General features: G+C 41.6%; 38 protein-coding genes, 1 tRNA gene and 1 pseudogene (1 of these 40 only partly in view). 15 read left to right on the forward strand and 25 right to left on the reverse strand.

Going from position 1 to position 43,216, the window contains the following annotated elements; all coding sequences use genetic code 11:
* From CYK47_RS03430 to CYK47_RS03445, 4 genes are all read left to right on the forward strand, one after another.
* Nucleotides 1–484: the 3' portion of a YqgE/AlgH family protein gene (locus CYK47_RS03430; protein ID WP_122898938.1), read on the forward strand. 74 nt of this gene lie to the left of the window's left edge; the window shows 484 of its 558 coding nt (coding positions 75–558); the start codon falls outside the window, past its left edge; its stop codon occupies nucleotides 482–484.
* A complete protein-coding gene (gene ruvX, locus CYK47_RS03435; RefSeq protein ID WP_122898940.1) occupies nucleotides 477–920 on the forward strand; it encodes a Holliday junction resolvase RuvX in 444 nt (147 codons plus the stop codon). The genes CYK47_RS03430 and ruvX overlap by 8 nt, the downstream gene beginning before the upstream one ends.
* Nucleotides 921–1,214: 294 nt before the next feature.
* A complete protein-coding gene (locus tag CYK47_RS03440; protein WP_122898942.1) occupies nucleotides 1,215–1,985 on the forward strand; it encodes an IclR family transcriptional regulator in 771 nt (256 codons plus the stop codon).
* A 119-nt stretch (nucleotides 1,986–2,104) separates the two neighbouring features.
* On the forward strand, nucleotides 2,105–3,907 hold the full coding sequence (locus tag CYK47_RS03445) for an ABC transporter ATP-binding protein (RefSeq protein WP_122898944.1): 1,803 nt from the start codon (nucleotides 2,105–2,107) through the stop codon (nucleotides 3,905–3,907).
* Here CYK47_RS03445 and CYK47_RS03450 read toward each other — a convergent pair.
* From CYK47_RS03450 to uvrC, 3 genes are all read right to left on the reverse strand, one after another.
* Entirely contained in the window at nucleotides 3,904–4,488 is a 585-nt protein-coding gene (locus CYK47_RS03450) for an alpha-ketoglutarate-dependent dioxygenase AlkB family protein (protein WP_122898946.1), read from the reverse strand. The two genes, CYK47_RS03445 and CYK47_RS03450, sit on opposite strands and share 4 nt — an antisense overlap.
* Before the next feature lie 31 nt (nucleotides 4,489–4,519).
* Nucleotides 4,520–5,107 carry a CDP-diacylglycerol--glycerol-3-phosphate 3-phosphatidyltransferase gene (pgsA, locus tag CYK47_RS03455; protein WP_122898948.1) on the reverse strand — a complete coding sequence of 196 codons (588 nt, stop codon included), beginning with the start codon at nucleotides 5,105–5,107 and terminating at the stop codon, nucleotides 4,520–4,522.
* Between the two features lie 140 nt (nucleotides 5,108–5,247).
* On the reverse strand, nucleotides 5,248–7,053 hold the full coding sequence (uvrC, locus tag CYK47_RS03460; protein WP_122898950.1) for an excinuclease ABC subunit UvrC: 1,806 nt from the start codon (nucleotides 7,051–7,053) through the stop codon (nucleotides 5,248–5,250).
* Nucleotides 7,054–7,237: 184 nt separating this feature from the next.
* Between uvrC and CYK47_RS03465 the strand changes: the two genes are divergently transcribed.
* Entirely contained in the window at nucleotides 7,238–8,284 is a 1,047-nt protein-coding gene (locus CYK47_RS03465; RefSeq protein WP_122898951.1) for an AAA family ATPase, read from the forward strand.
* A gap of 34 nt (nucleotides 8,285–8,318) precedes the next feature.
* Here CYK47_RS03465 and CYK47_RS03470 read toward each other — a convergent pair whose 3' ends face one another.
* Entirely contained in the window at nucleotides 8,319–8,705 is a 387-nt protein-coding gene (locus tag CYK47_RS03470; RefSeq protein ID WP_122898953.1) for a lysozyme inhibitor LprI family protein, read from the reverse strand.
* A 527-nt stretch (nucleotides 8,706–9,232) separates the two neighbouring features.
* On the opposite strand from CYK47_RS03470, the gene fadB reads away from it, so the two are divergent.
* The 4 genes and pseudogenes from fadB to CYK47_RS03490 all read left to right on the forward strand — a co-directional run bounded on the left by fadB (nucleotide 9,233) and on the right by CYK47_RS03490 (nucleotide 15,099).
* The gene (fadB, locus tag CYK47_RS03475; RefSeq protein ID WP_122898955.1) at nucleotides 9,233–11,386 is read left to right on the forward strand and encodes a fatty acid oxidation complex subunit alpha FadB; all 2,154 of its coding nucleotides are present in this window, start codon (nucleotides 9,233–9,235) and stop codon (nucleotides 11,384–11,386) included.
* Nucleotides 11,387–11,398: 12 nt separating this feature from the next.
* Nucleotides 11,399–12,568 carry an acetyl-CoA C-acyltransferase FadA gene (gene fadA / locus CYK47_RS03480; protein WP_122898957.1) on the forward strand — a complete coding sequence of 390 codons (1,170 nt, stop codon included), beginning with the start codon at nucleotides 11,399–11,401 and terminating at the stop codon, nucleotides 12,566–12,568.
* Between the two features lie 603 nt (nucleotides 12,569–13,171).
* Nucleotides 13,172–14,329: pseudogene (gene drt2, locus CYK47_RS03485) on the forward strand (antiviral reverse transcriptase Drt2); the annotation flags it as partial.
* Nucleotides 14,330–14,490: 161 nt separating this feature from the next.
* Complete coding sequence (locus CYK47_RS03490) at nucleotides 14,491–15,099, forward strand: hypothetical protein (protein ID WP_122898962.1); 609 nt, start codon at nucleotides 14,491–14,493, stop codon at nucleotides 15,097–15,099.
* Nucleotides 15,100–15,170: 71 nt separating this feature from the next.
* Here the strand turns inward: CYK47_RS03490 and CYK47_RS03495 are convergent, their stop codons facing one another.
* The 4 genes from CYK47_RS03495 to CYK47_RS03510 form a co-directional block, all read right to left on the reverse strand.
* The gene (locus CYK47_RS03495; protein ID WP_122898964.1) at nucleotides 15,171–16,535 is read right to left on the reverse strand and encodes a nucleobase:cation symporter-2 family protein; all 1,365 of its coding nucleotides are present in this window, start codon (nucleotides 16,533–16,535) and stop codon (nucleotides 15,171–15,173) included.
* A 150-nt stretch (nucleotides 16,536–16,685) separates the two neighbouring features.
* The gene (locus tag CYK47_RS03500) at nucleotides 16,686–18,038 is read right to left on the reverse strand and encodes an 8-oxoguanine deaminase (RefSeq protein ID WP_122898966.1); all 1,353 of its coding nucleotides are present in this window, start codon (nucleotides 18,036–18,038) and stop codon (nucleotides 16,686–16,688) included.
* A gap of 50 nt (nucleotides 18,039–18,088) precedes the next feature.
* The gene (locus tag CYK47_RS03505) at nucleotides 18,089–18,361 is read right to left on the reverse strand and encodes a hypothetical protein (RefSeq protein ID WP_122898968.1); all 273 of its coding nucleotides are present in this window, start codon (nucleotides 18,359–18,361) and stop codon (nucleotides 18,089–18,091) included.
* Between the two features lie 78 nt (nucleotides 18,362–18,439).
* Nucleotides 18,440–19,186, reverse strand: a complete 747-nt coding sequence (locus CYK47_RS03510; protein ID WP_213072419.1) for a hypothetical protein — start codon at nucleotides 19,184–19,186, stop codon at nucleotides 18,440–18,442.
* A 164-nt stretch (nucleotides 19,187–19,350) separates the two neighbouring features.
* On the opposite strand from CYK47_RS03510, the gene CYK47_RS03515 reads away from it, so the two are divergent.
* The 6 genes from CYK47_RS03515 (at nucleotide 19,351) to CYK47_RS03535 (ending at nucleotide 24,133) form a co-directional block, all read left to right on the forward strand.
* Complete coding sequence (locus CYK47_RS03515; RefSeq protein ID WP_122898970.1) at nucleotides 19,351–20,028, forward strand: DsbA family oxidoreductase; 678 nt, start codon at nucleotides 19,351–19,353, stop codon at nucleotides 20,026–20,028.
* 167 nt (nucleotides 20,029–20,195) lie between these two features.
* On the forward strand, nucleotides 20,196–20,459 hold the full coding sequence (locus CYK47_RS03520) for a glycine zipper family protein (RefSeq protein WP_228722430.1): 264 nt from the start codon (nucleotides 20,196–20,198) through the stop codon (nucleotides 20,457–20,459).
* Nucleotides 20,460–20,655: 196 nt separating this feature from the next.
* Nucleotides 20,656–20,817, forward strand: coding sequence for a hypothetical protein (locus tag CYK47_RS15425; RefSeq protein WP_164709139.1), 162 nt, complete (start codon nucleotides 20,656–20,658; stop codon nucleotides 20,815–20,817).
* A 193-nt stretch (nucleotides 20,818–21,010) separates the two neighbouring features.
* On the forward strand, nucleotides 21,011–21,190 hold the full coding sequence (locus CYK47_RS03525; protein WP_122898972.1) for a hypothetical protein: 180 nt from the start codon (nucleotides 21,011–21,013) through the stop codon (nucleotides 21,188–21,190).
* A 9-nt stretch (nucleotides 21,191–21,199) separates the two neighbouring features.
* A complete protein-coding gene (locus CYK47_RS03530) occupies nucleotides 21,200–22,981 on the forward strand; it encodes a hypothetical protein (RefSeq protein ID WP_122898974.1) in 1,782 nt (593 codons plus the stop codon).
* Nucleotides 22,982–23,056: 75 nt separating this feature from the next.
* On the forward strand, nucleotides 23,057–24,133 hold the full coding sequence (locus CYK47_RS03535) for a hypothetical protein (protein WP_122898976.1): 1,077 nt from the start codon (nucleotides 23,057–23,059) through the stop codon (nucleotides 24,131–24,133).
* Nucleotides 24,134–24,167: 34 nt separating this feature from the next.
* Here the strand turns inward: CYK47_RS03535 and CYK47_RS03540 are convergent, their stop codons facing one another.
* From CYK47_RS03540 to CYK47_RS03620, 17 genes are all read right to left on the reverse strand, one after another.
* Complete coding sequence (locus tag CYK47_RS03540) at nucleotides 24,168–24,431, reverse strand: hypothetical protein (protein ID WP_122898978.1); 264 nt, start codon at nucleotides 24,429–24,431, stop codon at nucleotides 24,168–24,170.
* Nucleotides 24,432–24,621: 190 nt separating this feature from the next.
* The gene (gene htpG / locus CYK47_RS03545; RefSeq protein ID WP_122898980.1) at nucleotides 24,622–26,541 is read right to left on the reverse strand and encodes a molecular chaperone HtpG; all 1,920 of its coding nucleotides are present in this window, start codon (nucleotides 26,539–26,541) and stop codon (nucleotides 24,622–24,624) included.
* A 78-nt stretch (nucleotides 26,542–26,619) separates the two neighbouring features.
* Nucleotides 26,620–26,964 (reverse strand): lysozyme inhibitor LprI family protein, encoded by a 345-nt coding sequence (locus CYK47_RS03550; protein ID WP_122898982.1) that lies wholly within the window; start codon nucleotides 26,962–26,964, stop codon nucleotides 26,620–26,622.
* Nucleotides 26,965–27,103: 139 nt separating this feature from the next.
* Nucleotides 27,104–27,682, reverse strand: coding sequence for an OmpW/AlkL family protein (locus CYK47_RS03555; RefSeq protein ID WP_122898984.1), 579 nt, complete (start codon nucleotides 27,680–27,682; stop codon nucleotides 27,104–27,106).
* 224 nt (nucleotides 27,683–27,906) lie between these two features.
* A complete protein-coding gene (locus tag CYK47_RS03560) occupies nucleotides 27,907–29,271 on the reverse strand; it encodes a Na+/H+ antiporter family protein (RefSeq protein WP_122898986.1) in 1,365 nt (454 codons plus the stop codon).
* A 129-nt stretch (nucleotides 29,272–29,400) separates the two neighbouring features.
* Nucleotides 29,401–29,760, reverse strand: a complete 360-nt coding sequence (locus CYK47_RS03565; RefSeq protein ID WP_122898988.1) for a DNA transfer protein p32 — start codon at nucleotides 29,758–29,760, stop codon at nucleotides 29,401–29,403.
* A gap of 134 nt (nucleotides 29,761–29,894) precedes the next feature.
* The gene (locus CYK47_RS03570; RefSeq protein WP_122898990.1) at nucleotides 29,895–30,314 is read right to left on the reverse strand and encodes a hypothetical protein; all 420 of its coding nucleotides are present in this window, start codon (nucleotides 30,312–30,314) and stop codon (nucleotides 29,895–29,897) included.
* 194 nt (nucleotides 30,315–30,508) lie between these two features.
* Nucleotides 30,509–34,708: a DNA-directed RNA polymerase subunit beta' gene (rpoC, locus tag CYK47_RS03575; protein WP_122898992.1), complete on the reverse strand. Its 4,200-nt coding sequence runs from the start codon at nucleotides 34,706–34,708 to the stop codon at nucleotides 30,509–30,511.
* A 176-nt stretch (nucleotides 34,709–34,884) separates the two neighbouring features.
* On the reverse strand, nucleotides 34,885–38,973 hold the full coding sequence (rpoB, locus tag CYK47_RS03580; RefSeq protein ID WP_122898994.1) for a DNA-directed RNA polymerase subunit beta: 4,089 nt from the start codon (nucleotides 38,971–38,973) through the stop codon (nucleotides 34,885–34,887).
* Nucleotides 38,974–39,279: 306 nt separating this feature from the next.
* Nucleotides 39,280–39,648: a 50S ribosomal protein L7/L12 gene (rplL, locus tag CYK47_RS03585; RefSeq protein WP_122898996.1), complete on the reverse strand. Its 369-nt coding sequence runs from the start codon at nucleotides 39,646–39,648 to the stop codon at nucleotides 39,280–39,282.
* Nucleotides 39,649–39,696: 48 nt separating this feature from the next.
* Nucleotides 39,697–40,203 (reverse strand): 50S ribosomal protein L10, encoded by a 507-nt coding sequence (rplJ, locus tag CYK47_RS03590; RefSeq protein ID WP_122898998.1) that lies wholly within the window; start codon nucleotides 40,201–40,203, stop codon nucleotides 39,697–39,699.
* A 353-nt stretch (nucleotides 40,204–40,556) separates the two neighbouring features.
* Complete coding sequence (gene rplA / locus CYK47_RS03595) at nucleotides 40,557–41,252, reverse strand: 50S ribosomal protein L1 (RefSeq protein WP_122899001.1); 696 nt, start codon at nucleotides 41,250–41,252, stop codon at nucleotides 40,557–40,559.
* Nucleotides 41,253–41,255: 3 nt separating this feature from the next.
* Nucleotides 41,256–41,684 (reverse strand): 50S ribosomal protein L11, encoded by a 429-nt coding sequence (rplK, locus tag CYK47_RS03600; RefSeq protein WP_122899002.1) that lies wholly within the window; start codon nucleotides 41,682–41,684, stop codon nucleotides 41,256–41,258.
* A 118-nt stretch (nucleotides 41,685–41,802) separates the two neighbouring features.
* Nucleotides 41,803–42,336: a transcription termination/antitermination protein NusG gene (gene nusG / locus CYK47_RS03605; protein ID WP_122899004.1), complete on the reverse strand. Its 534-nt coding sequence runs from the start codon at nucleotides 42,334–42,336 to the stop codon at nucleotides 41,803–41,805.
* Nucleotides 42,337–42,343: 7 nt separating this feature from the next.
* Nucleotides 42,344–42,784, reverse strand: a complete 441-nt coding sequence (gene secE, locus CYK47_RS03610) for a preprotein translocase subunit SecE (protein WP_122899007.1) — start codon at nucleotides 42,782–42,784, stop codon at nucleotides 42,344–42,346.
* Nucleotides 42,785–42,857: 73 nt separating this feature from the next.
* A tRNA-Trp gene (locus CYK47_RS03615) sits at nucleotides 42,858–42,933 on the reverse strand.
* Nucleotides 42,934–42,989: 56 nt separating this feature from the next.
* On the reverse strand, nucleotides 42,990–43,216 hold a 227-nt coding region (locus CYK47_RS03620; protein WP_502697046.1), incomplete at its 5' end, for an EF-Tu C-terminal domain-related protein.

Consider the following 43,216-nt stretch of genomic DNA (forward strand, 5'->3'; position numbering starts at 1 on the left):
TACCGTCATTTATCTGGCACGGCATGATGCAGATGGTGCTCAAGGCATTATCATTAACCGCCCATCTGGTATTCAGGTGAAAGAGTTACTCAATGACCTTGAAATCACTGCCGACCATGTGCATCCACATGAAGTCTTACAAGGTGGCCCCCTACGCCCTGAAGCAGGTTTTGTCTTGCATACAGGTCAGCCGACTTGGCATTCTTCGGTGGCGGTTGGTGAAAACGTGTGTATTACCACCTCCAAAGATATTTTGGATGCGATTGCGCACAACCAAGGTGTAGGCAATTATCAAATTGCACTTGGTTATGCCAGTTGGGATAAAAATCAGCTTGAACAAGAACTTGCCCGCGGTGAGTGGTTGGTCTGCGATGCTGATATGGATTTAATTTTTAATTTACCTTATGCCGAGCGCTGGGACGCTGCCTATAAAAAAATGGGCCTCGACCGCACTTGGTTATCTTCTGAGATTGGACATGCCTGATTTAAACCAACCCCATATGCTAATGGCTTTTGACTTTGGCACACAAAAAATGGGCATGGCCGTAGGTCAATCCTTGATTCATAGTGCGAATCCCCTCGCCTTGTTTCCAATGCGCGATGGGATTCCTGATTGGGACAATCTGCTTAAAATCGTCAAGCAATATCAACCCACCCTTTTTTTAGTGGGTTTACCCCTAAATATGGATGACAGCGAATCTGAGCTTTCTGCTCGGGCGCGTAAATTTGCCCGTCGCCTACGTCATCAAACCAACATTGAAACCTTAATGGTCGATGAACGCTTAACCACGCGTGAAGCACGCGATGAACTTATATCCTATCAAGCTAAAGGTCGTGGTAAAAATATTGCTGCTGACAGTATGGCTGCGGCTTTATTTATTGAAAGTTGGTATCGTGATCCGCAAGGTGTAAAGCCTTAATCTTACAAGCACCGTTAAGGTGCTTTTTTATTGCTGTTTTAAGCAGCAAAACGTACTAATGAGATATAAAACCACGCCAGCTGGCATTTTTACAACTTGAATCTCTTATATAAAGAATCAACTCTAAAACTCGCCAGCAATCTTCATACAAATCATGCTGCTTTATTATATATTTTTCTAAATTGTATTGATTTGCGTATATAGCCCAAAAAGCTTTGCCTGCGGGTATCATTTTTGTTGTAAAGTAATCGAGAATTACTATTGATTAAACATTTTTTGAGTACGCAGGTAATTATGGCGCTTTCTAGTTTTGGTAAAATTCTGACTGTTTTAGACCTTTTTTCGGTATCTCGTCCGGTGATTAATGTCGATACGATCAGTGCAGAGCTTGGCCTATCTAAACCCACCAGCTACCGCTATTTAAAAGAATTGGTTTCTGCCGAATTACTACAGCGTTTAAGCGGTACTTCGGGTGATTACACCTTAGGCTCTAAAATTGCTGTGCTGGATTATATTTCTAGAACCACTGACCCTTTAGTACAAATTAGCATTCCATTTATTAAAGATATTGTCGAACGCACCGAGTTTTCATGTTTACTGACGCATTTAAACTATGATTCATGTATTGATCTACATGATGAAGTATTTAAAAACATGAGCTTATTGTCTTATGGACGAGGTTGCCCACGTCCTGTCTATGTAGGTTCTTCACCTAAAGCTATCATTTCACATTTGCCTAAACAGCAAATTTTAGACTATTACCAACGCTTTTCTGCTCAACTGGCCGAAGTTCACTTTGCCCATAGTGAAGAAGAATTTTTAAGCTTAATGAAAAAAATTAAAAAACAGGGTTATTACTTTTCTAATGGTGAACTTGATCCCAATATTGCTGGTGTGTCAGTACCTGTAAAATTCTCGAGTAAAGAACCCCCGCTGGCTTTGACCTTGCTTGCGTCTAAGAATCGTTTTGAATTTGTAAATTTACAGAAATTAATCGAGATTTTACAAGAGAATGCCGCTTTAATTGAAAAGAAATTTATGGCGCTTGAACAAGAAAAGTCTTGAGCACTTTATACTCCGCCCATGTTTAACATGGGCTTTTTTTTGACAATTTTTCCACAGTTTAAGTAGCCAATCTCGCTACACTCAAATGACCTGATAACTATAAAGCGAAAGCGACCGTTATGAATTTATGGCAACTGTTTCAAAAATTACGTCCCTTTGTACAGCCCTATAAATTATTGGTTATTGCCACTTTAGCTTTAACTTTTGTAGGTGCATTTACCGCACAGGTCAATGCCTTGACCTTACAATATGCCGTCGATCAAATTAATGCTTTGCTAGAACAAGGTCTTGGCTTAGATGCCGGTTGGCATATTTTAATTACCATTTCTATCATTTTACTCAGCAAAGAAATCATTAATGCTTTTGTGCAATTTGGGCAAAAATTTTATGGCGAAAAACTCAGAATCTTTGTTTCACAAGATTTAGCCCAAGGCATTATCGAGAAGTTTTTGACCTATCGTTTGGCTTTTTTTAACCAAGACAATAACCAAGCAGGCAAACTACAAACCCGTATTGACCGTGGTATTGGTTCACTGACCCGCTTAGTACAAATCTTTTTTATTGATATTTTACCGCTGTTTACCAGCGCCATTGTGGCACTCGGTTTAATGTACTATGCCAATTTTTATGTGGGACTGGTCGCAACCGCGATTGTGCCAATTTATTTTTGGCTGACCTATAAACAGGCACAAAAGTTAGGCAGTTGGCGACGTAATTTACGTGATGGTCGTGAGAAAAAAAGCCAAGGCATTTTAAGCATTATTAACTCGATTACCGTGATTAAATCTTTTAATCGCGAACAAATTGAAGCGGAAAAACAGCTGAGTTTACAACGTGATTTAACCCAAAATCAGATGCATACTCGGCAAACCAGTTTTATTTTTGATGGTTTAAAAACCTTTATTGAGCAAATTGGCATTGTCCTGATCATTATTTTAACCGCGTATTTCGTCCTCGATGGGCAAATGAGTATTGGCATGATTATGTATCATGTGTTGCTCTTTAATAACGTTTCAGCCCCAATTCGCTCGCTGCATCGCATTTATGATGAAGTCAATGATGCCATGATTTACTCGGAAAGCTTCTTTAAAATTTTAGAAGCGGATCATGAGATTGAGGCTAGTGGCGCACAAAAACCACAGATTCATGGTGAGTTTAAACTTAGTAACGTCAATTTCTTCTACCCCAATGGTCACCATGCCTTAAAAGACATTTCGATGACCATTCAGCCCAACAAAATTACCGCTTTGGTGGGTTTATCTGGCGCAGGGAAATCAACCTTAATTAGCTTGCTGGATAAATTTTATCTGCCTAACGACGGCAGTATTCGCCTAGATGGTGTGGACTTAAACGATGTAGATACCCAATATTTACGTGATCAAATTGGTTTAGTGCTACAAAAAAACCATATTTTCCAAGGCTCTATTTTTGAAAATATCCGTTACGGTAAAATGAATGCCACAGATGAAGAAGTCTATTTGGCAGCAGAAAAAGCCTCAATCCATAGTCAAATTTTACAATTACCTGAGGGCTATGACAGTGACGCGTTAATGCTTTCTGGTGGTCAACAGCAGCGCATTGCCATTGCACGCATGTTTTTAAAAAATCCACCGATTATTTTTTTAGATGAACCCACCGCAAGCCTTGACGCGATTGCCACAGAACAAATTAAGCAGAGCCTAGATGAGATCAAACAAGATCGGACTGTGATTATTATTTCACATAGTTTGTCGCAAATTATTGATGCCGATTATACCTATGTCATGCAAGAAGGTCGGATTGCTGAACACGGCGAACATGACCATTTGTACCATCAAGATGGGGTTTATAAAGAGATTTTTAATGCCATGGCCAAGAGTTTAAATATCGAAAAAATCGCCAAAACCTTTGAAGATGATAGCGAAGAAGAAACCCATAGCTAAAGCACAAATTGCCGAAAGGTCAGGTTAATGCGTGGTTCATGCACACGTAGCATTTTAGGAATTTGATGTTGCCAATGTTGCTGCGTTGTACCGCGCATCACAATTAACTGACCGCTATTTAACGCTAAACTGACTTTTTCTTGGCTCTGTTTATGGCGCAAATAAAATTTACGACTCGCTCCAAAACTCAAAGACGCAATTGTGGTTTCTGAGGCCAGCGACATATCATCATCGCTATGCCAACCCATACCTTCATTACCTGAGGGATAAAAATTGGCTAAACAGGAATTAAATTGGCTTTGGGTTAACTGCTCAATATAGTGTTTGAGTTGCAACATTGCATCGGACCACGGTAGCGCAATCCGCTCGATCCCTGAATATTGATAGTTCTGCCCTGCATCGCCATACCACACCACTAAGCGTTTAAGGACATGATGCTTGCCATAAATGCGCACTTCATCGGCTTGCCAAGGCAATTGATGCTGTAAATAGGCAAACCAATCGGCTGCATCTTGTTGGCTAAAGATAGTGCCGTAATCTTCGACAATACCGTCATAGGGTAAATAATTTTTCAAGGTCATCAAAAAAGCCCCTCAAGGAGGAGCTTTTATTTTACGGCTGTTTTAAGTATGGCCATGCTGCTTTTAAGTAAATAAACATCGACCACAGCGTTAAAATCACCGCGGTATACAGCAGTAAATACGCCAAGGTTTCAAGTGGTGGCCAATTAAGTAAAAAGACTGAAATCGCAATCATTTGGAATGCAGTTTTATATTTACCCACCGCAGACACCGCAACGCTAGTGCGCGCGCCTAGTTCCGCCATCCATTCACGTAAGGCAGATACGGTAATTTCACGCGAGATAATCACAATCGCCGCAAATGCCATCGAAATCGTCGGTTGCCATTGCACCAAGACAATTAAAGCAGCCGCAACCATCAATTTATCAGCTACAGGGTCTAAAAAGCGTCCAAAAGCCGATGTTTGGTTTAAAGTACGTGCTAAATAGCCATCAAACCAATCGGTGACTGCTGCAATGACAAAAATTGCGGTCAGTACAATATGGCGCGTCATGCTACCGTCATGACCATCAACCCCCACTGCCGGCGGCCAATACGCCACCAACAAAAATACGGGTATTAACGCGATACGCGCTAAGGTCAAGATATTAGGAATATTCAGGATACGACCTGTTGTCATAGACACCGCCAACGCTTCCCCATGCTGTAGATCAAACCAGCCAATGATTTTGGTTTTTTCGTGTGAATAGCGCCACTTTATACGAAATGCCCCACAGTGTCACTAGCTGTAACCATCAGCACAGGTCAAGCACCTTGGCTTTATTCGTGTAACACCTTATAAATTGTGCGCGCCATCACAGCACCTAAACCTGGCACCAAACTTAAATCTTTTTCCGAGGCTTTCAGTACGCCTTGAATACCCCCAAAATGGGTGAGTAAATCACGGCGGCGTTTTGGCCCTAAACCAGGAATGGCTTCAAGCACCGATGAACTACGACGTTTATCGCGTTTGGCACGATGCTTGGTAATGGCAAAGCGGTGCGCTTCATCGCGTACCTGCTGAATGAGGTGCAGTGCTTTATGATCTTCAGGCAACTGTACTTTACGCCCATCGGTAAAATGTAAGGTTTCTAAACCCGGTTTACGCCCTTCGCCTTTGGAGACTCCCACCAAAAAAGCCTGCTCAGTGAGGCCTAAATCCTGCATCACCTGCATCGCCATATTCAGCTGCCCTTTACCACCATCAATCAAGAGTAAATCCGGCAACATATGCTTGCTATAACGACGGGTTAAGGCTTGGCGCATCGCGGCATAATCATCGCCTTCGGTAATATCGTCGATGCTAAATTGACGATAATCGCGTTTTCGCATACCGCCACTGTCAAACACCACACACGAAGCAATGGTCGCTTCACCCATAGTATGCGAAATATCAAAGCATTCGATACGGTCTATAGGCCGCTCAAGTACTTGTTCGAGTTGATGAAAACGTTCATTCAGTTCTAAATGATTGGCTAACTGACCTTTAATCGCATGTTGCACATTCATCTGTGCTAACTCTTGCCATTCGGCACGGGTTTCTCGCACTTTATGTTTAATTTGAATTTTTTTCTCAAACTGCTGCGTTAAAGCTTGCTCAAGTTGTTTTTGGTCTGGTAATGCCACATTGACAATCAATTCACTGGGTACTTCATCTGCCACCTGAAAGTAAAAATTAGCGATAAAGTCATTTAGCATTTGCCCTAAATCATCGCCTTGCATATCGGGGAAATAGCTTTTGCCACCCAACATTTTGCCATTACGCACATGCATAATTTGCACGCAAGTCACACCGGCCTGATAGGCAATCGCTAAAATATCTGCTTCACCTTTGATTTTATAAATCGCTTGATTGGCTTGTACGTCACGCAGCAAGGCCAAACGATCACGATAAAACACCGCTTTTTCAAACTCTAAACTTTCCGCTGCCGCTTCCATTTTGCCAATCAATTCTTGATTCAGCTCTTTGGTGTCGCCTTGTAAAAAGCGTAACGAGTTCGCCACATCTTGTTGATAATCTTCCGGCGAAATTAGCCCGACACAGGGCCCACTACAGCGTTTAATTTGGTATTGCAAACATGGGCGTTTACGCTGGGCAAAATAGCTATTTTCACATTGGCGTACATTAAATAATTTTTGTAACACTAACAGCGTATCTTTGGCATTGGCAGCACTTGGATAAGGGCCAAAGAATTTCCCTGCTTGATGTTTGCCTTTCCCGCGCCCACTGGCAATGCGTGGATAAGGTTTATCTGCCGAAACATAGATATACACATAAGATTTATCATCGCGCAGCATAATGTTATATGGCGGACGATGTAGCTTAATTAAATTTTGCTCGAGCAATAAAGCTTCGGTTTCCGAGCGCACCACCAAAGTTTCAATATCATAAATCCGCGCCACCAACGCTTGAGTTTTTGGATGCTCAATGGTTTTGACGAAATAACTCGAAACACGATTTTTAAGATTTTTGGCTTTACCCACATACAACAGTTCACCGTCTTTACCCAACATGCGATACACCCCCGGCAAGGTAGTCATGTTGGCTAAGATTTTTTCGATATGAGGACGCGCATTTTCGTTCACAGTGAACCTATGACTAGCAATATTTACCCTCATAATGTGATGGTTAAATCCTTATTTTCAAGCAGCTTTATGTAGTGGATTAATAGCCGCACAGTCGTTTTTAGCAATAAGGTCATCATTAAAACGTATGCCTTGGCTGCTGCATTTTTGTTATGCTGCAGTCCTGCTTTAGGGAACTCATGTTATGACGCAATCTTCGCATGCCATGCATATTATTCAGCCGGCTACATCTAGTCATAGTCTGTCAGAAAAAGACCGTTTAATTGGTAAACCACGTTTTCATTTTGAGCCGACCGAGGTGATGCAAAAATTGCGTCAGCGCATCATTGGCCAAGATGCTGCGCTCAATGAAATCGAAAAAATGCTGCATGTGGTGAAAGCCGATTTTTCTAATCCTGAACGCCCTTTATCGGTGACTTTAATGCTTGGCCCAACCGGTGTAGGTAAAACTGAAACCGTGCGTTTAATCAGTGAAGCAATTTATGGCCGTGCCGATGCCTTTTGCCGGATTGATATGAATACCTTAGCGCAAGAGCATTATGCAGCAGCACTCACCGGTGCACCGCCCGGCTATGTGGGGTCTAAAGAAGGTCATAGCTTATTTGATGAAACAGCGATTGCAGGCTCACATACTCGCCCCGGGATTATGCTGTTTGATGAGCTAGAAAAAGCCTCGACTGAAGTGTTACGTGGCTTAATGAATGTATTAGATACCGGAAAACTGACCTTAACCGCGGGCACAAAGACGATTGATTTTCGCAATTGCATGATCTTTATGACCAGTAATGTCGGTGCACAGGCGGCGCAGCAATATCTCGATAAGCTGAATTTCTTGCCTAAAAAAATGCAGGATCTGTGTTTAAAACGCGTACCTACACAAACCATTATAGAAAAAGTCATGCAGCGTAAGTTTGATCCTGAGTTTTTAAACCGTATTGATCGTACTTTGCATTATTTACCGGTACAAAATGATGCCTTACCGCAATTGGTCGAGATTGAACTTGGCAAACTTAATCAGCGTTTACAACATCAAAAACGCCAAGTCCGCTTAACCGATGCAGCCAAAGCGCATTTTTATCAAGATCATGATATTCGTTATGGCGCGCGGCATTTAGGTCGTAAAATCCGCACCGAACTTGAACCGGTATTGGCTTTATATTTTCTACAGCATCCTGAAGTCTTGGAGCTGCAACTGGATTACCAAAACGGTCATTTTCAAGTGCAGGCTTAAAATATAAAAAACCACGCTACAGCGTGGTTTTTAGTTATTGGCATTCGGCTTCTGTAGAGGCTAAATTACAATTCTTTAAATAGTTTAATTCTTTGATTCGTACTTTGGTTTTTTCAGTTAAACACTGCGTCACCAGTTGTGAGTAAATCGAACCACCTTTATAGCCACTCGCGATTAACTCACAGTCTTTTTCTTTATAGGTCACCCAGCCACGCTGTGCAGCCACCAACAACTTTTTATCTGCTTTGTCTAAGCTTTTGGCATAGCTGTTATAAATTTGATTCAGCTGTTGATCAGCCTGTTTATATTGTTTAGCCAAACACAGATTAATATCGGTTTGTGTCGCTTGATCTGTACAGTTTGCCATTGTATGAGTACTCAGCAGTGCGCCTGCCAATACTACTAAATATGCGAATTTCATCCATCTCCCCCCAAGTTAAATATTGCATTCTAAAGTTAAATTTTCGCACGAAACAATCTTTTTATCTCTCATTCTGAAAGATCTCTCTTCGCGCTGCTTTAGATACTCACAGCACCCCCTTTTTTAGCCAGAATTTACTGCCTAAATAGGCTATAAACTGTGGTTAAGCCGCAGTTGCTTCAGCTTACCTATCTCTTGCTATTGACCATATTGACTAAAAGCTAAGACAAAATCACTTGCAAAAATTACAATTCTTGCTTAAATCTAAGTTGCTTTAAACAGCAAAAAGTTAAATAGAAACAGCTGCTTTAAAATTTTATGCCACAAAGCATTACAAAATCCCTATATAAGCTTGCAGCGAAACTCTAGATAAATAGATGACCCTCGCGTCACGGCAAGATGCAACTTGTGATGTTTTTTTAACATAAAGTTATCGTAAGATGAGGCAGGTTTGATGTGCGCAGGAATATACGCACACACTTCACAACATTAACGTAAAAAGTCCTCCAGAATAAAGGAGATCAGGCATGATCCACGCTGGCAATGCCATTACCGTCCAAATGCTTACGGACGGAATTGCAGAATTCCGCTTTGACTTACAAGGTGAGTCGGTCAACAAATTTAACCGTGTAACTATCGATGACTTTCAAGCTGCAATTGATGCTGTAAAAGCAGACAGCAGCGTGAAAGGTCTGATTGTGACCTCAGGTAAATCCACATTTATTGTGGGTGCTGATATCACTGAATTTGGAACCACCTTTGCCGCAGGCGAAGATGCAATTGTGGAGTGGGTGCTAGCACTACATAACACGTTTAATGCATTTGAAGATTTAGACATCCCGAAAGTGGCTGCCATTAATGGCGTGGCTTTAGGTGGTGGTTTTGAAATGTGCTTGGTGTGTGACTACCGTGTGATGTCAGACAAAGCACAAGTCGGCTTACCTGAAGTGAAACTCGGCTTAATTCCAGGCTTTGGCGGCACAGTACGTTTAAGCCGCGTGATTGGTGTGGATAACGCTGTAGAGTGGATTGCGACTTCAGCCCCACGTAAAGGCGCAGCAGCACTGAAAGAAGGTGCAGTCGATGCTGTCGTTGCTCACGACCAACTGCAAGACGCAGCGATTGACTTAGTCAAGCAAGCGATTGCAGGTCGTTTAGACTGGAAAGCGAAACGTCAAGAAAAATTAGAGCCGGTAAAATTAAACGCGATTGAGCAAATCATGGCGTTTAACTCAGCTAAAGGCGTAGTGTTTGCTAAAGCAAAACCTGCACAGTACCCTGCACCAAAACTGCTACTTGATTCTTTAGAAAAAGGCGCAAGTTTTGGCCGTGCTGAAGCCTTAGCTGAAGAAGCCAAAGCCTTCGCTAAAGCTGCGGTTACACCACAATCTGAAGCGCTGATTGGTTTGTTCTTAAACGACCAAGTCGTGAAGAAAACCTCGAAGAAATACGAAAAAGGCGCGCATGAAGTTAAGCAAGCAGCTGTAATTGGCGCAGGCATCATGGGTGGCGGTATTGCCTTCCAAGCAGCCAGCAAAGGCACACCCATTATCATGAAAGATATTGGCAATGCGCAGCTGGCTTTAGGTATGGATGAAGCCAACAAGCTGTTAACCAAGCAAGTTGAACGCAAAAAAATGAAGCCTGCGCAAATGGGCGAAACTTTAGCGCGTATCCGTCCAACGTTAGGCTACGACGAATTTAAAGAAGTGGATATTGTGATTGAAGCGGTCACAGAAAATCCAAAAATTAAAGACATCGTATTACGTGAAACTGAAAGCAAAGTTGGTCCAAATACCATTATTGCGTCAAACACTTCAACGATTTCAATTACGCGCTTAGCTGAAGGCTTAGAACGTCCTGAAAACTTTGTCGGTATGCACTTCTTTAACCCAGTGCCACTGATGCCATTGGTAGAAGTCATTCGTGGTGAAAAAACCTCAGCTGAAGCGATTGCAACCACTGTTGTACTGGCACAAAAAATGGGTAAAACCCCAATTGTGGTCAATGACTGCCCGGGCTTCTTAGTGAACCGCGTATTGTTCCCGTACTTTGGCGCGTTTGACCAATTAATCCGTGACGGTGCAGATTTCCAACAAATCGACAAAGTCATGTCAGGTTTTGGTTGGCCAATGGGCCCTGCTTATCTCATGGACGTTGTCGGGATTGATACCGGCGTACACGGCGCAGAAGTGATGGCAGAAGGCTTCCCTGACCGCATGAAACTTGATTTCAAAGGCGCAATTGAACTGATGTATGAAGCGAAGCGTTTAGGTCAAAAGAACGATGTTGGTTTCTACAAATACCAACTCGATAAAAAAGGCAAAAAAGCCAAAACCGTTGACCCAACTGCATATGACGTGATTGCACCAAGCGTGACTGGTGAAAAACGCGAGTTTGATGCCAACGAAATTATTGACCGTATGATGATTACCTTTTGCAACGAAACTGTCCGTTGCTTAGAAGACAACATCGTCGCAACCCCTGCTGAAGCGGATATGGCGATGATTATGGGCGTTGGCTTCCCTGCATTCCGCGGTGGTCCATGTCGTTATATCGACCAAACAGGTGTGGCTGAATACGTGGCACTTTGCGACAAATATGCACACTTAGGTAAAGGCTACGAAGCGCCACAAATGCTGCGCGACATGGCTGCTAATAACAAGAAATTTTACGGTTAAGGAGCGACACGAATGGCTACTTTAAATCCTCGTGACGTTGTCATCGTTGATGGCGTACGTACTGCCATGGGCAAAACCAAAAACGGCATGTTCCGCAATGTACGTGCAGAGCGTTTATCAGCCGAACTGATTCGCGCTTTAGTTGCTCGTAACCAATTTGATGTCAATGAAATTGAAGATGTAATTTGGGGCTGTGTGGGTCAGACTCAAGAACAAGGCTTTAACATTGCGCGTAATGCAGCATTATTGGCTGAACTCCCAAAAACCGTCGCGGGTCAAACCGTAAACCGTTTATGTGGTTCATCCATGCAAGCGATTCATACCGCAGCGGCGCAAATTGCAACCAACCAAGGTGATATCTTTGTGATTGGTGGCGTAGAACACATGAGCCATGTGCCAATGGGTTTTGGTATCGACATTAGCCCAGAATCCTCTAAATACTTCGCTAAAGCTTCCAATATGATGGGCTTAACTGCGGAGCTTTTAGGTCGTCAATTTAACATCACCCGTGAAGAACAAGATCAGTTTGGTGTGACTTCACATCAACGCGCTTGGGCTGCCACGCAAGAAGGTCGTTTCAAAAACGAAATCGTCGGTGTAGAAGGTCATAATGCGGATGGTTTTAAAGTGTTATGCGACATCGATGAAGTAATTCGTCCAGATGCCAACATTGAAACTTTCCGTTCATTACGTCCAGTATTTGACCCGAAAGGTAATGTGACTGCGGCAACCTCTTCAGCATTGTCTGATGGAGCTTCAGCCATGCTATTAATGTCGGCAGAGCGTGCGCAAGCATTAGGCTTAAAACCACGCGCAGTGATTCGTTCTATGGCGGTTGCAGGCTGTGATGCAGCAACGATGGGTTATGGTCCTGTCCCTGCAACGCAAAAAGCCTTAAAACGTGCTGGCTTGTCGATTAACGATATTCAAACTGTAGAACTAAATGAAGCTTTCGCTGCACAAGGTTTATCGGTACTCAAAGGTTTAGACCTGTATGAGAAGCAAGACATCGTGAACTTAAACGGTGGTGCGATTGCATTGGGTCATCCACTGGGTTGTTCAGGTGCACGTATTACCACAACATTGCTTAACGTAATGGAACAGCAAGATACACAGCTTGGTTTAGCGACCATGTGTATTGGTGTTGGTCAAGGCATTGCGACCATCATTGAACGTGTTTAAGTTATAAAGACTTAACACAATCCCTCGCTTTATGCGGGGGATTGTTTTTTAAAATCAAATATATATTGAATTTATAGATGCTTTTATATACTATAATTATGCCCATACTACAGAGTATGGGGAAGGTCATTGATTTGCAAATATTACTTCTGTAAGTATTAGGATACACTCTAGTACACTTGCAGGGAGATTACACGCTTCTAAAGCGGTTGCTAGCATCATGATGCTAACAATGTAAACGATATTTCGCATATTATACACCTTTGTTGATTTATAGATGGTGTAGAAACTGCATTTCTAGAGGGCTCTACTAGACTAGAGCTTAAGTATGCTCAAGAGAATTCTTGTATAATCACAAGAACGTCACACACGAGGATTACCATCAACCGTTCTCTTGAGTTTTCTAATATGAAGATTGACCATAATTTTTTTAATGAGAGAAGAAAAAATTACCTACATTTTGACCAATCTATTTCCTCTGAAATTATTTTCAAATATGTCACTGATCCTAAAAATATAGAGCAACATTCATTTTTACCTTTCATGCATTTTACTATGACATCTCAAAAGGTAGAAAAGTAATATTGCACTAAAAAGAAAAAGTATATTGTTCGTAAAAAAAAACCTAAAGAGCGGGAAATAAAATATGCATCGCATTTAGATAGTGCTATCTATGCTTATTATTCTCTTCAATTATCATCCCTGTATGAAGAGTTATTAACTAAAAATTTGTTAACCGAATGCGTTCTTGCTTTCAGAAAAAATCCAAATTATCCTAGTAATATTCATATTGCTAAAGATGTATTTAATGAAATCAAGCAGCGTCAGAATTGCTCAGTATTATGTGTTGATATAAAAGGTTTTTTTGATAATTTGGATCATAAACTACTTAAAGATAGCTGGAATAAAATTTTAAATACATCTTTTCTACCAAAAGATCATTATCAGGTATATAAATCAATTACAAAATTCTCTTATGTGGACAAATATGAGTTACTAAAAATTTTGCAATTATCACCTAATAAAAAACATAATGATTTAACAAGAATATGTTCAATAAAAGAATTTAGACAACTTGTACGTAAAAAAAATCTCATTAGAAAAAATGAAAAAAATAAAGGGATACCTCAAGGCTCATCTATTAGTGCTGCTTTATCCAATTTTTATATGCTTTCATTTGATGATTTTATAAAACATAAGGTGGATAGGATTGGTGGAAAATATTATAGATACTGTGATGATATTTTAATTATTTGTAATATTGGTGATGACAAGAATATTTTATTGGAAATTCAAAAAAGTATTAGCAAAATAAACTTAGAAATTCAAACGGATAAAACTCAAATATTGCAATTCAAAAATGGCATTACTGTTAACAACGAGAAATTACAATATTTAGGATTCACCTATGATGGTAAGCAAATATTATTACGTGATTCAGGACTCACAAAATATTCACATAAAGTTATGAAAGTTGTGAAGATGACAAATAATCATCTGATCCGTATAAACTGCTCTCGTTTAAGAAAAAATCAGCCATTATTAAAATTGAATAAGAAACATATATATTACCGTTTTTCTTATTTAGGCAAGCGTAACTACATCACCTATGCGTTAAGAGCTGCAAGAATAATGAATGAACCGGCTATAAAAAAGCAAGTAAAGCCGCATTGGGCTAGATTAAAGAAACATTTATTACTTCGAGAGGAATTACATAATCCCAATTATTTATTAGAAAGAATACAAAGAAAAGGTAAATAGACCTTTATGTATCCCCTTTGCAACATCCTGTTATAACACTGTTAAATTAGTCTATTTTTCACACAATATTTTATTTTTGTTATGCTAATTTGATAAATTTTTTAAATTTTGGCGTTAGTATCAATGCCTTAATTTTTATCTTTTTTTAAAGAGTGATAAACATGAACGCAATCAAAACAGTTTTAGCTGTAACTTTGGTCGCTGGCTCAACTGCAGCAATGGCACAAACAACTGCGCCAGTTGCACCAGTAACTTTAAAACAAACAGTAACTACACAATTACAGGATGTTAAATCAGATGCGCTTGCTACAGGCCAAGCAACAGCTCAAAAAACTGTAGCTGTAAAAGAAGCCACTGTAGCCAAAACTTTAGCTGCAAAAGATGCTGTGGTAGTTAAAACAGCTGAAGTTAAAAATGCCGTGGTAGCTAATGCTGTAGCGAATAAAGAAGCTGCTGTAGCTAAAACTGCTGAAGTAAAAGATGCTGCTGTCGCAAAAGCGGTAACAGCAAAACAGGTTGCCAATGAAAAAACCGTTGCAGTAAAAGATGCCGTTGCAGCTAAAGTTGCTGCAGTGAATACAACAGCACAAACTCAAACTGCACAAGTGCAAGCACAAGCTGCTCAAGACCTTGCAACAGTTGAACAAAAAGCTGCTGCTGAAAAAGCTGAAATCGTAGCAGAAGCCGCTGAAAAAACGGCTGAAGTGCAGGCAGATGCTGCTGAAGAGAAAAAATCAATTTTCTCTTGGTTTAAAAAGAAATTTGCTTAATTGATTGCTCTAAATTAAGCAAAAAAGGATGGTATTCACCATCCTTTTTCAATTGCATATTACATTAAGACTTAATGTTCATGCTTTGGTAATACAGCTACTGTATTGCCTTTATTGGATACAATCTTACTGCCAAAATTAGTGTGGTTAAACAGAATATTTAACAAGATTGCCATTACACAGGTTGCGCTAATGCCTGAATGGAACAGCGTTTTAAACCACATAGGGAACTGTGCGTAAAAAGAATGATCAATAATTGGAATCATGCCCGCTGCTAAAGAGGTCGCAACAATAATCAAATTCTTTTGCTGGCTATAATCTAATTTCGCAAGGGTACGAATACCGCTCGCGGCTACGGTACCAAAGAGCACTAAACCTGCACCGCCCAATACAGGCGTTGGAATTGCTGCAATTAAACGTCCCATCACTGGCAATAAGCCTAAAAACACCAAAATTAAACCGCCTGCTGCCACCACAAAACGACTTTTTACTCCAGTAATCGCAACCAATCCTACGTTTTGCGCAAAGGCACTTTGCATAAATGTGCCAAAAAATGGCGCAATCGCTGATGACAACATATCGGCACGTAAACCATTGGCAATCCGTTTATCATCTACCTCTGTGCCAACAATTTCACCTACCGCAATAATATCGGCTGTGGTTTCAGTTAAAGTCACAATCATGACAATAGTCATGGCTAAAATGGCAGATAAATGGAAAGTTGGCATACCAAAGCCTAAGAACTCAGGCATTGCAAACCAAGCACCATCACCAACTTTAGAAAAATCGCCAAATCCAAGTACATAAGCCAAGATTGTACCTAGCACAATTGACAGTAAAATCCCTGTACGACGAATCCCTTCCGAACCAAAACGACTCAGTAGTAATAAGATTCCCAATGTCATAGCAGCTAAACCGATGTTTTGTAACGACCCCCAATCTGGCGCATTGCTATTACCACCCATCGTCCAACGCACCGCGACAGGCAACAGCGATAAACCAATAATAGTAATCACACAACCTGTCACCACAGGTGGGAAAAAGCGAATCACCTTGGCAAAAAAAGGCGCGATAAGTAAACCAATGATTGAAGAGGCAATCACCGCACCTAAGATGGCATTAAAGCCGCCTCCCGTTGTCGCAATGCCAATCATGGTGGCAACGCCTGCAAAAGAGACCCCTTGCACTAAGGGCAACTGCGCGCCAAAGTATTTCACCCCCAATGTTTGTAATAAAGTGGCTAAACCGCCAATAAATAAAGATGCAGTAATTAGAATCCCAATCTGTGCGCCAGTTAAACCTGCCGCTGTACCCACAATCAGTGGTGGCGCAACAATCCCGCCATACATGGTCAGTACATGCTGTAAACCATAGGTAAAACTGGTACCTACCCCTAAAAACTCATGTTCGGGAGATGTATTTTTTGGATCGCTCATATTCTGCCCCACCCCTTGTCATTTTTGTGAATTGCCAACACTTGGCAACTGATTAAAAAGGCATGGAGCAATATATATGCCAAACTGAACAGCTTCCCGACACCACTGGCACTTAATGAGTTGTTAATATAATTGAAAAATAAAGTAATTTTAAGCCGCTAACAGTTGTTTGGCTGCAGCACGATGTCTAAATTTTAATTCTTCAATATCAATACCTTGTATTTGACCTGTACGCACACGCCACTGACCTGCCACCATCACATCATGTGCACGATCTGCCCCACAAAGTAACAGCGCTGCAATTGGATCATGACTACCTGAAAACTTTAAATCATCTAGACGATAACAGGCTAAATCTGCTTGATAACCGACTTGAATCTGCCCTAAATCTTGGCCGCGGCCTAAAATATGCGCTGAACCTGTGGTCGCAAAGCCTAAAGCCAGCTCTGGGGTGATTTTTTCTGCACCATATTTGAGCCGTTGTAAGTACATCGCTTGGCGTGCTTCTAAGATTAAATTAGAGGCATCTCCTGATGCTGAACCATCCACACCTAGGCCAATTGGAGCGCCTGCTGCCAGTAAATCAAGGCTTGGACAGATCCCCGAAGCCAAACGCATATTAGAGTGTGGACAGTGACAAATACCTACACCGGCCTGCCCTAAACGTGTGATTTCATCTGCATTAAAATGAATCCCATGCGCCAACCAAGTGCGATTTTGCAGCCAACCGACGCTTTCTAAATAATCTACCGTGCGTAAACCAAAGCGTTCTAAACAAAACTGTTCTTCATCTAAAGTTTCGGCCAAATGGGTATGTAAACGTACATCTAAGCTTTCCGCGAGTTTGGCACTTTCGCGCATAATCTCTGGTGTAACCGAAAAAGGTGAACACGGCGCAAGCGCAATATTGACCATCGCACCCTCGCCACGTTGATGATATTTTTCTACCAAACGTTGGCTATCGTCTAAAATCACCTGCATGGCTTGCACGGTATGCTGTGGCGGCAAGCCACCATCTGCTTGCCCCAAACTCATCGAACCACGGGTCAGCATCACCCGCATACCTAAGTCTTGTGCCGCATTAACTTGAATATCAATGGCATCGGTTAATTGCTGCGGAAACAAATAGTGATGATCGGCGGCAAAAGTACACCCAGACAACAATAGCTCTGCCAAAGCCACTTGAGTAGCAATATGCAATTGTTCAGGGTTTAAACGCGCCCAAACGGGATATAAATTAACGAGCCATGGAAACAGTGGTGCATTGACCACGGGTGCCCAAGCGCGGGTTAAGGTTTGGTAAAAATGATGATGGCTATTGATCAGTCCCGGTAAAATCACCAAATCACGCGCATCAAAGATTTCTTCACATGGCAAACTTGGGCTTTGTCCCTGCCCCAACACTTCAACAATACGCTGCCCTTCAACAACTAGACCATGACTGGCATCTAATGCATTGCCCGTAAACACCGCTAAAGGCTGTTTGATCCATATTCTAGACATGACAACTCATCTCAAATCAAAAGCATCAACCGATGCAAAAGCTATACCAATCACAGATTGAGTTGTTGTCTAAGCCAAGTTAAATAGGCGCTTTGATCCATAAAATCAGGAGCCTGAGCTAAATTAAGCTCGATATACTGCTGCTGGTAGCGCAATACAATCTGTTGTCTATCATAACTTTCCTCCACTACATCAAAATATTTAGCAAAGAAAAAACGCTGCTTACCCCAAGCGGTAAGGCGCTGTAGCTGTGGACGCTGCCGACTATGGATAAAGTCGGCATATTGCATGGCTAAATCAGGTAAATAAGTTTTGGTGAGCATATTTAAACCCTTATTGTTGTTATATAGCGCGTATAGTGTAATCGCTACTGTTGACACTTTACTGACAACAGCGCTTATTTATAATTTAGCTTCCAATTTGGCTTTATGGCTGTTTTTTATTGTTTCGATTTGGCTATTGAGTTCTAAAACCTGCTGATACAACTGATTAAACTCTGCTAAAGGCTGATCTTCATAAAAGAAAAATTTGCCTTGTTTGGCTTCCCAACGATTGGCCTTTAAAATCTTAAACATAGCTTCAGCCTTGGCTAAAATTTGCTGCTCTAAAACAAAGACCGCATTGCTCTGCTCATCATCACTAAAAGCTAAACCTTCAAATAAGGTTTGTTTTAAGCGTGGTTGAATATCTAAATGCTTGGCTGCTGCTAAGGCTGTTTCATGCCGTTGTGCCTTATTTTGCTGATATTGCGTGGCAAGACTACGCGCATCTCTTAACATCTGCTGGGTGTGTTGATACTGATTTTTTTTATCTGCACTCAAGCGTTTTACATCTAAAAAGTCATCCCAGCCCATGCTTTGCAATTCACGTAGATATACATTACGCGCCTCTGCATTGTCTTTTAAATAGCTTAAAATAAAGTCCGCCATGACCCGATAATCACCATCTAAACGCTGATCCTGTGTGGTCATTTCAATCGGGGTCTGCCAGTCTTGTGCCTGCGCATACAATTGCTCTGTCTTTTCATACAATACGGTTTGATAGACATGCAGCTGTGCCACTTCATCTTGCTGTTGTTGGTATTGGTAGAACAAAGCGGCAAAAATAATAATCGTTACACTACTAATCAGAACAACTACGCGGCGCATATCGAGTTCCTTGTCTTGCTTGGCTATCTTTATCATACCTATATTGCTGGCTTTTCAGGCAAAAATTGCGCAAATATCCGCTCAACTGCTTTTTTGTCTTGCTGCAACTTTAAATTTGCCAAATCAGCCTCATCTAAAAAGCTAAATAGAATTTGAGAAATCCCATGCGCGTAGATATTTGGTCAGATGTAGTATGTCCGTTTTGCTATATTGGCAAAAAACGTTTAGAAGAGGTTGCTGAAGAAGCAGGTATAGAACTAGAAGTACATTGGCATAGCTATCAACTTGATAGCGAAGCACCTGAGCGTCAAACGATCTCTAATAGCGAACGTCTAGCGCAAAAATACGGCCGCACTTTGGCTGAAGTCGAAGAAATGCAACGTAATATCGCCCAAATGGCCAAAGCCGAAGGGATTGAGTTTAATTGGCAACAAGCCAATTCAGGCAATACTTTTAACGCGCATCGTTTAATTCATTTAGCACAAAGTAAAGGCTTGGGCAACGAAGCCAAAGAAGCCTTATTTTATAGCTATATGACCCAAGGCTTAAGCATTGGCGAACGTGAAACCTTAGAAGATGTCGCAGCACGTATTGGGCTTAATCCTGTTGAAGTTGATGACTTACTCGATTCAGATGAATTTGCTGACTTTGTAAAATTTGACCAAGAAGTTGCCCGTGATCAGCTTAAAGTCACTGGTGTGCCGTTCTTTGTCTTTGATCAACGTATTGCTTTAGCAGGCGCACAGCCACGCGAAGTCTTTTTACAAGTCTTAGAAAAGGCACAACAACCGCCAGCAGCTCAAGCAGCAAGCTGTAATGATGAGCAATGTGACACGCCTTAACTATTCTTAATCACATGGCTTTAAAAATCCTCAGTCCTACTGGGGATTTTTTACATTTGCAGCATTTATTTACAAAAAGCGTCGCCCTTTTTACACACTACATCAAAAAATCGCTTTAGGCTAATAAAGCTCCAATATCAAGATTAAGACCAGAGGCGAATAACACAATGCAAAATAATGACGACCTAAAACAAACCAATCTGCTTGCCGATGATGTCCCTCCAGCACAGGCAGCCGCGCCAGAACCCAATAAAGATGATAACAGTTGCCCAATTAAAAAATCGCGTTTTTCACCTGCAGCAAAAGGCGCTTTAATTGGTGCTGTTGCAGGCAGTGTTTTGCCAGTATTTGGTACCATTAGCGGTGCAATTATTGGTGCGATTGGCGGTAAAGTGTATGAGAAAAAATGTCTAAATAAGCCTAAATATTAACAGTTTAGTTGTATAAATTTGGAGCTTAATTTTAAGCTCCAAATTTAGAATAAAAACTATAATTACATGATTTAAAACAATAAAATGACTTACCATTCATCCTAAATATTTTTCTAGTGTCCTATTTTTTATTACACTTCATTTGATTATTCCATCAGTTCATCTTGAACTCATCTCTCAAATGAAAGGTCATATTATGAATGCTATTCGTTTATTGTTAGCAAGCACCGTCTTGACTTTTGCAGCACATGCAGCAGCTGAAATTGTCTATATTCCTTCGTTCCCAAGTGATGACCATCAGCTTAAAGCGCAAAGTAACTCATCTACGGAAACGCTTGCCCAAAGTCAGGCAGAATAATACGCTTGCAGGCAGAACGCTCTGTGTTCTGCCTGATCTGATTGGATAAAATAAAGTTGCACTATGATTATTGTGTTTTATTGTGCCAGACTATATGTATAATAAAGATGCGTATGTATTTACCTTTTTTGACACGAAAACTCTATAATTAAACCATTATTCATTTTTATATTTTTCTTTTTAAATTAAGCCTATGCAAGAATTAGAAGCATTACTTCAGGGTCAAATTGCGCCTCAAGCAGTATGTCTAGACAACTTAGTCGAGCTTGCGCTGCTGCATGCCCAGCCAGAGTCGACTGAATATGAGATTATTGATCTTGCGAGCAATCTATTATTAGCCAGTTATTTAAAACAAGCGCAAGAATATCTTTAGAGAAGCCAGATGAAGCCCTTAGATAAAGCATTATTAACACAAGAACTGTCCGAACTCATCCATAGTTTAAAAAATGGCAATTTGTCTTATTTTGATCATGCTCGCTCTAAACAACGCATTTTGGAAATACAACAACTCTGCACCTACCTATTACAACAACGCAGTCCAAAACAACAGCAACTTGAACCTTTACTCTATGCTCAAGATTTTGTCTATCAATGTCGTTATCGCGAATTTTGCTGTGGGGTATTTAGTCAAGATCAAGCTTTAGAAGATATCTTGTATCAGCAGACCCAGTCTAGCTGGGCCTTGCTGTATGAACCAAGCGAAGGTTGGCAAATTTGGTTACTACAAATGCCAAATCAAACGTTACTGATTAGTGACAGCGGTGACTTAGAGACCGTCTATGCATGGTTAGTCACTCAGCAAATGAAATATCACTGTTTTGACTCCAATAGCCCAGCAGCCCAGCAGCTCGAACACGAGCAGCCAATTGCCGAAGTTGACTTATATACTGAGCCACAATCCCAAACAGCAGCTGTAGCTACGCCAAGCGCCATGGATAATGCACGTCAACAAATGCAAAAGCAGAGAGTTGAGCAAGCGATGCACATTCCAGTAAGTCATTTACCTGATGTTTTTGAACCCAAAACCCAACAACAGATTCAACGTCGAGTATTACAAGAAGCGCAATTTACCTCAAGTCAGCCCCCCTCCCCCAAAATAAGTCGTCTACTGCGCAAACAAGAAACCGATATTAGTGAAGGACTGTCTTTTGATTTAGGCTTAGAGCCGTTGGATTTAAATCCGCAGCAGCCCATGCAGATTCCACCTTTGTTTAGTGCAACTGAACCTAATTTAAGCCAAGTAATGATAGAACCAAGCTTTGAAGCTTTTGATTTTAAACATCCAGAACGCCAAACAGCTACTACGCCACACGTACAACAAGATCTGCAGCGTTTTAATCGCTCACAAACTCGTGCAACTCAAGCACTAAACACGGCAGTAGAGCCGCTCAACACCAGTATAGAACCGTTAAATAGTGCTAAAAAAGTGATTACAACTCATCACCGTGCTAAAAAACCTGAAGCGATGCCTGACTTAGTTATGCAAGGTTATCCTTGTCAGGTCCATGCTTTACTATTTGAAGCTGCACGCGAAAAGCAACTCTACCGTATTCAACCACAGCATATTGACTGTGAGCATGTTGATTTATTACTGCATGATCATGATACCAATAATGTGTTTCAGCAGCCAATTTATCTTGCCGAGCAAATTGATGCCCAAGGTCGCTTTGTTAAATATTTGGCTTTATTTGGTGCGCAAGGTGAATTACAAGCGATTCGTTTAGCGCATATTTTTAGCCATGCTCAAGGCCATAAATTGGTTGCAGTCAGTCGCATCGACTGGCCAAATCTAGAGCAAAATCTATTTGATTTTGATAAGTTATTCCATACTTATACTGCCTTAGCAGAACTGATTTGGAGTCAGCAGCCTTATTATCCATTTATTCCAGTACATTTGATTCAAACACAAAAATTTATTCAATTTATCGAAACACCTGCTACTCCTGACACGCCATTATTGCTATTAAAAGAACGTCAAAAAATCCGCGTCATTCATGGTGATCATCGTCTTCAGCTGTCTTTACACGAAATTGCCTATCCGTATTTATTACTCGATCGTCAGCAAGGCATTAGTTGGCAGTTGATTCAAGAAGTGATTCAAGGTTTAGCTCAACCGATTGACCCAATTCGTCTTTACGAAGCCATCTGTCTACAAGCATCTTAAATTGCTGTAATTTTGTAGCGATGACTTGCCTTATGGCGCTGAAATTTACCACACTAAGTGAAAACTTCATGCTTAATGATAATAATGGCCATCACTAAAAAAATAGTACTCTTGGGCGCTTTAGCAAGCATCAGTAGCACGCTTTGGGCACAATCAGACCGTCAAAATACTGGTTGGCTCTATCAAATTCCGCGTGTCATTGATGCAACTCCCACCATTTTTCCTAAACAATCTGATCATCCCATTGTACCCAACACCCAAGCCACTGAAGACAAGAGTTGGGTTGATCATCAACAAAAAGGCTTACGTAACTGGGTGGATGGCACTGCACATAAAGTAGATGATTGGTTTGGTGAAACTGACCCTAACCGTCCTGCTTCAGCGACCTTAAGAATTTTGCTTGATCAGCAGTGGGATAAATATGATAGCTACGAAATTCGACCACGGATTCGCGGCAAAATTGACTTACCTACCTTAGAAAAGCGTTTTAGCTTGGTGTTTGGTGATGATAGCTTAGATGATCAGCTCGATACTCAGGTTAGTATCACCAATGAAAATCCTGCTCTTGCACAAGATAAAAATTATGACAGCAAACGTACCCGTGAAGATAACAGCTCGATTGCCTTACGCTGGAGTAATTTTGCGAAAAGTTTACCTTTTGACACCGATGCCGATATAGGTCTGCGCTCAGGCGATGATGTTTATTTACGTTTAAAAGCAGAAAAAGATTGGCAGCTTGAAAATGACTTTCGCCTGCATGCCGAACAAATTTATCGCTATGGTAGCGACAGCGAAAATTATCTGCGTACCAATTTAGAGTTAGTGCATGAACGCCCAAATGAAGCGCTGCTCTCCAATCAGTTTTCCCTAATTTATGCCGATGAATCAGAGGATGATTTAAATTGGTCGACCTATAGTTTCCGTCAACATCAATTTTTTCGCGGCAATCGCTTTAACTACGGTATTTACACCGCTGGCTATTACAACACAGATCTATTACGCCTCAATAGTTGGGGGCCGTTTGTGTCGTGGCGACAGCCATTTTTACGTGAATGGTTTTTTGTGCAAGGTGACTTAAACTATTTAAATGATCATCGTGAAGATCAAGATCATCATCTAGGTGCACTGGTTCGTTTTGAAGCCTTATTCTAAAGCTAAAAAAAGCCCATCGATCATGGGCTTAAGCTTAAGAGTATAGTTCAGCTACAATCGTCACACGGTCATCACGTTGTTCACGAATTGTGTCCTGACGCTCAGAAAATTTATTAATTTCTGTAACGACCAATTTATTCAACCTAACGCGATCGTTTCGTTGCACGCGTTTAACTTGGGGTGCCGATTTCATTTTAGTTGGCTTGGTCATTTGAATACAATCATCTGCTGGCGCAGCCATGACTTGGGTAGATACACCCATCATTGCAACTAAAACTAAACTCAACAGCACTTTCATAGCCTTGATTCTCTCATCTCTCAATAATCGCTATTATAGATTAATTTTAAAAAAATAATTTATTTTATAGATTAAAAACACACAGGATTTTCTAATTTTAAGCATCGGTTTTTTGCATTATTTTTAAAATCATAAGCTTAGCAGAGGCGTAAAAAAAGCTCCCCGTAGGGAGCTTTTGCAATTATAAAACTTAAGCTAACAGTAGGCTATTAATACGTTTTACATATTCAGCAGGATCTTCAGGTAAACCACCTTCTGCAATCACGGCTTGGTCAAAAATCACATTGGCTAAGTTATCAAACTGTGCCGAACCTTGTAATTTTTGCACCAATGGATGGCTTGGGTTAATTTCTAAGATTGGTTTGCTGTCTGGTACAGGCTGACCTGCATCTTTAAGCATACGAATTAACTGCGGTGACAATTGACCTTCTGGCGTCACTAAGCACGCTGGCGAGTCGACTAAACGCGTAGTCACACGCACTTCTTTAGTTTTGTCTTTTAGTGAGGTACTTAACTGCTCAACTACAGGTTTAAATGCTTCTGCCGCTTGTTCTAGCGCTTGTTTTTCTTCGGCATCTTGTAAATCACCTAAGTCCACTGCACCTTTAGCCACGTTTTGTAACGGTGTGCCATCAAACTCATGTACAAATTCCATTGCCCACTCATCCACACGTTCGGTCATAAGGAGCACTTCAATGTCTTTTTTCTTGAACAATTCAAGTTGTGGTGAGTTCTTCGCAGCGTTTAAGCTTTCCGCAGTCACATAGTAAATGGCTTTTTGACCATCTTTCATACGTGCTTTGTAGTCGCTTAATGAAGTGCTAACTTCATCATTGCTAGACGTTGCAAAACGTAATAATTTTAAAATACGCTCACGGTTGGCAAGATCTTCACCTAAACCCTCTTTCAGCACCGACGCAAATTCACGGTAGAAGGTTTTAAAGTTTTCTTGGTCTTTTTCATCTTCTGACTTCGCCAAACCATCGAGCATAGTCAAAATACGACGCGCGTTACCTTCGCGAATGGTTTTTACATCACGGCTTTCTTGTAATAACTCACGACTGACATTTAGTGGTAAGTCCGCACTGTCGACAATACCTTGAACAAAGCGTAGATAGTTTGGAATCAAGTTGTCGGCATCATCCATAATAAAGACGCGTTTTACATACAACTTAATCCCAGCTTTGGCTTCACGAGTAAAGATATTGCTTGGCGCTTTACTTGGAATATATAGCAACTGAGTATATTCAGTGCTACCCTCAACGCGGTTATGCGCCCATGCCAAAGGATTGGCAAAGTCATGGGTTAAGTTTTTATAAAACTCTTGGTATTGCTCTTCGCTGACTTCGTTTTTATTACGTGTCCATAAAGCACTGGCTGAGTTAATTGCTTCCCACTCGTCTGTCGTCACATACTGACCTGGTTTCGCTTCTTCGCCTTCAGCGGCTTCTTCTTGTTGCCACACTTGCTTTTGCATTTCAATTGGCAAGCTAATGTGGTCTGAATATTTATTGATGATTTGTTTGACTTTAAAACGATCTAGGTATTCGGTTGCATCTTCACGTAAATGTAAAATGATGTCTGTACCACGATCCGTTTTTTCAATCGTTTCTGTTTCAAACTCACCTGTACCATTGCTGACCCAACGTACACCCTGGCTTGCCTCTACACCTGCACGGCGCGATTCAACGGTAATTTTATCAGCCACAATAAAGCCAGAGTAGAAACCCACCCCGAATTGGCCAATCAATTGCGCATCAGATTTTTGATCACCAGATAATTTAGACATAAAGTCTTTGGTGCCTGATTTAGCAATTGTTCCTAAATGTTCAATCGCTTCAGCTTCAGTTAAACCAATACCGTTATCTGAGATGATAATTTGTTTTTTGTCTGCATCAAGCGTCACACGCACATGCAAGTCTGGATCATTTTCATAATATTCAGGATGATTAATACCTTCAAAACGTAATTTATCGCAGGCATCTGAAGCGTTAGAAATCAGCTCACGCAAGAAAATTTCAGGATTAGAATATAAAGAATGCGTTACCAAGTGTAGCAATTGGGCAACTTCAGCTTGGAAACTATGTTTTTGTGCGTTTGCTTCGCTCATTGGTCATTCCTCGATTTATAGATGCAATATCTATTGGAGTGACCTCAATTTTTTTCAATGGTAAAACCTAAAAAAATTTTAAAATGGTCCCATTTTATAAATTCGACTTAGATGTAAATCTAGTTTTTGCTGACGCATTTTATAGACATCTAATAAACAATTTATATTGTCTTGGCATTGATTACGCAGCTGCAACCATTTGACTTGTTCTTCTTGAATCACCGAACGCGTACCCATCGGGACTAATTTACGTAAAATATTATAGGTAGTCGCCATTTTAACATCAGCATCATTGAGCCTATTATGATTGCAAATAGCTTTTTCAGTTGGCGTTTCTGCACGTTGACAATCAAAGCTCGCCGCCTGTGCAGTTGTCGCTGCAGCTACCAATCCCAATAAGCCAAGCAAAACGAGTATTTTCATAAGAGTATCACCGCGATCTTTCACTTAAGCTTAGTAGATTGTTTGTAAATTCAATAGCCTAGTTTTGTTAGCAATCTGCTATTTTCTGCAAAATATAAAAAAAGCCTCCTGATATGGAGGCTTTTTTTAACGCTCAAACTTAGAATTTGTAGCTATAACCTAATGTATAAACAATTGGGTCAATGTCTAAATCAAATTTAGTATCGTCAACCAGTGTGACTTCTGGGCTTAAATCTGCATAACGTACGTCTGCATACACACCCCAGTTTTTCGCATCTGCAGGTTGATAGTTAAAACCCACTTGGCCAGCAAGACCAAATTCTTCTTTTACATCTTTGGCAAGGCCATCTTCATCCCATGCGATAAATGCAGTGCCGCCTACCCCAATGTATGGCGTGAAGCGTGTTGAGTTTTTAAAGTTGTATTTTGCAGTGATGGTTGGTGGTAAATGTTTGATACTTGCTTGGCTAGTACCATTCACAAGTACGTCATGATTAAAAGGTGTTGCAAGTAATAACTCAGTCGAGAAGTTATCATTAAAGAAGTATTCAACTGATGGTGTAAAACCAAATTCGTGATCTGCTTCAACAGTTGCACCACCTAAATTGTGGTCACCTGTTGGTGCAAGTACAGATGCACCCACTTTCACTTGCCATTCGCCTGCCATTGCTGATGCAGACATCCCCAATAATGCAACAATTGCAATTTGTTTTAACATGACGTTTTTCTCATTAAATCATTTATACAGATATTAAACCTAGAGTGTATTTAATATGCAATATCTATAAATTAGCATTTTATTTATTTATTTTTAAGTTATTAATTTTTATATTTATTTATTTTAATCCAACCAACTTGGTCGATTTTAAAAGTGTGACCAAGTTGGTTATATTGAGATATTAAAATCCGAGTATTTTTATCAGAATTTAATAAAAGTTTGGTTTATAGCACCATTGCCGCGATCCAACCAAAAATCATTAATGGGATATTAAAATGAATAAAAGTTGGAATAACACTGTCTTTCATATGGTCATGTTGACCATCCATATTTAAGCCAGAAGTTGGACCTAAAGTTGAGTCCGAGGCTGGTGAACCTGCATCACCAAGTGCTGCTGCAGTACCAATAATGGCAATCGTCGCTGCTGGACTAAAACCAAACTGAATACATAATGGTACGTAAATAATCGCTAAAATTGGCACTGTTGAGAATGATGAACCAATGCCTAAGGTAATTAATAAACCAATCAGTAGCATCCAAAATGCAGCGAGTGCTTGGCTATTGCCAATCCATTGCACTGATGCTTCAACCAAAGCAGGCACCTGATTAGTGGCTTCAATGACTGAGGCAAAGCCTTGCGCTGAAATCATAATAAAGCCAACCAATGCCATCATACGCATACCGCTAATGATCACATCATCTGCTTCTTTCCATTTAAAGATCCCTGCAAAGCTTAAGATTGATACACCCACCAATCCCGCTAAAATCATCGACTCTGAATAAAGCTGTACCGCTAAAGTTGCCACCACCGCAAAAGCTGCCATATACAAGGTAAATTTGGCAATTTTAGGTGCACCACTTTGGTCTGTGTCAATTTCATCAGCAATACTTGCAGATGCCTCTATATGCACATTTTTATATTCGCGTGGCTTACGATAGCTAATGAAAATTGCAGTCAGTAGACCTACAAACATCCCTAGCACAGGAATTGCCATAGCTGCTGGAATTTGATCATAGCTAATTTGAAAGCCGTAATCTTTACCAAAGTTATTGATATTACTACCTAAAATATCATTTAGGAAGATTGCACCAAAACCAACTGGCACTAACATATAAGTACCAACCAAACCAAAAGTCAGTAAACAGGTAATTAAACGACGGTCAAGTTTGAGATGGTTAAAGACGCTCAGTAAAGGCGGAATTAACACAGGAATAAAAGCAATATGCACTGGCAATACGTTTTGTGAACTCACCGCAGCCATAGCTACCGTAAAGAATAAAATGAGTTTTACTCGGTTTCGGGCTTTGGCAGTTGCATCGCCTTTTAAGGCTGTAATCAGCTTATACGCCAATAAATCAGGTAAACCTGAACGTGCTAAAGCTAAGGCAAAGGCACCTAATACACCATAGGCTAAGGCAATTTGTGCACCGCCACCTAATCCATTATTAAAGGCTTCTAAAGTACCTTGCAGCCCTAAGCCTGCCAATAAACCACCCGTGACCGCACCAATAATCAAGGCAAAAACCACAGGAACACGAGCCAACGACAGGCCAAACATGACCCCGATAGCAGCTAGAATCGCGAACATAAGACAAGAGAGGGAGTGATAAAAATAGCATTTTATCAGAGTTTGCAAAAAAGAGGCATTTGATCCCTAGATGAATATTTTTTAGCCACAAAAAAAGCATCCTCTAGGATGCTTTTCTTGGATTTTAGTTTAGCGATTTTTTTGTTCAATCGCAGCGCCTGCACCGCCACCAATTGCACCACCAATGGCTGCACCCGCATTACCACCAAAAACGCTTTTGCCCACAGCCGAACCAATCGCACCACCTACACCACTGTAAGTTGCATTACGATTTGATCCACCTTGGGTTTTACTGCCAACAGCAGCACCTGCACCACCACCCACAGCTGAGCCGACACCACCACCCACGCTATTGCCCAAACCACCACCGACAGCGCCACCTAATGCTGCCGCACCAATACGCTGTTGATTAGAGTTCATGCTTTCACAACCGGTTAAGCTCAGCATAGCTAAGGTTGCTGCTGCAGCCACGCCCATTAGTTTTTTCATCATCTTCATCCTAGCTGATTGATTGTTGTTAGTTTAAAGCCAATTTAAGCATGAACTATTTTTAAACTGTTAACAGTAAGCTAAGAATTGCTGTAATGATGTAAAAATCACGCGCTTATGTATTTTTTCTAAGCTTATTTAGGCTGTTCTAAAATCACCACATCACTGGTCACAACGCCTTTTTCGGCTGTGACCTTATTTTCATTGGGTAAGTTCTTTGGGGTTTTGTTGATTGTAGCTTGTAACTGGCGTTTAACAGGTTCGATCTGACCAGAGCGAAACTCCATCCCTGCTGCATCAACATGAGTACTTTCAGACACCAACTGCCCTTCTTGGGTTAAGCGTTTGCTTTCTTGAATTTTAAAGGTGGGTACAACCATAGCATTACGACGTACAGGTGGTGCTAACTCGCCTTCAGGAAATTTCATATCTTTGTCAGCAAAGTACAGGTTTTTAGATACGCTGCTTTTTTCTTGAGTGGTTGCTTCAGCTGCTACAGCAGCCACGGTCATTAAGCTGAGTCCTAAAGTTAACAATGTTGCTTTAATATTCATATCTAGCCCCTTGATTTTAAGTTTTTACGATTCTTTATAAAGCTTTAAAAATGACTATAGGCAATTTTTAAACAATCGCCAAGTTATAATTTTTTGATGCGTTTTCCCATACTTTGCAGCACTAAAAGAAACCTTATTATCAATAAAAAAAGCCACCCGAAGGTGGCTTTTTTATGCTTGGTTTAAAGGGCTAATTAAAGACCGTTAAACTCATCGCTAAATGCTTGGCTAAGCGCTTGGTCAACGTCAGAGAAATCGTTGTGAAGTGCAAGCTCTGCAGCTTCTGCTTCTTGACGACGACGCTCTAAGTGGTAAGCCAAACCTGTACCCGCTGGGATCAGACGACCTACAACTACGTTTTCTTTCAGACCACGTAAATCATCTTCTTTACCTGTTACAGCCGCTTCAGTTAACACACGCGTTGTTTCCTGGAACGATGCAGCAGAGATGAACGAGTCAGTAGAAAGCGACGCTTTGGTAATACCCATCAATTGACGTTCAAACTTCGCAGGGAATTTGTTTTGCGCAAGAACAGCTTGGTTCTCTTGCATCACACGGATGTAATCCACTTGTTCGCCTTTGATGAAGCTTGTGTCGCCGCCGTCAGTAATGTCAACTTTACGTAACATTTGACGAACAATGACTTCGATGTGCTTATCGTTGATTTTTACACCTTGCAGACGGTAAACGTCTTGAACTTCGTTCACGATGTAGTTCGTCAACGCCACTTCGCCTTTCAAGCGTAAGATGTCGTGTGGGTTTTGTGGACCATCAGAAATTGTCTCACCACGGTTGACATGTTCGCCTTCGAACACGTTAATCGTACGCCACTTCGGAATTAACTCTTCGTAGATCTCAGAGCCATCATCCGGAGTAATCACAAGACGGTTCTTACCTTTGGTCTCTTTACCAAAGCTTACAACACCTGACACTTCTGCAAGGATTGCATGCTCTTTCGGTTTACGTGCTTCGAATAAGTCAGCTACACGCGGTAGACCACCGGTAATATCACGGGTACGTGAAGATTCTTGTGGTACACGACCGATAACATCACCGACACCAATTGTTTCGCCATCGCGAACTGTCAAAATGGTGTTTTGTGGCAAGAAGTAGAACTGTTCGCCGCCATCAACGGTGTCTAATACAACTGCAGGACGTAAATCTTTACCTGACGCAGGACGTGAAGTCACTGGTAAGATTTCGATGGTTGACATACCTGTTGCATCATCAGTTTTCGTCGTAACAGTCACGCCATCAGAGATTTGGCTGAAACGTACTTTACCTGCAACTTCTGTAACAAGTGGATGTGTATGCGGATCCCAAGTCGCTACGATACCGCCAGCTTCAACAGATTCGCCATCTTTAATAATGATTGACGCACCGTAAGGAAGTTTATAGCGTTCGCGCTCACGACCGATATCATCAGCAATACCAATCTCACCTGAACGAGATGTAGATACTAAGTGACCTTTGGCATGTTGTACTGTTTTCACGTTGTGGAAACGTACTGTACCTTTGTTACGAACTTGAATGCTGTTTGCAGCAGAAGTTCGGCTCGCAGCACCACCGACGTGGAACGTACGCATGGTTAACTGTGTACCTGGCTCACCAATCGATTGAGCAGCCATTACACCTACAGATTCACCTGGGTTCACCTGATGACCACGCGCCAAGTCACGTCCGTAACATTTCGCACATACGCCGAAGCTTGATTCACAAGATACAACAGAACGAACTTTAACTTCATCGACACCGTTGTCTTCTAGGAAAGTCGCAAGTTTCTCATCAATTAAGGTGTTACGTGGTAGAAGAACTTCGTCTGTACCCGGTTTTTTCACGTCTTCAGCAACAACACGACCTAGAACTCGAGTACCCAAGTTTTCGATAACATCGCCACCTTGAATGAACGGAGTCATGACTAAACCGCCCAACGTGCCACAATCTGGCTCAGTGATCACTAAGTCTTGCGCAACGTCTACAAGACGACGAGTTAAGTAACCCGAGTTCGCAGTTTTCAATGCTGTATCGGCCAAACCTTTACGCGCACCGTGTGTTGAAATGAAGTACTGAAGTACGGTCAAACCTTCACGGAAGTTGGCTTTAATTGGTGTCTCAATAATCGAGCCATCCGGTTTTGCCATCAAACCACGCATACCTGCAAGCTGACGAATCTGTGCCGCACTACCACGGGCACCAGAGTCTGACATCATATAGATTGAGTTGAATGATTTTTGCTTCTCATCTTCACCCTGTTTGTTTTTAACAGTGGTGTAAGACAAGTTATCCATCATTGCTTTCGCTACTTGGTCGTTGGTACGCGCCCAAATATCGACAACTTTGTTGTAACGTTCACCCGCAGTTACGAAACCTTGCTCGAACTGTTGTTCGATTTCACGAACTTCAGCTTCTGCTTTCTCAATAATTGAGTACTTCGCTTCAGGAATCAGCATGTCTTCCATACCAACCGAAACGCCTGAACGTGTCGCTTGACGGAAACCTAAGTACATCAATTGGTCAGCAAAGATAACGGTATCTTTAAGACCCAATTTACGGTAGCAAGAGTTGATTAACTTAGAGATGTTCTTTTTGGTCATCTCAAGGTTAATTTGCTCGAAGCTTAAACCTTCAGGCACAACTTCCCAAAGTAAGCAACGACCTGGTGTTGTGTCGACAACAATCGTTTGTTGCTCACGTTCACCATTTTCATTGATCACAGTTTGGTGCACACGCGCTTTAACGCGAGCGTGTAAATCAACCTGACCTGTTGCAAGTGCGCGGTTTACTTCGTGAGTATCCGCAAACACCATGCCTTCACCTTTGGCATTGATCGCATCACGCGTGATGTAGTACAAGCCTAAGACAACGTCCTGAGACGGTACGATGATTGGCTCACCGTTCGCTGGAGACAAGATGTTGTTGGTTGACATCATTAACGCACGAGCTTCTAACTGAGCTTCAAGTGTTAATGGAACGTGTACCGCCATTTGGTCACCGTCGAAGTCGGCGTTGAACGCAGCACATACGAGTGGGTGAAGACGGATCGCTTTACCTTCAATCAGAATAGGTTCAAATGCTTGCAGACCTAAACGGTGAAGTGTTGGCGCACGGTTCAACATTACTGGATGTTGACGAATGACAGATGCTAGAACGTCCCAAACTTCTGGCGTCTCGCGCTCAACCATTTTCTTCGCAGCTTTAATGGTGGTTGCTTGACCAGATGCTTGTAGTTTGGCAAAGATAAACGGCTTGAATAATTCAAGTGCCATTTTCTTCGGAAGACCACATTGGTGTAAACGTAAGTTTGGACCTACAGTAATTACCGAACGACCAGAGTAGTCAACACGCTTACCAAGTAAGTTTTGACGGAAACGACCTTGCTTACCTTTAATCATATCGGCTAAAGATTTAAGCGGACGTTTGTTCGAACCCGTAATTGCACGACCACGACGACCGTTATCAAGCAATGCATCTACAGACTCTTGTAACATACGTTTTTCGTTACGTACGATGATGTCTGGCGCTGCAAGGTCAAGAAGACGTTTTAAACGGTTGTTACGGTTGATCACACGACGGTAAAGGTCGTTCAAATCAGAAGTCGCGAAACGACCACCTTCAAGTGGTACAAGCGGACGAAGATCTGGTGGAAGAACTGGAAGTACAGTTAACACCATCCATTCTGGCTTGTTGTTCGAATCGTTGAATGCTTCCATCAACTTCAAACGCTTAGATGCTTTCTTAAGCTTAGTTTCTGAAGTTGTTACTGGAATTTCTTCACGAAGACGCGCAATTTCCGCTTCAAGATCGATATCTTTAAGCAAGTCTTGAACTGCTTCTGCACCCATTTTCGCAGTGAACTCATCACCGTGCTCTTCTAACGCATTGAAGTATTCTTCATCGTTAAGAAGTTGGTATTTCTCAAATGGAGTCATACCTGGGTCAGTTACAACGTAAGATTCGAAATACAATACGCGTTCGATATCACGTAAAGTCATATCAAGTAACAAACCGATACGGCTTGGTAATGATTTTAAGAACCAGATGTGTGCAACTGGAGAAGCAAGCTCGATGTGACCCATACGTTCACGACGAACTTTCGCAGTTGTTACTTCAACGCCACATTTTTCACAAATGACGCCTTTGTATTTCATACGCTTGTATTTACCACACAAGCATTCGTAATCTTTTACTGGACCAAAGATTTTGGCACAGAATAAACCATCACGTTCTGGTTTGAACGTACGATAGTTAATTGTCTCAGGCTTTTTAACTTCACCATGAGACCATGACTTAATCATTTCTGGTGACGCAAGACCAATACGGATGCGATCAAACTCTACAGGAGCGTGACCGTCTGAGTCCGTCTTTTTGCGCATGATATCGAGCAAGTCTTTCAATTTTTTTCTCCGTGTGTTGAGAAGATTTTCGCTTCCCAACTGGGTCACAAATATTGTTTTTTAACTGAACTAATCCCCCGTCCAATCCCGCCTACTTAAGCGGGAAACTCCCCTTAAGATTAAGAGGAGTGAATCCCCCCCTGAACTCAGGGGGTTGGGGGATCAAATGGAACTAATTAGTCACCATTTTTCAGTTCAATGTTGATACCTAAAGAACGGATCTCTTTGGTCAATACGTTGAACGATTCTGGCATACCTGGGTCCATATAATGGTTACCATCTACAATATTTTTGTAGATACGGGTACGACCTTCAACGTCATCCGATTTCACTGTAAGCATTTCTTGAAGCGTGTAAGCAGCACCGTATGCTTCTAGTGCCCATACTTCCATCTCACCGAAACGCTGACCACCGAACTGTGCTTTACCACCAAGCGGCTGCTGTGTTACTAGTGAGTAAGAACCAGTAGAACGTGCATGCATCTTGTCGTCAACCAAGTGGTTAAGTTTCAACATGTACATATAACCTACAGTTACAGGACGGTCGAAACGTTCACCTGTACGGCCATCGTACAATACTGTTTGACCAGTACGTGAGATACCACCAAGTTCAAGTAAGTCTTTGATTTGTGATTCTTCAGCACCATCAAATACAGGCGTTGCTAAAGGTACACCTTTACGCAAGTTACCAGATAATGCCAAGATTTCTTGGTCAGTTAAGCTATCAAGATCTTCTTGCTCGCCACCAACTTTGTTGTAAATCTTGTCTAAGAATTCACGCAGCTCAAGAACAGTACGTTGCTCTTTCATCATCTTGTCGATTTGATCGCCAAGACCTTTCGCTGCCATACCTAAGTGAGTTTCAAGAATCTGACCCACGTTCATACGTGACGGTACACCCAGTGGGTTAAGTACTACGTCTACAGGTACGCCGTTAGCATCGTGTGGCATGTCTTCTACAGGTAGGATGTTAGATACAACACCTTTGTTACCGTGACGACCCGCCATCTTATCACCCGGTTGGATGCGACGTTTAACAGCTAAGTAAACTTTAACAACTTTCAATACGCCAGTTGTCAGTTCATCACCTGTAGAAAGTTTGCGTTTTTTCTCTGCAAATTTCTCGTCGATCTCTTGGCTCTTCTCTTTCAAGAATACTTGAATTTGAGTTAAGCGCTCAGCGATTGCTTCGTCAACGGGTTGGATATCCATTAAGTCAACAAGCTCTAAACCAGATAACAATTCTTCAGAAAGTTTGTCACCGCGTTTAGTTGTACCGCCACCGTTTGATTCTTGACCAGCAAGTAAACGGATAATACGTTCACGCGCTGCTTCTTCGAATATTTTGAACTCTTCTTTTAAATCTTTACGGTATGCATCTAATTGTGCTTTTTCAATTGCTTGAGCACGTTCGTCTTTTTCAAGACCGTCACGTGTAAACACTTGAACGTCAATTACAGTACCTTTAACACCTGAAGATACGCGTAAAGATGAATCTTTTACGTCAGCTGCTTTTTCGCCAAAGATCGCGCGAAGCAGTTTTTCTTCTGGAGTAAGTTGAGTTTCGCCTTTAGGTGTTACTTTACCTACAAGGATGTCACCCGCTGTAACTTCAGCACCGATGTAAACAATACCTGACTCATCAAGTTTAGAAAGTGCTGCTTCACCCACGTTTGGAATATCGGCAGTAATTTCTTCCGCACCAAGCTTAGTATCACGTGCTACACATGATAATTCTTGAATGTGGATTGATGTTAAACGGTCTTCTTGAAGTACGCGCTCTGATAAAAGAATCGAGTCTTCGTAGTTGTAACCGTTCCACGTCATGAACGCGACACGCATGTTTTGACCAAGTGCAAGCTCACCGCCATCAGTCGATGGACCATCAGCAAGTACATCGCCGCGACCAACTTCATCACCTAAGTTCACAAGAACTTTTTGGTTGATACAAGTGTTTTGGTTCGAACGTGTGTATTTGATCAAGTTGTAGATATCTACACCTGCTTCACCCGCAACCATTTCGTCTTCGTTGACACGAATCACCACACGTGACGCGTCAACAAATTCGATACGACCACCACGTTTCGCGATTACACATACACCAGAGTCATGTGCTACGTTCGCTTCCATACCTGTACCAACAAGTGGTTTGTCTGCGATTAACGTAGGAACAGCCTGACGCTGCATGTTTGAACCCATTAACGCACGGTTGGCGTCATCGTGCTCAAGGAACGGAATCAGTGACGCCGCTACAGATACAACCTGCTGTGCAGATACATCCATATGGGTTACTTTTTCAGGCGGCATACGTACGAAATCACCTTGGTGACGTACAGATACAACTTCTTCTAATAAGTTACCGTCTGCATCAACCATAGAATCGGCCTGTGCAATCACAGTACCCACTTCTTCAATTGCAGATAAGTATTCAACTTCGTCTGTTACACGGCCATCAACCACTTTACGGTAAGGCGTTTCTAAGAAACCAAAGTTGTTACATTTTGCGTAAACAGAAAGCGAGTTGATCAAACCAATGTTTGGACCTTCCGGCGTTTCAATTGGACAAACACGACCGTAGTGAGTTTGATGTACGTCACGTACTTCGAAGCCCGCACGTTCACGTGTTAAACCACCAGGCCCAAGCGCTGATACACGACGTTTGTGTGTAATTTCAGATAATGGGTTGTTTTGGTCCATGAACTGAGATAACTGGCTTGAACCAAAGAATTCTTTGATTGCAGCAGCAACTGGCTTCGCGTTGATTAAATCTTGCGGAGACAAGTTGTCAGTTTCAGCTTGTGATAAACGTTCTTTAACAGCACGTTCTACACGAACAAGACCAACACGGAATTGGTTTTCAGTCATTTCACCAACTGAACGCACGCGACGGTTACCTAAGTGGTCGATATCGTCGACTTCACCTTTACCGTTACGGATTTCAACTAATGTTTTTAATACATCAGTGATGTCTTCGTTCGAAAGGATGCCTTCAACTTCACGAGACTTCTGATCCGTACCCACTTCGTAAGGACGACCCAAACGACGGTTGAACTTCATACGACCCACTGGAGATAGGTCATAACGTTCTGATGAGAAGAACAAGTTGTTGAATAAGTTTTCAGCAGCTTCTTTTGTTGGTGGCTCGCCTGGACGCATTACTTTGTAGATTTCTACTAAGGCTTCTTCACGATCTTTCGTTAAATCAGCACGTAATGAGTCAGCAATGAATGAACCACGGTCGATGTCATTGGTGAATAGGATGTTAAATTGTTTAACGCCGCCTTCAGCCAATTTCACCATGATTTCATGGCTTAACAAGGTGTTTGCAGGAATAATGTCGCCATCACGTAATTGGATGTCTTCTGCAGTAATACGCTCGTATAAGTATTCATCTGGAACAGAAAGCTTAGTTAAGCCAGCCGCTTCCATTTGACGTACGTGACGTGCGTTAATACGTTTACCTTGTTCAACAATCGTCTTGCCATCGTTGTCAGCAATATCAAATTGCGCCATTTCGCCACGCAGGCGTTCCGGAACGAGGTCAATTTGGTAGCTACCCATATCGAGGTAAACAGGCACTTTTTCGTAGAACAAGTCTAGGATTTGTGTATTGTTATATCCTAAAGCACGTAGAATGACAGTCGCAAGTAATTTACGACGACGGTCGATACGCACGTAGACTAAGTCTTTAGCATCAAATTCAAAGTCTAACCATGAACCACGGTAAGGAATGATACGTGCTGAATAAAGCACTTTACCGCTTGAATGTGTTTTGCCTTTATCGTGGTCAAAGAATACGCCCGGTGAACGGTGTAATTGAGATACGATAACACGCTCAGTACCGTTAATCACGAAGGTACCGTTTTCAGTCATGAGTGGCATTTCACCCATGTACACTTCTTGCTCACGTACGTCTTTGATTGATTTAGTTTCGCGATCTTTTAAGATCAAACGAATCTTAACGCGCATTGGTGCCGCATAAGTTGAGCCGCGAAGGATACACTCACGAACGTCAAACTCAGGTTTACCAAGACTATACTCAACAAATTCTAGAGCAGCATTGCCAGAATAACTTTCAATTGGGAAAACTGAACGAAACGCGGCTTGGAGACCAATATCATCGCGGTTTTTTGGAGTTTTACCGTCTTGTAAGAACGTTCTGTACGAGTCGACTTGAATCGCGAGCAAGTACGGCACGTCCATCACTTGGGGCAATTTACCAAAATTCTTACGGATCCGTTTCTTTTCGGTATATGAGTATGCCATCTGGAGTCCTCGGAAAGTGAACCAAGTCCGCCTGCAGAACGGACTTAGAAGGAATTACGCAGGCCGATATGGCCACCACTTTTTACAAATGCTGCAATTTTCAGTGGTATAAAAACGCTTAACAATATTTTTAGGCAAAAAAATATTGGTAAACATTTGATTTTTATCTTTATTTTTAATTTGTATGACATTTATTGCATGCAAACAAAAATCGAGCCGATTATTGTAACGCAAAAAGGCTGATGACCCAAGAGCCACCAGCCATTTTTTGGAGCCAATTCTAAAGAATTAGCTCCGCTTAAGCAATTACTTAAGTGTAACAGTAGCGCCAGCTGCTTCAAGCTTAGCTTTAAGCTCTTCGCCTTCTTCTTTAGAAACTGCTTCTTTAAGAACTGCAGGTGCGCCTTCAACCATGTCTTTAGCTTCTTTAAGACCAAGACCAGTAGCTTCACGAACTGCTTTAATTACAGCAACTTTGTTCGCGCCGAAAGAAGTTAATTCTACGTTGAATTCTGATTGCTCTTCAGCAGCAGCAGCAGCAGGACCTGCAGCAGCTACAGCTACAGCAGCAGCAGAAACGTTGAATTTTTCTTCGAAAGCAGAAATAAGTTCAACAAGTTCAAGAACAGTTTTTTCAGCAACTGCGTTTAGGATTTCTTCGTTAGTTAAAGCCATGAGAGTAACTCCAAATGGGTATTGAATGATGTGTGTGTAAGTTTAAGCTTAAGCAGCTTCTGACTCGTTTTTCTCTTTGAGCGCAGTAATAAGGCGACCCAATTTCGAAATAGGAGCTTGAAGAACGTTTGCAAGCATAGTAAGTGCTTTTTCTTGGTTTGGAAGGTTCGCGATAACGCTAATTTCTTCGCCTTGATACACTTTACCGTCAAATGCAGCAGCTTTAAGTTCAAATGCTTTGTTAGTTTTAGCAAATTCTTCGAACAAACGAGCAGCAGCGCCCATGTCGTCTTCTGAAGTTGAGAAAGCTAAGATTGTTGGGCCAACAAGGTTGTCTGCAAGAATACTGAATTGAGTATCTTGAAGAGCGCGTTTAGCTAAAGTGTTACGAACTACGCGAGTAGCAACACCTAGTTTACGAGCTTCAACACGTAGAGCAGTTAATTGCTCAACAGTTAAACCTTGGTAGTCAGCAACAACAGCAGTGAAAGCAGTAGAAGCAACAGCGTTAACTTCAGCTACAATCTGTTTTTTGCCTTCGATAAGAAGAGCCATTGTAATACCTCCTAACGGTGATTTATGCACTTAAACAAGTGCACTCCCAATTCGTAAATTCATCTCTGAATTTACACGCGGAGGAGGAACCAAATCACACCACCGCGTCTACTCGGACTGGAATTTTAAGAAAGCAGCATAAAACTGCCCTCGCCCGAGGTCTTTGACGCTGATAAATATTTATTTATCAATTCAAAGTTTGCCTGAGGGGCGAATCAGCAAAGCAACGCTTTGCCGACACGCAAGACGAGAAGCTATGCTTCGAGTGAAGCCTATTTCCTATCTTGCGTAAGTTTTAAAGCAGCGCTTTAAAACTTACTCAGGGCTTTAAAATTCTGTAATAAGTTTAAAACTTATTTAGAAACGTTTGCTACATCAACAGTAAGACCAGGGCCCATAGTCGAGCTTAAAGTGATCTTTTGGATGTAAACACCTTTAGAAGTCGCAGGTTTTGCTTTCTTAAGGTCAGCGATAAGCGCTTCAACGTTTTGACGAACAGCTTCAGCAGAGAAACCTACTTGACCGATCGCAGCGTGGATGATACCCGCTTTGTCTACACGGTAACGTGCTTGACCAGCTTTTGCATTTTTAACTGCAGTTGCTACGTCAGGAGTTACAGTACCCACTTTAGGGTTTGGCATTAAGCCACGTGGACCAAGGATCGTACCTAATTTACCCACAACACGCATAGCGTCAGGTGCAGCAATCACTACGTCAAAGTCTAAGTTACCAGCTTGGATGCTTTCAGCAAGATCATCAAAACCGACAACGTCCGCGCCTTCAGCTTTAGCAGCTTCAGCAGCAGCGCCTTGAGCAAACACAGCTACACGTACAGTTTTACCAGTACCTGCAGGAAGTGTAGTCGCGCCACGAACAACTTGGTCAGATTTACGAGGGTCAACACCTAGGTTTACCGCTACGTCCAAAGATTCTTTGAATTTAGCAGCAGGAAGGCTAGTAAGAACCGCTACAGCTTCATCCAAAGTGTAAACTTTGTTTGCTTCTACAGCAGCAGCAATCGCTTTTTGACGTTTAGTTAATTTAGCCATGTCTTAAAGCTCCACTTCCAAGCCCATAGAACGTGCAGAACCAGCGATGGTACGTACACGCGCGTCTAAGTCAGCACCAGTTAAATCTGGTTCTTTAGTAGTCGCGATCTCTTCTAATTGAGCACGAGTCAACTTACCAACTTTAGTTTTGTTAGGTACAGCTGAACCCTTAGCGATACCAGCAGCTTTCTTAAGAAGAATAGCAGCAGGTGGAGTTTTCATGATGAATGTGAACGACTTATCGTTGTACACAGTGATCACTACTGGAATTGGAAGACCAGCTTCAAGTTTTTGTGTAGCAGCATTGAATTCTTTACAGAAAGCCATGATGTTTACACCACGTTGACCTAGTGCAGGACCAATCGGTGGAGATGGATTCGCTTTACCAGCTGGAACTTGCAGCTTAATATAGCCGTCAATCTTCTTAGCCATTGTCAATTACCTCTGGGTGCAAACGCCGCTAGGCTCCCCAATGATTTTAAGTAACTTACGTTACAATAACAATGCCCGACTCGTACACGACAAATCGAGCGTTTTCAATCCAAACCAGTTAGATGGTTTTTTCGACTTGACGAAATTCCAATTCAACTTGGGTTGGACGGTTAAATACATTAATCGTCAACGTTAAACGTGACTTTTCGTAAAGAACTTCCTCCACCACACCTTTAAAGTCAGTGAATGGACCGTCAATTACAAGTAATTCTTCACCCGGCTCAAACATCGTCTTAGGACGAGGTGCTTCACCTTTGTTTTGTACACGCGCAAGAATCGCATCAGCTTCTTTTTGCGTAATTGGTTCAGGCTTTTCTGCCGTACCACCAATGAAACCTAAAACTTTTGGACATTCTTTAACAATGTGCCAAGTTTCATCATTCATTTCCATTTCGACTAATACATAGCCTGGAAAGAATTTACGCTCTGATTTGCGCTTCTTACCATCCTTCATTTCTACCACTTCTTCGGTAGGAACAAGGACATCACCAAAGCTATCAGCAACAGCGCTACGCTGGATTCGATCATTAAGCGAACGCATCACTTGTTTTTCATAACCTGAATAGGCATGAATAATGTACCAACGTTTCATAGCTCTCTTACCCGATAATTAATTTAATAGCCCAGCCTAAAATGTAGTCAAAACACCACAATAAAACCGATGCTACAAGTACAACAACAAGTACGTGCCAAGATGTGGTCATCGTCTCTTGTTTCGTCGGCCAAACAACGCGACGTAACTCAATTCGAGAGTCTTGTAACAGTCGAATAAAGCCTTTGCCTTGATGGGTGGCGTATAATAAACCTAAAGCAACCACGATACAAGCCAAAATTACCCCAACACGCACCCAAATATCATTGGCTGGTGCCCAATAAGCTGGCAGATGTTGGTTGGTCATTAAAGCACCGACTAACAAAATCAATGCGATAGCCCATAAAACGTAGTCTAAAGGTGACCCAGTTTTTACAACTTCAGCAGAATTATTTCTTTGAGGAATTGGCGCGTCGCTTAATGCGTCACGCGATTTATCGTTCGACATTTTTGTACTCGTCGTAGAATTCGCGATTTATTATAGGACTAGATTTGCCAGCATCAAGCTTTTTTTAGAAAAGTGGCAGGCCAGGAGGGACTCGAACCCCCAACATTCGGTTTTGGAGACCGACGCTCTACCAATTGAACTACTAGCCTGCAGAGCAAATCGAGAGCCTGAGCCCTCGATCTGAATAATAACAGAGTAATATATATTACGCAGTTACTTTAGCAACAACACCCGCACCTACAGTACGGCCACCTTCACGGATCGCAAAACGTAGACCTGGGTCCATTGCGATTGGGTGGATTAATTCTACTGACATTTCTACGTTGTCACCAGGCATAACCATTTCAACGCCGTCTTGAAGAGAGATTGCGCCAGTTACGTCAGTTGTACGGAAGTAGAACTGTGGACGGTAACCGTTAAGGAATGGAGTGT

The organism is Acinetobacter sp. B51(2017) (assembly GCF_003711395.1).
Classification (GTDB): Bacteria; Pseudomonadota; Gammaproteobacteria; order Pseudomonadales; family Moraxellaceae; genus Acinetobacter.

Excerpts from the sequence above, each read along its gene's own strand:
- CYK47_RS03510 (WP_213072419.1), bottom strand. The coding sequence starts at position 19,186 with ATGCGCCGCGTAGTTGTTCTGATTAGTAGTGTAACGATTATTATTTTT.
- CYK47_RS03465 (WP_122898951.1), top strand. The coding sequence starts at position 7,238 with ATGACGCAATCTTCGCATGCCATGCATATTATTCAGCCGGCTACATCT.
- CYK47_RS03490 (WP_122898962.1), top strand. The coding sequence starts at position 14,491 with ATGAACGCAATCAAAACAGTTTTAGCTGTAACTTTGGTCGCTGGCTCA.
- CYK47_RS03445 (WP_122898944.1), top strand. The coding sequence starts at position 2,105 with ATGAATTTATGGCAACTGTTTCAAAAATTACGTCCCTTTGTACAGCCC.
- CYK47_RS03515 (WP_122898970.1), top strand. The coding sequence starts at position 19,351 with ATGCGCGTAGATATTTGGTCAGATGTAGTATGTCCGTTTTGCTATATT.
- CYK47_RS03540 (WP_122898978.1), bottom strand. The coding sequence starts at position 24,431 with ATGAAAGTGCTGTTGAGTTTAGTTTTAGTTGCAATGATGGGTGTATCT.
- fadA (WP_122898957.1), top strand. The coding sequence starts at position 11,399 with ATGGCTACTTTAAATCCTCGTGACGTTGTCATCGTTGATGGCGTACGT.
- CYK47_RS03535 (WP_122898976.1), top strand. The coding sequence starts at position 23,057 with ATGATAATAATGGCCATCACTAAAAAAATAGTACTCTTGGGCGCTTTA.
- rpoB (WP_122898994.1), bottom strand. The coding sequence starts at position 38,973 with ATGGCATACTCATATACCGAAAAGAAACGGATCCGTAAGAATTTTGGT.
- rplA (WP_122899001.1), bottom strand. The coding sequence starts at position 41,252 with ATGGCTAAATTAACTAAACGTCAAAAAGCGATTGCTGCTGCTGTAGAA.
- CYK47_RS03555 (WP_122898984.1), bottom strand. The coding sequence starts at position 27,682 with ATGTTAAAACAAATTGCAATTGTTGCATTATTGGGGATGTCTGCATCA.
- secE (WP_122899007.1), bottom strand. The coding sequence starts at position 42,784 with ATGTCGAACGATAAATCGCGTGACGCATTAAGCGACGCGCCAATTCCT.
- CYK47_RS03440 (WP_122898942.1), top strand. The coding sequence starts at position 1,215 with ATGGCGCTTTCTAGTTTTGGTAAAATTCTGACTGTTTTAGACCTTTTT.
- pgsA (WP_122898948.1), bottom strand. The coding sequence starts at position 5,107 with ATGACAACAGGTCGTATCCTGAATATTCCTAATATCTTGACCTTAGCG.
- CYK47_RS15425 (WP_164709139.1), top strand. The coding sequence starts at position 20,656 with ATGAATGCTATTCGTTTATTGTTAGCAAGCACCGTCTTGACTTTTGCA.
- CYK47_RS03550 (WP_122898982.1), bottom strand. The coding sequence starts at position 26,964 with ATGAAAATACTCGTTTTGCTTGGCTTATTGGGATTGGTAGCTGCAGCG.
- CYK47_RS03530 (WP_122898974.1), top strand. The coding sequence starts at position 21,200 with ATGAAGCCCTTAGATAAAGCATTATTAACACAAGAACTGTCCGAACTC.
- CYK47_RS03520 (WP_228722430.1), top strand. The coding sequence starts at position 20,196 with ATGCAAAATAATGACGACCTAAAACAAACCAATCTGCTTGCCGATGAT.
- CYK47_RS03470 (WP_122898953.1), bottom strand. The coding sequence starts at position 8,705 with ATGAAATTCGCATATTTAGTAGTATTGGCAGGCGCACTGCTGAGTACT.
- nusG (WP_122899004.1), bottom strand. The coding sequence starts at position 42,336 with ATGAAACGTTGGTACATTATTCATGCCTATTCAGGTTATGAAAAACAA.
- fadB (WP_122898955.1), top strand. The coding sequence starts at position 9,233 with ATGATCCACGCTGGCAATGCCATTACCGTCCAAATGCTTACGGACGGA.
- CYK47_RS03495 (WP_122898964.1), bottom strand. The coding sequence starts at position 16,535 with ATGAGCGATCCAAAAAATACATCTCCCGAACATGAGTTTTTAGGGGTA.
- CYK47_RS03500 (WP_122898966.1), bottom strand. The coding sequence starts at position 18,038 with ATGTCTAGAATATGGATCAAACAGCCTTTAGCGGTGTTTACGGGCAAT.
- CYK47_RS03560 (WP_122898986.1), bottom strand. The coding sequence starts at position 29,271 with ATGTTCGCGATTCTAGCTGCTATCGGGGTCATGTTTGGCCTGTCGTTG.
- CYK47_RS03525 (WP_122898972.1), top strand. The coding sequence starts at position 21,011 with ATGCAAGAATTAGAAGCATTACTTCAGGGTCAAATTGCGCCTCAAGCA.
- rplK (WP_122899002.1), bottom strand. The coding sequence starts at position 41,684 with ATGGCTAAGAAGATTGACGGCTATATTAAGCTGCAAGTTCCAGCTGGT.
- rplL (WP_122898996.1), bottom strand. The coding sequence starts at position 39,648 with ATGGCTTTAACTAACGAAGAAATCCTAAACGCAGTTGCTGAAAAAACT.
- htpG (WP_122898980.1), bottom strand. The coding sequence starts at position 26,541 with ATGAGCGAAGCAAACGCACAAAAACATAGTTTCCAAGCTGAAGTTGCC.
- rplJ (WP_122898998.1), bottom strand. The coding sequence starts at position 40,203 with ATGGCTCTTCTTATCGAAGGCAAAAAACAGATTGTAGCTGAAGTTAAC.
- CYK47_RS03505 (WP_122898968.1), bottom strand. The coding sequence starts at position 18,361 with ATGCTCACCAAAACTTATTTACCTGATTTAGCCATGCAATATGCCGAC.
- ruvX (WP_122898940.1), top strand. The coding sequence starts at position 477 with ATGCCTGATTTAAACCAACCCCATATGCTAATGGCTTTTGACTTTGGC.
- CYK47_RS03450 (WP_122898946.1), bottom strand. The coding sequence starts at position 4,488 with ATGACCTTGAAAAATTATTTACCCTATGACGGTATTGTCGAAGATTAC.
- CYK47_RS03570 (WP_122898990.1), bottom strand. The coding sequence starts at position 30,314 with ATGAATATTAAAGCAACATTGTTAACTTTAGGACTCAGCTTAATGACC.
- CYK47_RS03565 (WP_122898988.1), bottom strand. The coding sequence starts at position 29,760 with ATGAAAAAACTAATGGGCGTGGCTGCAGCAGCAACCTTAGCTATGCTG.